Source organism: Sphingomonas sp. GW821-FHT03E12 (assembly GCF_059420685.1).
In genome coordinates this window covers 670,282-727,952 of record NZ_JBWKUF010000003.1, presented here as the reverse complement: position 1 = coordinate 727,952, position 57,671 = coordinate 670,282, and the positions used below count along the sequence as shown (strand labels likewise).

Sequence of the window (57,671 nt, the reverse complement as noted above, 5' to 3'; positions counted from 1 at the left end):
GTCCATCGCACGGCCCATCGCGTGCAGGCTCAGATTCTGGCTCCCGGCGATGCGCCGGATGTTGAAGACGCCCGGCCGGGCGATGGGCGGAACGAGCGACCGGCCGCCAAGTGCCGCTTCGGCCGCGCGGAGCGGTTCGGTGAAATCGCGATGCCCTGAGAAGCTGTGCCCCAGGAAGGTCAGGCCCGTGATGTTCGTCGCCAGATAGGCCGCAGCATCGGCGACGCCCCGGCGGGCGAACAACGGCACGAATTCCAGATACTGCGCAAAGGACCGGCTGAAATAACCGTGAACGCGCGGGTTGGCATCCCATTGCGCGCGCGCCGTCGCTTCGTCGGGCGGGGCGACTTCGGCTCGGCTCCCGCCCGATCGGGGCGGAGGGTCGCTGCGCTGTTCCCGGCGTGAGCGGTGTTCCAGTTCCTGAGGGGCACGCGGCGCCGATGGCTGCTGTTGCGGTACTGGAGCCGGGATCGGCGGCGGTACCGGGTCCGGGTTTGGCACCGGTCGCGGCGAGGGACCGGGCGCCGACAGCGCCAGCATTGCGCGCATCAGGCCGAGCACGCGATCGCGATAGGCGCCCCGGCCATAGGCGCCGTCGCCGCTGATCCGCCGTCCCATCCGGTAGATCGAGCCGGACTGGCCGAGCGCCTGTCCTGCCGCGACGGCGTTGAGCACCTCAGCGCGGCGGCTCATATGGTGATAGCGGGTTGTGCCTGCGTGGAAGCGGACGCCGAGCCCCAGCACTTCGGGAACGGCGAAATACCGGTTCCAGTCGTCATTGGTGCTGACCGTGCAGATGTCCTGGTCGCTGAGGCTCGCCCAGCGCGCCGCGAGTGCCTGGATCGCCGGATCGGGACCGCGATAGCCGCGGATGAAGGCGGCATGGCGCAGATAGCTCGCGCGTCCGGTCGTCTGGATGATGCCGCGGCCGCGGAACTTGTAGAAATCGGTCTCGCGGATGAACGCGGTCTCGGGATCGTCTTCGCGCGTCGAGAATTCGGCTTGCGGGTAATAGTGGCTGTTCCACGCCCCGCCGAACTCGCTGCCATGATTGGCCAGCCGGGCGGCACCGCCCAAATTGCCGTGCGCACGGATGAAGACAGGGTCGTCGAACAGCGAGCCGGCCGTGCGGCCCCCGCTCATGTGATTGTAGCTTGCCTTGGTCCGTCCGGGCCGCAGCTCGATACGATCGAAGAAATAGGCGAGGCCGGGATGGCGGCCGCGCGCATCGGTGCGCCCGCCGCCGCCGCGACCGCTCGATTCGATGTGCCCCGCAAAGTCGCCGTCGGTCTCGTTGAGTACGATCGCCATCAGCGCTGCGAAATCAAGCAATGCGACGCGTGGCTGGTCATAGGTGGTTGCCAGCCGGTTCCAGAAGCCGGTGAAACGGGCACGGGCGGCAGCGCCGGTCGGCATGCGCAGCGGGCCGCCGCGGCCGCGTGTAAACGGCCCCTGGCCCGACAGCGTGCGGTTGAACCAGTCGGCGAACCCGCCGACGCCGGCGAAATGGGCCTCAAGTTCGGCCGCGTTGCCGAAGTCGCGTGCGGCGAGCGCATCGACTTCGGCCTGGGCCAGGCCCGGTGGCACTGGCGGGTCGGTTTCCGGCCAATTCTCCCATTCCATTGCCTCGGCTTCGCCTCCGCGTGATGGCGGCGTGCCGCCACCGGAGAGCTCCGCACCGGGGTCGGCGAGGAGCCGCCAGCCATAGCGGCGGGGAATGGCGTTGTGCTCGTCGCGCACCGCCTCGACTCGCCAGCGTCTTGCCAAGGTCGGATCGCTTGACGTCAGGGAGGCGAGGGCCTGAGCGACCTGACGGCTGTGCGCCGCCGTTCCCTCACCGGCGCGGTAGAGGACGCGCAAGGCTCCGGTCTGCGCCGCGGCGCCGCGCAGCTTCGCTTCCGCCCAGCGGATGAGTGCCGTCGGCGGTCCGTAGAGCGCGTCGAAGCACTGGACTTCGTCAGGGTCGAGCTGCTGCAACAGCCGCATCAGCGCTGCGCCGCCGCCCGAATGGCAGGTGAGGATCAGCCGCCCCGGCTGGACGTTGCTCGCGCCCGTCGCCGCGGCGAAGCGTGCGAGCGCGAGTGTGATCAGCTGCCCGAGCGCGCCGGGAGCGGTCAGCGCCGGGAAGTCATACCCCATGCCAGTGCGCCCGCCGTAGAAATTGCCGCGGGGCAGGATTGCGAGGAGCGGGGCAGTGCGCCCGGCATTGGCTGGGTTCACCGGATCGGCGAAGTCGAGCCCCGAATTGGGCAGCTTGTCACGATCGATCCGCATTGCCGCGCCGCGTCCGGAGAAACCGTGGAGATGGACCACGACGTCGAGCCGCTCGGGCACCGCCGCCATCGCGTTCCAGCGCAGCACCAGATCGGGCGCGGTGCCGCGATGCGACGCCAGCAGCGGCACGCGGGCGTCGACGATTTCGCCGGCCGCGATGCCGTTTGCTGGATTGGGTGGCGCCGCCGCGGCTGGCTGCGCGCGCAGCGGCGGCGAAGGCGAAGCTGCGGTACTGGTGGCCTCCAGCAAGGCAAGCGCGCGCCAGGTTGCCGGGCCGACAATGCCATCGGCGCGCGGAACGATGCCCGCCGGCGCGAGCGATTGCAGCGCCAGCACGGCGGTGCGCAAACGCGGGCCGTAGGCCCCGTCCTCGCGCAGCGGCATGTCACCGAGCCCCATCAGTCCGCGGCTGGTGCGCGCGGCATGGAGCGCGTTCAGGCGCCGCTGCAGATCTGCGACTGCGGGGCCGCGGGCGCCCGGGCCGAGCGCCGGTTCGCCGGTCTCCTCTGCCAGCTGTTCCGTATCGCCGGCCTCCCCGGTGACCAGCCGCAACAGCATCGTGTCATCAAGCATGAGGTCGGCGGCGTTGGCGATGCGGCGGGCGAAACGGTCGTCCTCGCTCCGGCGCACCGGCCAAAGCTCGACGATATGCACGAAGCGCCCGGGCGATGTGCGCGGATCACTTTCGGGTCGCAGTCCCAGTTCGAGGATGCGGACTCCGGATGCAAATCCCGGCGACGCGACAAAACCGAGCTGGGTCCAGCCATGCCCGGGCACGGTGCGCAGAAGCAGGTCGCCGCGCAGCGGGCTGATCCCGCCGATCGGTTCGCCCGGCCGGAGCAGGACCCGCACGCGGCGTCCGAACAGCGATCGCGCAGCATCCCCCTGCGCCAGGTCGTTGAACAAGGCGGTGAGCGAGGCGGGAACGTTTTCCGCCTCGCCGACCTCGGCACCGAATGCTTCGCCGACGCCGCCGAGCATGTCCGTCGACGAGTGCCATTCGCCGTCCGCCTGTGCGACCGCCGCCATCAACTGTTCGCCGGCGTAGCGGGCGTCGATTTCAGCGAAGTCCGTCGATGCGTAGGACGCTTCGATCGCTTCGATCGCCGCAGCTTCGGCGAGCGCGGCCTCATCCTTGACCGAGTCCGCAGCGCAGTCGGGGCAGCATGCTGAATCGATATCATAGTCGAGCTCGCCGCTTTCGGCGGCGAACTCGGTCGCCGTGCCGACCGGGTCAGGCGGCAGGTCGAGCGCGGTCGTGACCGCCGGCATGTCCGGCGGCGTCATCGCCACCGGCCCGGGTCTTGCTGCAGGGGCAGGAGCGGGGGCCGCTGAGGTGGCGGGGGGTGGTGCATATGGAGCGGGAGCGGGGGAGGAGAGCGGGACGCTCAGCGCGAAGGGGCTGGATCGGCCGCCAATCGGTACCGCCAGCCCGAGCCCGCCGCCGCCGCCGATCGGGATCTGGAACTGGAACGGCAAGGGTGAGCCGCCGCGGTGCGCATGACGCATGCGGCGCGCCTCATCATCGCCCTCGTTACTCCAATCGGCGTCTTCCGCATCCCGCTCGGCGTCTGATGAATCGTCTTCCTCGCCTTCCATCACCGGAAGAATCCCTTCGCCGGCTTCGGACAGCGCCATCTCGGCTTCAGCCTCGATCGCCTCACCCTCGTCGTCGGCGGCGCAGACGAAATCCTCGTCGCCGGTCTCGTCGTCGAAATCCTCGTTCATGATGATCTCCTGTGGAGGAGTGGCTGAGGCCTGGGGGACGGTGTCGATCGCGCGTGCCGCCGCTACCGCCGCGATGGCGTCGCAATAGCCTGCGCCGAGCCGCGTACGGTCGGCCTCGGGCACCGCTTCGAGCGCGCCGAACAGGGCGGCACGTGTCTCTTCGATCCGCAAGCGCCGGGGTGCCGCGGCGAACATCAGCGCGACCGTCCCGGCGACATAGGGCGCGGCCATGCTGGTGCCCGACATCCGGCTGGAGAGCGGTGCGTCACGGCCGTCGCGTGGCATCGAGCGGGCGCTGAGCACCTGTACGCCGGGCGCTGCGCAGCCGGGACGGGCGGTGCGGCCGTCGCGGGTCGGGCCCGCGCTCGAAAAGCGGCCGGGCGGGCGCTCGCCGCGATGCGCGTCATAGGCGGCGACTGCGATCGTGCGGTAGCCGTTGCAGATCGTGCCGAGCGTCGTTGCGGTATCGACCGCCTGTTCGACGAACCGCAGCCGGCCGGCGCCCGCGGGATCGCGTTCGATCCACAGATGGAGCCTGCCGTCGCCGATTGCCCGCCCATGGGCGATGAGCTGCCAGCGTCCTGCCGGTGCGTCGCCATGGAGGAACAGCGAGCCCTGGGAGTCGCCGTTATTGGGGTCGTTCTCGCGATTATGGACGCGGCCGACTACGCGTCCCTGCCAGACGATGTCGGCACGGCCATCGGCCTTTACCGGCCCGGCGCGGATCCCGTCCGGACCGGTCAGGGTCAGGTCGATCGCGTCGCCTTTCTTGTACCACAGGTCGATCTCGGCGGGCCGGGTTCCTGCGGCGAGGTCGAGGTCGAAGGCGTGCACCTCGCCGGGATCGAGGGTGATCGAAGCATGCGCCGCCTTGGCGAAATAATTGCCGCAGCTCATCGTCATCGCGCGGCCGGGCTGCTCGTCGAGCATCGCATCGAGCGCCATTTCGGTGAGGGTTGCGCCGTCATGCTGGCCCGCCTGACGGCCCAGGCTCGCGTTGATGACGACGGGACGGTCCCCGGCGGTGCGGACGATGAAGTCGCAGCCTTCGATCAGATCGGTCGAATCTCCCAGAGGCTGCGGCCCCTGCGGCGTGCGCGTCGTCAGATCGACGAAGACCAGATCGGCCTCGGGCGCGAGGCCTGCGACTCCGCCCGGATAGCCGGTGCCCGAGGAGATGCCGAAGGTATGCGAGCCATGGCTTCCCGAGCCGCGGTCCGAGGTCCACCAGCGATAGCCGAGCGCCGCACGCGGATCTGGGGCAGCAAGGGCACGATCGATCTCCTCGCGGGTGAAGATGCGGCCGAAGCCGTAGCGGTTGGGGTGTGCCGGATCGTAGCGCGCACCCTGGTCCCACAGGGCGAGCAGACGCGTTCGTCCGTCAGGGCGGCGAAATGCCGGGTGTGCGAAGTCGAGTCCCCAGTCGAGATGCGCGACGACGACGCCCGCACCCGTCGGCAACCCCTCGCTTCGCCGCGCGTCGCCCGGCCGGAAGGTCACATCGCCACCGGCCTCGTCGCTCCATTGCGCGTCGTCATCGATGTCGGGGGTGGGAGTATAGTCTTGCGGCCGTTTCACGCTCTCGACCTGCCCGCGCACGGCCTCGATATCGCCGCGGCGGAGCCGGCAGGTGGCGATCAGCCCGAAGCGGGCGATGACGCGGACCGGTGCCGGAACCGCCCCGTCTTCGCGCAGGCGGATGATGACCGAGACCTGATCGTCCGGGCCGCCTTCTTCCGCGAGTTCGAGCAGGGCGCTTTCCACGCTGTCCTCCTGTCGGCGGCGCGCGCGCCGGGGCTGCGCGCGCCGCGCCGGGTCGATGTTGTGCGGTGGGCGTCAGGCCTTTGTCGGGCCCTTGGCGCTGCCGGCGAGCAGTTCGAGCGCACGGTCGAGCTTGCTGCTCATTTCCGTCAGCTTCGCGTCGACCTCGGCCTGCACACCCGCGAGGTTGGCCTTGAGCTTTTCCTCGACTTCCGCGAGGTTGGATCTGAGCTCGGCTTCGGTCACCTGCTCGTCGTCCTCGACCGTACTCGCGACGGCCTTGCCGACGTTCAGTTCGACAAGGGTGTTTTCGGGCACGAGGTCGGTGTCGCTTTTCGGTGGCGACTGGCGCAGCACATGACCAATCGCATCGCCGGTCGCCTGGTTGTAGGTCACCTGCCATCGCAGTCTGGCTGCTTCCAGCTTCTTGATTGCTTCCTCCTCCGAATCGCCAAGGACGCCGGGCACTTTCGCCAGCGCAGGCCCGACCTCGCCTGACGGCGGGGACGGGACCTTGCCCGAGGCTCGGTGAGTCTCGACCGCGACGATGGCAGGCGCCAGCGCCAGCGGTCCTTCGATCACGAGCGCCGCGGCGGTCATCGCGATACTGTCTTCAGGCGAAAGACCGCCTTCCCGGCAGACCACGCTCGCGGCGAGCGGCATGAGAAAATCCATCTGAGCCTCCTCTTGCTCGCATCGTCAGGGCGTGGTTCCGAAGGCGTTGCTGGCGTACAGCAGCGCTCCGATCGCCACGAGATTGTTGTTGTTGCCGAGGATGCCGCCACCGCTCGTGCCGCTGGCGGTCGAACCGCCACCCATCAGGTCGGAGCCGACGAGGTGAAGCAACGGCGCAACCTGGCCGATCTTCGTCCCAGGCTTGGCGATCAGCGGGATCAGCGCGGACAGCGTCTGCGTGGTCTTGAGATCGCTGCGCAGCTTGTCGACTTGCTTGCGCGTCGCCGCCTGGAAGCGGTCCTGGTCTGCGATCGCAGTCCGTACGCGGCCGTCGAGCGTCTTGATCCCGGTGGCGTTGGCGCGGACCTCGACCCGGACGCGGGCAAGTGCCGCTTCGAGCTGGGCCTGGGTTACCGCGCCGCTCGCACCGCCACCGCCCGGCCGCGGCCGAAAGGTATTGCCGCCACGGGCCGTCGGCACCGGGCGGGCCGGAGCGCGCCGGCCGCGCCGCCGCGATTCGAGGCTTTCACCTTCGCTCTCGCTGTCGCTCCAGTCGAAGACGCTGTCGGGCCAGCTTTCGCTGTCGACATTCTCGAACTCGATCGTGTCATAGTCGTAGCTCATCGTCATGCTCCCATCGTGGAGGTAGTTGGCATCGTTGGTGCGGCGGGCCATGGCGCGCGGCGCGCCGAGCGCCGCAACGCGGTGCGCACGCGCTCGACCGCCGGCATCACATAGCGGGCGAACTCGGCGGCCTCGGGCGCGCGTGCGCCGGGCCGGCCCGCGCCGTGGCAGGTGTCGCACAACAGATCGTCGCCGAAACAGGCGGGGCAGGCGCCCAGCGCAGCCGCGAGATCCTCAAGGCGCTGGCTGCACGCCGCGCGCTCCTCGAACAGACGTCTCGCGGTTGCGGAGAGCTCGGCGACGGCCTCGGCCTGTTCCTCGCGGACTTCGGCCATCAGCTCCTCGCGAAGCGCCGCATTGGCATCCTCGCCCTGGTCGTCGATCAGCTTCATGATCATGTCGATCTGGGGCGCGCCGTCGCCGCCGCCGGTGAGCGCGGCGAGCATCGCCTTGCGCGGATCGCCCGATCCGCCGCGCACCGCATCGAGCAGTGCCATCGTCGGTGCGGCGGCGGGGCCGTCCTCCGCGATTTCGACGGGCGCATCGAGAAGATCCGTGTCACCAGACATGGCGCGCCTCCGTTTCGAGCGCGAATTCGATCGCTTCGGCATCGGCGAGATCGAGCGCGTCATAGAATTCGCTGTCGGCGTCGAGATACTCGCCCTCGCCCTCGCCCTCGCCCTCGTAACCGTCGGCGTCGCCGGGCCAGGCTTCATATTCGATCGTCTCGATCAGCCGCTCGGCCTGCGCCTCGTTCATCATGTCCCACAATCGCGCGGCGCGATCCCCGGCACTGGCCGGATCGCCGTAGAAGCTGCCTTCGCCATCGGACATGAAGGCAAGGGCCTCGCCTTCATCCTCGCCTTGCCGGGGCGGGGTGGCGCCGGCGGCCTGCTGCGCAAGATGGCCCAGCAGCTGGGCGAACGCGCCGGTGGGGACGGGCGTCTGTTGCGGACCCATGGGGATGCTCGGGCGGCCCATGGGACCGAGCCGCAGCGCCGCGAGGGCCTGCTGGGTTTCGGGACGCCGCAACGCGCTCATCAGCTGGCCGGGGCCGCTTCCGCCGCCGAACAGCTGTCCCAGCGCTCCCGCCGCCTGCGGCGACCGCAGCAACCCGGTGATCTGCGACATCGCGCCGCCGCCCGCTCCGCCGCCAAGCGCGCCCATGGCGGCCTGGCCGACTTGCCCCGCGATCTGACCGAAATTGGGCCGGCCACGGCCGCCGGCGAGGCTGCCGAGCCCGCTGACCGCCGACCCGATCGCGCCGCCGGCGCGGCCCAGCGGGGAGAATTGCCCCGCGAGCTGGGTCACGCCGGTCAGCGCCTGACCGGCCTGGCGCACCGGGCCGGAGCCGAAACGGCTCATTCCGGCGCCTACGCCGCCCATCGCTGCGCCGCCGATGATCCCAGGCAACCCTGCCATCGATCCCGACATCGCGCCTTGGATGACGCCGCCGCCGATATGCGCGACCGCCGGGGCAGCGCGCTGGGCGAAGCGGCCGACGTCACGCGCGGCGGAGGAGAATGCCCGGCCGATCCCGTCGAACACGCCTTCAAGATCCGCGTCCATCGCCTCGGCAAAGCCTTCGCCGAACGCGGTATCCACCTGCTCGCGCAGGGCATATCCCGGCAGCCCCGCCAGCGATGGATCGACGACCTCGCGCAGGTAGCGCAGATCATATGCCTGGTCGCCGTGCATCGTCATCGCTCTGCTCCAAGGAAAGATTGCTCAGATACGGGGGCTGTCCGCCGGAGGTGCGTCGTCGCGAAGCGCGCGCTCGAGCAGCGCCGACAGTTCGGCCATCGACTGGAATGCGCCGATGACGGGGCCACCCAGCTGCGTGAGGGTTCCGCGCATCGGTCCGCGTTGGCCGCTGCGCGGTTCGAACCAGATGCGCAGGACGAAGGTTCGTGCGCGCTGCGAAGTCGGGCCGCTGTCGTCGCCGTGCAAGTCATCGCCTGGTTCCATGCGCTGTTCCGGCCCGGATTTTCCCGAGTCGGACACGTCGTCGCATGGGGCATTCACCGCACCATCACCGGTGCATCACGTCGCCATCTCCGCTTGCGATGCCTCGATCGCGAGGTCGATCGACCCAATGGTCTCGACCAGTGTCGCCCGGGTCGCGACCAGTGCCGTGAAGGCGGCACTGCCCGTCTCGATCGCGGGCAGGGGAGCCGGTGAGCCCGCCAGCCGGCGGGCCACAGCGCGCGTTTCCGGCATCGGATCGACCGACAGTTCGCGCTCGAGGATTTCGGCGCACAGGCGATACTGGCGGAGCGCCAGCGCGCGATTGCCCGTCGCCGCATAGGCCTCCATCAACAGCCGGTGGCCATCCTCGCGCAGCGGTTCGATTCCGCAGAGCAGGCGTGCGGGTGCGACCACCGCTTCCCAATTGCCATCTTCGGCTTCGAGCGTCGCCAATGCGTGCAGCGCGTCGAGCCGCAGGCACGCCAGCCGCTCGCGTTCGAGCAGCGCCCATTCGGCAAACATGTCGCTGAGGAACTCACCGCGATAGAGCCGCAGTCCGGTCCGCAGCAGCTTGGCACGCGCCGGCCGCGGGATCGCGCTGCGCGGCTCGAGCGCGCGGGTGACGCGCAACGCAAATGCCTCCGCATCGATCCAGAGATGCGGCGTCAGCCGCAGGCTGTCGTCTTCGGCCTCGACCGGGGCCCCCTCGCGCCGCAGCGCCCGCTTGAAGCGCCACAGGGCGGTTGCCAGGCAATGCCGTGCGCCCTCGTCGTCCTTGTCCGGCCATAATGCAGCTGCGATCTGTCCGCGATGGGCGCGATAGCCGGGCTGGCAGAGAAGCAGTCCGATCAGCGGCCAGACCGATGCGGGAAGCTCGCATTTGCCTGAACCGCTGAACAGGAGGGACGCATGTCCCAGCACGGAAATCGACCAGTTTGGCAACGCGCGCACTCCTCTGGATGTGGCCTGGTGTGGCGCGTTCGGCGGACCGTCTCAAAAGAGGTCGTCTGTCGGACCGATGCTATCCAAACCAGTTCCGGTTCTGCATCATTTCGATACAGGTGCGACCAAAAGAAGCTTGCTGTGCAGAGACTTATCATGGCGCTGTTCGGGCCTGCAAGGCCGAACATGGTCCATGGTGGTTAGTCTGGTCTCAACCAAAACGGACATTTCGGGCGCTGCTTCAGCTCAAGGCGCGGCGGGGTTGCTGTCCGCGCTATCCAGAGCGCCGGGGCGTCAGGCGATCGCTTCGTTTGAACGCTGGCCGGCAAATTCGGACGCGATCACGGCCACCAAGATGGCGACGACAAGGGCGCTCGCCGCGGTGCCGAGCCCTTCCCAGCCCCAGATGCTGACGATCGCGCCGCCGACCGGCGGACCGATCAAGGCTCCGCCTGCGCCGAACTGGGTAACGAGGCCATTGGCTGTGGCGATCCGGGGGTCTTCCGGGCTGGTGGCGCCAGCCAGCAACGGCAGTCGTGCAAAGACGAGGGGTGGCACGAGGCCGCTTACCGCGACTGCAAGGACCGAAACGGTTCCGATCCGCAGCAGGTCGGCGCTCGCATCGCCATAGAGCAAGAGGACGAGGGGCACGGTCGGGATCAGTGCCAGGGTCGAGAAGGATAGGGTGCGGCGCATGCCCAGATCGCCTTCGCGCATGAGCCACATGGCAGCCGCGGCGCCCGGCAATACGGCGAGGGACGCGATCCCGGCGACGATGGCAGCCTGTCCCATGGTTGCACCGCATCGCTCGATCAGAAAGCTGGGCAGCAGCATCGTCACGGCACTGATGAACACCGTGTAGAGGCCAAAGCCGAAGGTCGAAATCCATGCTGCGGCAGCGGGGAACCGGATCCGTGCCGGGGGGATGCCGGCCAGCGGCAGACGCATTGCGACCGGCACCGCGGCTGCGATCATCACCGCCCAGAGCAGCATCACGCCGCTCATCCCCAACATACCGGCGGCAAGCCCTGTAATCGCGCCGCCCACCGCAATGCCCACGGGCACGAATGTGCTCCACAGGGCCAGCGCGCGAGGCCGCAGCGTGTTGTCGGCAGTTGCGGCGATCGCGGTCGGTGCGGCGATGACGACAAGGACATAGCCGATGCCTTCGACGGCGCGCGCCAGAAACAGCAGGAACGGCGTGGCCGCAAACGCCTGCATCAGGCTTGCGGCGGACAGGATCAGGAGACCGGAAAGCAGAAAGCTGCGCATCCCGAAGCGGGCGAGCGCGAGTCCGGAAACCAGCCCGAACACGGCGCCGCCGACCTCCATCAGTGAAATCAGCCAGCCGAGTTGAGGCAGCGACAGCCCGAACCCGGTTCGCAGGATCGGCGCAATGACGGACATCTTGGCGAACTGTGCCGCCGCAAGAATACCGAGCAGCCAGAGTGCGAGAATGGGAAACCAGGAACGATGCATGCGCCGCCGCTAGTCGAGCGCGGGTGGTCCGGCCACGTAAAAGATATACGCGCCTAGGCGATGGTCGTGACGATGCGCCCTGTGCGGCCGTCGGCAAGCGGGATGGTTTCCCATAACAAGGTGCCGGGCAACACCGTCACGACGTCGCTGCCATTATGGCCCGTCTCGAACTGCAGCCGCTGAAACGGGCGTTCAAACCAGCCGTGGTTCTGGAGACTGTCCTGCGCGACCACGATCTCCGGGCTCGCAAAGCGCCAGAGGGATTCGCCGATGAACGCTTCCGCACCGCCGCTCCACGAACAGGTCCGGCCCGGTGAGGCTGAGAGCAGACGATGGGTCGCATCGCAGACCAGGTGGACCGGCAGCGTCGATGTCTCGATCAACCGCTTCAGCGTGGCATCGGCATCGTTGCTGGCGTTGGCGGCAATGATCTCGAGAATGCGCTCGCGTTGATGCGACTCGGGCTCATGGACGCCGCTCTCCCAGCGTGAAACCGCAGCCTGGGAGACGGAGAGAAGCTCGGCAACATGCCCCTGCTTGATCCCGTTCAATCGGCGGAAGCGGCGGAGCGCCCTTCCCAGAGGCAGATCAAGCGGCATACCGGCGTCATAGCCGGACCTCCCGGCCCGTCCAATGCTTCGCTATCCCTATTCTCCGCCGCTCGCCCGCTAACGATCCGGGCATGGCATTGGTCTCGCCTTGCCGCATCCAGCGGCGCAATCGAACAACGACTGTCACATTCATCGCCTAACCGGGCCGCGACTCGCGGTGGATCGCCCCTCGAAAGGGCAACTCGCAGCGGCGTCGCTCCAGCGGGTTTGCGCTCTCCAGGGACAGTTGATGCACGCGATCGATCGGGAACGGACGCGGTGGTTTCTCCGCAACATCCTGCCGCATGAGCAGGCGCTGCGGAACTGGCTTGCGCGCCGCCAGCCGATGGGTCTCGAGGTCGACGACATCATCCAGGAGACCTATGCGATCTTCGCCGATCTGGAGACGGTCGAGGAGATCCGCTTTCCGCGCGCCTATCTGTTCCAGGTGGCGCGATCGGTGATCACCAAGCATGTGCGGCGGGCGCGGGTCGTATCCATCCGCACGATGGATGACCTTGCCGACCTGGATCCCTGCGACGACTATCCCTCGCCCGAACGGATCGCGATCGACCGCGACCAGCTTCGCCGGCTTGCCGAGGCGATCGCGTCGATGCCCGACCGTACGCAGGAGGCGTTCGTGCTGCGGCGGGTCGATGGCCTTTCGCAGCGCGAGATTTCAGCGCGGATGGCGATCTCCGAAAATACCGTCGAAAAGCATATCTCCCGAGGACTTCGTTTTCTCGCCGATTGGTTTGGTCATGGCGGAAATGCTCTGGCAGAAGCCTCTAGGGTAAGAGATTCGGAGAACATGTCCCTAGATGAGCGAGCGAGAATCCAGTCGGTACATTGACGCGACCGCGGCCGACTGGATTGCGCGGCTCGATCGCGAGCCGCTTTCGCAAGAGGAATCGCAGGCGCTAGAGGCGTGGCTGAGCGGAGATGTCCGGCGGCGCGGAGCGTTGCTGCGTGCGGGCGCCTTGTCACTCCAGAGCGAGTCAGCCCAGGCGCTCGGTCCGGACTTCGATGCTGCGCAGTTCGCGCTTGTGGAACCGCCGAAGCCATCGCCGCAGGTGCCGGTGACGCGGCGCAGGATGCTCGCCTGGACGGGAGCAGGGGGATTGGCCGCCGCGTCGCTCGCCCTGCTCGTCGTCGGTGTGCGGCCGGCCGAGGCGATCACCACCGGGCTCGGCGAAGTGCGGCTGGTCACGCTTGACGATGGGTCGACGATCATCCTGAACACCCAGAGCAGCATGCGGGTGCGCTACAGCGACAATATCCGGCGCGTCGAACTCCTCTATGGCGAGGCCTATTTCACTGTCGTGCAGGACGGGAAGCGACCGTTTGTCGTCGATCTGGCCGGGCATCCGCTTCGGGCGGCGCGAGGAACGTTCCGCGTGCGCAAGCTCGAGAACAAGCCCATCGACATCCTGGTCGATCAGGGCGCGGTTTCGCTGGGAGAGGCGGGGACATCGGGTGCGGTTCTTATGCCGGCGCAGACCCGCCTGACCTTGCCGGACGTTGGTCCGGTGCCCGCGCCGGAGCCAATCTCCACGGACCTCGTTTCACGCGCATTGGCCTGGCGGGAGGGGCGGATCGCATTCGAAGGCGAGCCGCTGAGCGAAGCCGCCGCCGAGTTTGCGCGGTACAGCAAGACCCGGATCGAGATCCGAGATCCCGCGCTGGCGCAGGAACCGATCACCGGATTGTTCGCCGCGAGCGATCCGGTCGGGTTCAGCCGTGCGGTGGCAAGCGCGCTCGACGCGCGGGTCGAGCAGCAGGGCGCTACGGTCATTCTCGCCCGCCGCTAGGGCATCCCTAATTTTTTCGCGAAGCGGATGGCGGCAAATGCCGTGCCGCGGCTCTCAAGCCCCGAACCGCGCGGCGATTGCCGCGAGCAACAGGGGCAAGACATGTTCATCCGAAATTCGATCCTGTCAGGGACGGCGATCGCCGCCGTCGTCGCCGCGACGCCAGCCGCCGCGCAGGAGCGCAGCTTCGACCTTCCGGCGCAGCCCGCGGTCAAGGCGATCCCGGCGTTCGCGCGTCAGGCCCAGCTCCAGATCGTCGCCTCGGCGCGCGATCTTGCAGGGGTACGTACGCCCGCGATCAAGGGGCGGATGGACGCGCGCGCCGCGCTGCGCCGCCTGATCGCCGGTACGCCGCTGGAGATCGCGAGCGACGACGGGCAGGTTGTGACGCTGCGCTCCGCCCGCGCTCCCGCTTCGCCGCAATCGGGACGGACGATCGGGCAAAGCGTGCTTGCCGGGCGCGTGCTCAACACCGCGACCGGCGAATATGTGCGCAACGCCGAGATCCGGGTCGAGGGCACGACGATCGTCGCCTATTCGGACGAGGGTGGCAATTTCCGCCTGACCGGGCTTCCTGCCGGGCAGGTAACCATTGTCGTGCGCTATACCGGTCTCCAGGAAACGCGGGCGACCGCCAATGTCGGGCCGGGGCAGGTCGCGACGCTGCAGGTGGCGCTCGAGGCGCAGTCCTTTGCCGCCGACGGCGGCGGCGAGGTGGAGTCGGTGACGATTACCGCCGCGCGCGACGGCCAAGCCGCCGCGATCATGGAGCGCCGCGCCGCGATGAACGCGAAGACGGTGGTCGCTGCCGACAATTATGGCGGCCTCACCATGGGCGATGTCGGCGAGTTCATGAAGAACATGCCGGGCCTGTCGCTCGACTATACCGAGGTGGACGCGACCGCGGTGCGCATCGGCGGTCTCGATCCCAAATACTCGACCTTCACCACCGACGGCGCGCGTATGGCGACGGCGACGTCGAACAACAATAACGGCCGCCAGAATTCGTTCGAGCAGATGTCGATCACCGGCATCGAATCGATCGAGCTCAACAACACGCTCACCGCGAGCATGGACGCGGACGCTCCGGGCGGCAGCATCAACCTGCGCAGCAAATATGCGTTCCAGCGCAAGGGGCGTCAGCTGCGCTTCCAGCTCGGCGGGGTAGGCACGTCGGACTCCGGCCTGTCGCCGGCCTATTTCCCCGACGACAAGAAGCATGCGCGCATCTATCCGTCGGGGCAGATCGGCTTTGCCGACGTGTTCCTCGACGGCCGTCTCGGCGTCGCGTTCAACGCCAGCTACAACGCCAACTATGTCCAGCAGGACCGGATCCAGACCGACTGGTCCTACCTGCCCGACGGGCGGGTGATGCCCTATCAGGTAATGTGGCGCCCGGGCCCCAAATTCACCAGCCGCACCGCCGCCAACCTCGCGCTCGACTACAAGATCACCGACGATCTCGCCTTCTCGCTGCGCAGTTCCTATTCCTACTACGACGTCGAATATTTCAATCAATATACCTTCCTGATCTTCGGCACGACCACCCGGTCCTACGCTACGCCGGACTCGACGCCGACGCACATCGTGGTCAATCCCAGCGGCACCAACACGCGGCTGCACACGCAATATTCGCATCGCTATGCCGGTACGCCGGCTTATCTGGTCGCGCCGAAGCTGGAATATCGCGGCGATACCTTCGAGGCGACGTTGCGCGGCAGCTACTCGCGATCGGAGTTCAACTTCCGCGACAACAGCAAGGGCTTCTTCCAGCGCACCGACAGCTATCTGACGCGCATCGGTTTCACGCTCGATCGCGCGTCGGAGGATTCGAATGCCTGGACGCTGGCACAGACCGCGGGGCGGCCATGGGGTGACCCGCGCAGCTTCAATCGCGACGACGATATCGGCAACAACATCCGCACGTCCGAGTCCGATGCGGTGAACGAGATGTTCGGCGTCAATCTCGACCTCAAGGAGAAGTTCGAGATCGGCGGGGTGCCGATGACTCTGATGACGGGCGCCGCGGTACGCACCAATGACTGGCGCACCAATGAGGGTTCCTTCGACCAGTTCCAATATGTCGGCCCGACCGGCGACCTGACGCAGAAGGCACCCGAGGCGGTGATCCCCTGGACCCAATATTACAAGTTCCAGATCCACGGCTTCGACGCGGGCAACATGAACGCGCAGGGATGGCGTGCGGACAACAATTATGCGGTCTACGACATCTACAAGGAGCATCCCGAATATTTCGTGCCCGACACGCTGGGCAATCTGAAGCGCGAGCTCGACAACAACAAGCGCGTCAAGGAAGACATCTACGCTGGCTATCTCGAGCTCCAGGCGCGTGCGGGCCGTGCCTCGTTCGATCTCGGCGTCCGGTATGAGCGGACCAAGACCGGTGCCCGTATCGCCAATATTCGTCCGCTCTCCGAAGTGGCGGCGGCGGGTTATCCGGTCAGTGCGACTGCCGCCACAACGGTCCCCGGGCTGCTCTACCAGTATAATGGCGGCACCTATTCGACGCGGCGCGGCGATTATGACGACTGGTTCCTCAGCGGCGGCGTGAAGTACGACTTCACCGACAAGCTGGTGGCACAGGTCTCGTTCAGCCAGTCGATCCTGCGACCCGACTACGGCAATCTCGGCGGTGTCGTGTCGGTCAACGACGACACGATGATCGTCAACGTGCCCAACCCGATGCTCAAGCCCGAGCATTCGACCAAATATTTCGCACGGCTTCAGTATTTCCTCGAGCCATCGGGCATCGTCGCGATTTCCGCGTACAAGCTCGACATCAAGGACATGCAGATCACCGGAATCACGGTGAACCCGGAGGATGTCGGATACGACCCGAACGAATATGCCGGCTACACCTTCCGCAGCGCGCAGAACGCGCCGGGGACCAGCAGCAATAATGGCCTGATCCTCGAATATGATCAGCAGCTGACCTTCCTGCCCGGTGCGTTGAAGGGGCTGGGTCTGCGCGGATCGTTCACGCTGGTCGATCCCGACGGCGTGCGCCAGAACCTGCCCGAGCGCGCCGCCAACTGGGGTCTGCGCTACAGCCGTGGCCCGTTCGACTTCCAGCTGACCGGCAACTGGCAGTCGAGCTACCGCATCAGCGCGCTCGGCAACACGCCGACCACCGCGAACAACGGCATCCTCTACCGCGCCGAGCGCGAGCTGTGGAACATCAGCGCGAGCTACAAGGTCACGAAGAATTTCGAGGTGATGCTGGCCGGCCGCAACATCTTCAATGCGCCCGACATCATCTACTCGAACGAGCGCAGCCGGGTGCAGCAGTACAGCATCTACGGATCGATGTGGAACATCGGGATCAAGGGCACCTTCTGAAGTCCCCTCCTGCGGCTGCGCCTGGCGCAGCCGCCTTTCTTTCATCTGTTGATTGCGGAGCAGATCATGGTCCTGAACATCGATCGCCGGCAGCTGGTTCTTGGCGGCGGGCTGGGGCTGGGCGCGTTGCTGTTGCCTGCGGGGCGCGGCCTTGCCGCGGAACTGGGCGGCGCGCGCGGTTTCACTCACAATGTAGCAAGCGGCGAGCCAGGGCAGGATACGATGCTGCTCTGGACGCGCTACGTCCCCGCGGATGGCGAGAGCATCGTGCGCCTCGACGCCGAAGTGGCGCTCGACCAGGAATTCACGCGTAAAGTCTCGGGCGGCAGCGTCCGTACCGGTGCGTATCGCGACTGGACCGCGAAGATCACGGTCGACGGCCTGAAACCCGGCACGGTCTATTGGTATCGCTTCGTCGGACCGGATGGCAGCAAGTCGCCCGTCGGACGGACCAAGACGCTGCCTGAGGGCAATGCGTCGCGCTTCGGACTCGGCGTCTTCTCCTGCTCGAACCTGCCCAATGGCTGGTTCAATGCCTATGGCCATGCTGCCGCGCGCGACGATCTCGACCTGTGGCTGCACGTCGGCGACTATGTCTATGAATATGGCAACGCATCCTATGCCGGGAAGGCGCTCCCCGGGCGGGTGCTTCAGCCCGATCACGAGATGATCGCGCTGGCCGATTACCGGCTGCGTTTCGCCTGCTACCGCGCCGATCCCGACCTTCAGCGGCTGCACCAGATGGCGCCGATGGTCGCGCTGTGGGACGATCATGAATCGGCCAATGACAGCTATGAATATGGCGCGCAGAACCACCAGCCCGCCAAGGAGGGTGAGTGGAATCCGCGCCGTGCCGCCGCGATGCAGGCCTATCGCGAATGGCTTCCGATCAGCGACGAGCCGTGGAAGGCCTATCCGATCGGCACGCTCGCGACGCTTTACCGTACCGAATCCCGTCTGCTCGCGCGCACCAGGCCGGCCGATCTCGACGCTGCGTTCAAGGCGGCGGACCCCGATGCCGCGCTGAGTGCGTTCCGCGACGGGGTGTGGCAGGATCCTTCGGCGACGATGCTGGGATCTACGCAGGAAAGCTGGCTGGCGCACGAATTCAGGGCCAATGTGCGAACCAGCGCATGGCAGCTGGTGGGCATGGCCACGATTATCGGACGGACGCTGATGCCTGAGGCGGCGGTCGACTGGCTCAAGCCGGACGCGACGCCAGGCGCGGTCGCCAAGTTCCGTAACCATATCCGCGCCGCGAAGCAGGGCGTGCCGATGTGGATGGATCGGTGGGACGGTTATCCCGCGGCGCGCGCGCGGCTGCTGCGCGCGGCACAGCGTGCGGATGCGGACCTGGTGATGCTGTCGGGCGACAGCCACAATGCCTGGGCCTATTCGCTGGTCGAGGACGGGAAACCCGCGGGTGTCGATCTGGCCGGGCAGGCGGTCACTTCGGGCGGGATGGAGGGCAGCATGGGCGCCGACCCGCGCATTGTCGCGCAGGGCTTTGTCGCTGCCAATCCCGAACTCAAATGGGCGGATACCAGCCGTCGCGGCTATCTGATGGTCGAGGTGACGCCGCAGCGTGTGACCGGTGAGTGGCAGTTCCTGCGGACGATCACGGAACGCTCGACCCAGCTTTCGGGAACGCACCGCATGCATGTCGAGCGCGGCCGGAAGGCGTTGGCGTGATGAAGGCCACCCTGTTCCTTCTCGCGGCTGCGATCGCGCCGGCGGCGGTCGCCCGCCCTGTGGATCAGCCGCTGCCCGCTACACATCGCAGCGGGCCCTGGGCGTCGGGGCATGTGCAAGGGATCGCGGTCGACCGGAAGGGCGGCTACATCTATTATTCCTTCACCAACCTGCTCGCCAAATACGACCTTAGCGGCAAGTTGATCGGGACATTGGTGGGGTGGACCGGACATCTGGGCGATCTCGATTTCAACCCTGCCGATGGCCGCGTTTACGGCTCGCTCGAATACAAGAAGGACAAGGCCTTCTACATCGCGGTGATCGATGTCGCGCGGATCGACCGTGTCGGGATCGAGGCGGGGGACGGCGACATTCTGCGCGCTGTCTATTTGTCCGAGGTCGCAAAGGACTATGCCGCCGACGTCAATGGCGACGGCCGGTTCGACGGGGATGATGGCCAGTTCCGCGACAACGCTGCAGCCTCGCCCGATCATCGCTATGGCTGCTCGGGAATCGATGGTGTTTCGTTCGGTCCTGCGTTCGGGCGTAGCGACGGGCCGCTGCTGCTGACGGTCGCCTACGGTATCTATGGCAACACTGCGCGCACCGATAACGATCATCAGGTGCTGCTTCAGTACGACATCGCGGACTGGGCGCGTTATGCCAAGCCGCTGGTCGAGCGTTTGCCGCATCGCAGCGGTCCAGCCGCCGTGCACGGCAAATATTTCGTCCGCACCGGTAACACGACCTATGGCGTGCAGAATCTTGCCTATGACGCGGCTTCACGACGCTGGTTCATGGGGGTCTATCCCGGCAAGAAGCCGACGTTCCCCAATTATCTGCTGTTTGCGGTCGATGCCGATACGCAACCGGTACGCGGTGACCTGCTGGGCGTGCCGGCTCCGGACGGCAAGGGGTGGGAGCAAGGCAAGGTGCTCGCGCTTGCCGATGCAGGCCTCGGGGATCCTTCCACCGGAATTCGGGGTTGGCACCAAAAAGCCGATGTCGGCTTGCAGCCGGTGGGGGACGGGTTGTTCTATCTTGCCACCAACTCCGGCAACAAGGGCGCCCAGAGCGCAGATATGGCGCTGATGCGCTGGGGTGTGGAGGGCTTCACGCCGCTTTCAGGTGCGCGCCGCTGAAGCGCGCTTGGCGTGCGGGCGATAGATGGAGAGCCCACAAGGTCCGGGCTATGAAGGGAGAAGATCACCTGCTTCCACCTTCATTCTGACCTGCTAGCTTTGCGGACTTGCGCGGCAGGCCGAAAGCGGCAGGAACGGGTTGCATGGAAACGACCGAGAATGGCTGGCGGTTCGAGCGGGTCGATCCGGCCGGCGGGCATGAGCCGGTGGTTCGTCCGCTGGCCCGCGAAGCGGTCGTCGCGATGGAATTCAACGGCGTTGGCTATGCCACACTCATGGCTACGCCGGCCGATCTGGACGACCTTGCGCGGGGATTTGCGCTGAGCGAGCGTCTGATCGATCGCGCCGGCGATATCGTCGATCTGGAGGTTCATCCGGTCGAACTCGGGTTCATTGTTCGCATTACGCTTGCCGCGCATCTGTCCGATCGGATTTTCGAGCGGGTGCGGCACCGCACAACCGATTCATCCTGCGGCCTGTGCGGAATCGAGAACATCGAGCAGGCGATGCATCCGCTGCCGCAAATCCCGCGGCGCTGGGCCGGAGCGGCCAGTGCGGTCTTTGCCGCGGCCGCGAAGCTCGAGTCACACCAGCCGCTCAACCGGGCAACGGGGGGCGTCCACGCTGCGGCGCGGTGCGCGTTCGACGGGACGATCCTGTCGGTGCGCGAGGATGTCGGCCGGCACAACGCCTTCGACAAGCTGATCGGGGCGATGTTGGCCGAGGGCGCGGAATGGGATGCCGGCTTTGCGCTGCTGTCGTCACGATGCTCGTACGAGCTGGTGGAAAAGGCCGCGATCTCCGGATGCCCGATGCTGGCGACGATCTCCGCGCCGAGCGATCTTGCGGTCCGGCGGGCACAGGAAGCAGGCTTGGCGCTGAACGTCCTCGTCCGGCCCGATGCGCTGCTGGCGGTGTGCGCATGATCCTCGGCGCGGTCCTTGCCGGAGGCCAATCCTCGCGCTTCGGAAGCGACAAGGCGATGGCGCTGCTCGAAGGGCGCGCGCTGATCGATCATGTCATCCTGACGCTTTCGCGGGAAGTCGACAGCGTGATCGTCTGTGGCCGGACCCATCCGGGCCTGACTGGGGTGCCCGACCGGCCGCGCCCGGGACTCGGACCGCTTGGCGGTATCAATGCGGCGCTCCGCCATGCCGCAGACAATGGATATGCGAAGGTGCTGACTGCGCCGTGCGATACGCCCAGGATCGGTCCGGACCTGCTCGCTGCCCTGCTTGCCGCGCCGGCACCGGTCTTTCTGTCCTCGCTGCCCGTGCTGGGGTGCTGGCCGAGCGTCCTTGCGGACCAGCTCGACGCCTATCTCGATCAAGCCAGTGATCGTTCGATCCGGCGCTGGTCACGCGCCATCGGCGCTACAGCGATCGATCACGCTGCGCCGGTGAACATCAATGCGCGGGAAGATTGGGATCTGCTCGACGGCTCCCGCTGAGCGCTGCCTATTCGCCGCAAAGTCCCGTCAGCACGCGGCGCGACGGCGCGAAGAACACCGTGCCGGTCTTCGCCGTCGAAAAGTCGAGCAGCCGGTCGTAGCTGCCTGGCGGGTCGCCCACGAACATCCGTTCCAGCATCTTCTCGATCACCCACAGGCGTCTGGAATAGCCGATGAAATAAGTACCGAACTCGCCGCGTCCGGGGCTGCCGAAGGGCATGTTGTCGCGCAGGATGTCGAGTTCCTCGCCATTCTCGTCCTCGATCGTGGCGAGCGACTTGTGCGACTTGCGCGGGGCGTCGTCATCGTCGATCTCGACATTGTCGATCTTGGTGCGGCCGACGATCGCTTCCTGCTCGTCCGCCGGCACCGCATTCCATGCCGCAAGGTCGTGCAGATACTTCTGCACAACCACATAGCTGCCACCCGCAAAGTCGGGATCCTCGTCCCCGACCAAAGTGGCGGACGGGATATCGTTGCCGGCGGGATTTGCGGTGCCATCGACGAAGCCGAGCAGATCGCGTGCATCGAAATAGCGAAATCCCGATACCTCATCGACGACACGCACGGCATCGCCCAGCGCCGAAAGCAGTAACCGTTCGAACTCGAAGCAGAGATCGGCGCGCTCGGCACGGATGTGGAACAGGATGTCGCCGGGCGTTGCGGGCGCGGCGTGCACCGGGCCCTGTACCGGCTTGAACGGGTGAAGTTCGGCCGGAAGCGGCGAAGCGCCCAGCCGTTTCCACAGGTCGTGGCCGATGCCGACGACGCAGGACAGCCGCCCGGACAGGTCGCGGAACCCTACCGTCTTGATCAGGTCGTCAATCGCCGCGAGCTGCCCGCGCACCGTCGCCAGCGCGGCTTCCCCCTGTTCGACCTCGACAACCAGAAACACCGCCGCGCTCGATAGTGGCGCTTCGACACTCTGCGCATCGATCGGAACGCGCTCCCACGTCTGTCCGGTCATGATCTGCGGTTACTCCCCCATTGCCAGCGTTGTTACAGCTTTGGACGCAGTCACGCAGTGACGACCCTGACCGGGATCGACTTTGCGGCGGGCGTTCCGCTGATTTCGTCGTAATAGTCGAGCGGGAGGAGGGGGTTCAGCTCGGGATAATAGCCCGCCACCGCGCCGCGCGACATCGGATAGTCGATCACCGTCAGCCCTTCGACGCGGCGTGTGATCCCGTCCTTCGCGATCGTTTCCAATGTGATGCGCGCGCGCGCTTCAAGCCCGCGCGCCTCCCGATCCTCGGCGCACATGAACAATATCATGCGATCATTGTACACGCCGCGATAGCGGTCATTGTAGCTGTAGATGGTGGTGTTGAACTGGTCGTGCGAGCGCACCGTCGCCAGCCGCAGCATCGCCGGATCATCGACCACGTCATTCACTTCGAGGCCCGGCAGCGGCAGGAAATTGGCCTTGCCGTTCGGGGTCGGCCACACGCGACGGCGCGGCGGAATGTCGAGGTGGAACCCCCTGGGGTTCTCGATGTGCGCCGAAAAACCGGTGTAGATCGCGGGATAGACCTCAGCGATCTTGTCGCGGATCGAGCCATAGTCCGCGATGTAGCTTGCCCAGGGCACCTTGCTGTCCGGCAGCGTCGCCATCGCCATGCGGCAGACGATCTCCACCTCGGGCAGCAAGTCGGGGCTGGCCGGTGCGAGCACGCCGCGTGACGCGGTGACGTTGGACATCGAATCCTCGATGGTCACGAACTGCTCGCCCGCGGCCGTTTCGATCCGTTCGGATCGCGCGATCACAGGCAGCAGCAGCGCTTCCTTGCCATGGATCAGATGTCCACGATTGAGCTTGGTCGTGATCGCGACGGTCAGGTCGAGCTTGCGCATCGCCGCATAGGAACGATCGGTGTCGGGGATCGCGCGAACGAAGTTGCCGCCGAGCGCGATGAACACCTTTGCCGTGCCGCGATGCATTGCCTCGACGGCTTCGACGGTATGGTGGCCATGTTCGCGCGGCGGTTCGAAGCCGAAGACGTCGCGGACGCGGTCGAGATAGTCCTGCGACGGCTTTTCGTCGATGCCGACGGTGCGGTCGCCCTGGACGTTGGAATGGCCGCGGATCGGCGAGATGCCCGCACCCGGCTTGCCGAAATTGCCGCGCAGCAACAGCAGGTTAGCGATCTGGCGGACAAGCTTCGATCCCTCACGATGCTGGGTGATGCCCATGCCGTAGCAGATGATCGTCGCTTTCGAGCGAATGTAGATCTCCGCGCAGCGCCGGATCTGTGCTTCCTCGATGCCGGAAACGCGGACGATGTCTGCCCAGTCGAGCGAGACGACCTCGTCGCGGATCGCCTCCATCCCGACCGTGTGCTCACGCAGGAAGTCATGATCGAGGACGGTTTCGCCCGCCGCCTCACGCTCGAACATGACCTTCATCATGCCCTTGATCAGCGCGAGGTCGCCGCCGATCCGGATGTGCACGAACTCGCTTGCGATCGGCGTCGAGCCGAAGGTCGCCATCTGGACGATGTCCTGCGGCTCGGTGAAGCGGATCAGCGCGCGTTCGGGCATCGGGTTGACCGCGACGATCGGCACCCCGCGTTTGCGCGCCTCGACCAGATTGGTCATCATCCGCGGCGAGTTGGTGCCGGTATTCTGCCCGATCACGAAGATCGCCTCGGCATGCTCGAAATCATCGAGCACCACGGTGCCCTTGCCCACGCCGATCGCCGGGGGCAGGCCACGGCTGGTCGGCTCGTGGCACATGTTCGAGCAGTCGGGGAAATTGTTGGTCCCGAATTCCCGCACGAAGATCGAATAGAGGAACGCCGCCTCGTTGGGCGTCCGGCCCGAGGTGTAGAATTCGGCGTGGTCGGGGCTGTCGAGCGCGCGCAGATGCCGGCCGATCGTCGCGAAGGCATCGTCCCAACTGATCGGGACATAGCGGTCGCTCGCCGCGTCGTAGCGCATCGGTTCGGTCAGCCGGCCCTGCATCTCAAGCCAATAGTCGGATTGCGCGTTGAGCTCGGTCACGCTGTGCTGCGCGAAGAAGTCGCGGGTCACGCGGAACTTGGTCGCCTCATGGGCCAGCGCCTTGGCGCCGTTCTCGCAAAACTCCAGCTTCTTCGTGCAGTCGGCGTCCGGGAAGGCGCAGCTGGGACATTTGAAGCCGCCCGGCTGGTTCATCGCCAGCAGCGCGCGCGATCCCTTGGTCACCACGCTTTGTTCGAGCAATACCTTGGCGGTCGCCGCGGCCGCCCCCCATCCGCCCGCAGGGCTTTTATAGGGTGCGTATCTCGCTTTACCGTCTGCCACGATCCGACTCCATCAAGGCGGTCTCATCGTCGCATCAATCGCGGTTCGCAGCAATCTGGACCGGTCGGGGAGCCGCTAATCCTGACAGGTGGAGTGGCGGGCCGGGCAGGCAGCAACAGGCCGCGCCCGTCCCTGGTGTCATCCCCCTGTCAATGCGGCGTGAAATTCGATCCCGGCCGCGATCAGGGCGCGTCGTACCTCGGCATCGGCTGCCTCTGCCTCGACCAGGCTGCGTTCGGCGTCGATCTGGTCAAGGCGGCTGGCGGTGCCGTGATCGAATTGGGCAGTGACAAGCTGCAGACGTGCGCGCGCGTAGCTGACGGCAGCTGCTGCAGGTGCCTGACGGTCCCGCGCGGAGAGCAACGCTGCCAATGCCGTTGCAAGTCCGCGATGAGCCTCGACTCCGGCCTTCAAATACAGTGCCTCGGCCTCGGCGGTTTCGGCCGCCGCGCGATCCGCGCGTGCGCGTGACCGGCCTCCGTCGAAGACCGCCCCTTCGAGCCGGACGCCGGGAACGAGGGCGAAGCCGGGGTTCGAGAGAAAGCGCGACAGCGAGCTGTTGCCGCCTTGCCCGCCGAGACTGAGCACGATCCGCGGTCGCGCGTTGCGGATTTCACCCAGACGTCGCGCGTCGGCGGCCGCGAGGCGCTCGGCGGCGGCCCTGACCTCGGGCCGGGCGTCGAGCTGGTCGAGCGCCACCGTCGCGGGGGTATAGGGCAGGAGGGCGTGGAGCCCGCTTGGCGCATCGAATCCACCCGCCGGTGCCAGCCCGGCAAGTGCGAGCAGGCGCAAACGGGTAGCCTCGCGGTCGTTCATGGCGGCCAGGCGTTCGTCGGCAAGCCGGGCGAGCGCGGTCTCGCGTACCAGCACCGCATCGCGCGCGGCATAGCCGGCGGCGATCCGCCGGTGCGCAAGCGCGAGGCCTTCGCGTTCCATCGCCTGCTGCCGGGCAATGCGGACCAGCCGGTCGTCGGCGGCAACGAGCGCAAGCCAGTTGCGCGCGAGTTCCGCCGCCAGCACCGCTCGGGCCGCATCCACATCGTGGCTGGCCGCTCTGGCGTCGGCGCGCGCCGCATTGACCGCGGCATTCACCGCACCCGAGAGGTCGGGCGTCCAGCTCAGGCTCAGCCCTGCATCGACACCGCGAGCCTGGCGATCCGGGCCGGCGAGCGAGCCCTGCCATCCGGCCGTGGCGTCGATCGTCGGCAATCTTCCCCCGCGCGCAACCCGTATGGCGGCGTCGCTCGCTGCGGCCCGGGCGAGGGCGGCCTTGATGTCGAGCGACCCCAGATCGGCACGATCGAGAAAGGCGGTGAAGGCGGGATCGCCAAGATCGTACGACCAGTTGCGGGGCGTTTCAGCCTTGAGATCGGCGACGCGGACGATCCGCCCGGCTCCCGTGGCGTCGGGGAAGCTGGCGCAGGCGGGCAGGGTGAGGAGCATCCCCAGTATCGCGAGGTTCGCGTGGCGGCTCATTTGAGCACCTGAACCTGGACCCGCTGCCCGATGCGCAGCGCCTGGCTGCCGCGAACGCTCACGACCATCTCGATCACGCGCGTGTCCTGGCGTTCGTTGGGATCGTCGCTGGCGAGCTTGCGCGCGCCGAACACCTCGCCCAGCCGCGAAACCTGGCCGGCAAAGGCCTGTTTGCCGTCATAATCCATCAGGATCCGCGCCTTCTGACCGGGACGGACGCTGCTCACGAACTGCTCGTCCAGCTCGGCGCGAACGATGCGATCGGTTTCGGGGGCCAGCAGGAACAGCTCGGTCACGTTGAAGGTTGAGGCACCGTCGCCCGGCTTAGCGGAACGCCGGACGATCCGTCCGTCGAGCGGCGCGCGGATGCGCCGCGCTTCGATCTCGAACAATTCGCGCCGCAGCTTCTCTCGCGCCACCCCGATCGCGGCGGCGGCCGTTGCGAGCTCACCGCGCTGAACGCGTGCCTCGTCGCGTGCCTTGTCGGCATCCTGCACGGGAACCGCACTGGTCGCTGCAAGACCGGCAAGCCGCCTTGCCTCCCGATCCGCCGCCAGCGACCGTGCCTGTGTGATGGTCTGGCGCGCCTTCGCCTCGGCAAGGTCGGCGCGCGCCTGTGCGACGCTCAGCTCAGCCAGGCGCGTGTCGAGCTGCGCGAGCAACTGTCCCTTCTTCACGCGATCGCCTTCCTCGACGAACACCGCCTGGATCAGGCCTTCGCGCTGGGCGGCAAGGCGGATCACGCCGCCTTCGACGTCGATCTTGCCCTTGGCGATCGCAACGAAGTCGCGCGGCGCCGCGGTCGCTGTGGGGAAGTCTGCAGGGTCTCCGCAACCGCTGAGCACGGCTGCGGAAAGAAGCAGGAGGCCGAAGCCGGGCAAGGTAGAACGGATAGGCATGATCAATGAGACTCGCGTTGAACAGCGGATTGGGGATCGGGGCGCTCGTCGCCGATGATCCGGCCATCCTCCATTCGGATGATCCGGTCCGCGAAGCCGAGCAGGCGGGGGTCGTGGGTGACGCACAGGACCGCGGCGCCCTGATTGTGGGCGATGTCGCGCAGCAGTGCGATCACGGCATGGCCATTGTGGGAATCGAGCGCGCTGGTCGGTTCGTCGGCGAACAGGATGCGCGGTTGCTTGGCGAGCGCGCGTGCGATTGCGACACGCTGTTTCTCGCCGCCCGACAGCTCGAACGGCCGAAGCTTCATGCGCGGGCCAAGCCCTACAGCCTCCAGTGCGGCGCGCGCGCGTTCCACCGCTGCGGCCGGCTTCACCTTCATGCACTGGAGCACATAGGCGACCTGCTCTTCGGCGGTGAGCGCGTTGAAGAGGTTGAAACCCTGAAAGACGAACCCGGTATTCGCCAGCCGGAACGCATCGCGCGCGCTGGCCTTCATCTGCGAGAGGGGCTGGTCCAGCGTATGGACCTCGCCCTGGTCGGGCGGGGTCAGTCCCGAGAGGATCGCGAGCAATGTGCTCTTGCCGCAGCCCGACGGGCCTACGACCAGCGTCAGTTCGCCGGGCATGATCGAAACGCTGACGCCGAACAGGATCTGGGTGCGGACCTGACCTACCGTGTAGGATTTGCTGATGGCGTGCGCGTCGATTGCGGCCGCCGCATTCTGTGCAGTCATGGCATTCACCTGAGCAAGGCGGCCGGATCGGCCTTGGAGAGCTGGCTGAGGGCGGCGAAGCCCGAGAGGATCGCGACGCAGAGCACGAGCGCGCCGCATGCGATGTTGATCGGCACCGAGACCGCGACCGGGATGTGAGCCAGCTGGGCGAGCCACAGGATGAGGGCCGAAACGGCGCCCGCGATGACGAGGCCGACGATCCCGACCCACAGCGCCTGCTGCAGCACGACGCCACGCAGGTGGCTGCCGGGTGCGCCGAGCGCGCGCAGCGTCGCGAATTCGCGGATCGACGCGGCGACTGCGGCCATCAGCGTCTGGCTGGTGATGACGATCGCCACGATGACCGCGACAAGCGAGGAGAGGCCGAAGGCGGTACCCATGCCGGACTCGAACAGCCAGTAGTTGGTCGAGCGGTCGCCGAACTCCTTCGCGGTCCACGCCTGATACCGGGCGTTCGCTCCCTTCGGCGAGAGCGCGTCCTTGACCACGGCCGGATCGGCACCGGCGCGCAGCTTGACCAGATAATAAGCGACGTCGTCCGAGAACTGGAGGCTGGGGTCGAGATGGCGCGCGGTGCTGAGCGAGGAGATGACGTTGATGCTGCCGATGCCGCGCAACCCCTCGGTAAAGCCGGCGACATGGACCTTCTTGCCGTTGATCTCGGCGTTGGACCCGATCGACACGCCCAGCTTTTCGCGGTCGGCGATGTCGACCAGTACGGCGCCCGGGATCGTCAGCTTGTCGCGCAGCTCCGGCGAAACCGCGTGCGCAAAGGTGAGCGATCCGGGGCGGGGGTCGATGCCGGCAAGGACGACGCTGACGTCACCGGCGCCGGGGCGTGATCGCCAGACGCCGCCGGCCCAGGAAAAGGGCTCGGTCCGGTCGACATCGGGATGCATCCGCACGAAGGATTCGGTGCGGTTGGAAATATAGCGTCCCTGATCGACGCTGGGCGTGCCGGGAAAACCGACCCAGAGTTCAGCGTCGGATTTCTCGATATAGACGGCGACCGTGGCGAAGATGCCGACGGCGAGCGCCGCCTGGATCACCAGCAGGATGCCGGAAAAGGCGATCGCGAAGATTGCCGGAGCAAAGCGGCGCCATTCGTGCACGATGGATTTGCGGGCCAGAGAGATCATGGCCGGGCTGATGACGGGCGATCATGGAGCGATGCCCCGCACAATGTGGAGGCGATGTCGAGACCGGCTCAGCAGGGCAGGCGGACCTCGAAACAGGCACCGCCGCCGTCGCGCGGGGTTGCGCAAGCGCGTCCGCCATGCGCCTCGGCGATGGCCTTCACCACGGCAAGGCCCAGCCCGGTACCGCCGGAATCCCGCGATCTGGAATCGTCTGCGCGCCAGAAGCGCTGGAACAGGCGTTCGGCATCGCCCGCAGCGATGCCGGGGCCGCGGTCGAGCACACGCAGAAACACCCCGTTCCGGTCGGAGCCCGTCTCGACCCTGACAACGGCGCCCGATGCGGCATAGCGCCGCGCATTGTCGAGCAAAGCGAGCAGGATCTGGCGCAGGCGCGCGCCGTCGGCGGCCAGGCGCACCGGCTTCAGATCGCGTTCGGCGACGATGCCGGCATTGGCCAGCTCGGGGGAGAAGGCGTCGATCGTCTGGCCCGCCTCTGCGGCGAGGTCGATCATCGTCGGGCGCATCACCAGCCGCCCGGACATGGCGAGACTGAGCGTCCGCAGATCCTCGATGATCTGGGCGAGCGCATTGGTCTGAAAGATCAGGCCCTCGATCCCCTTCGCGTCGGGTTCGAACACGCCGTCCGCCATCCCCTGCAGGCGACCGCGCAATACGGTCAGCGGTGTGCGGAGCTCATGCGCGATCGCTGCGATGCTCTCGCGCATCTCGCGCTCGGAGCGCTCCATCTCGCGCGCCATCATGTTGAAGTCGGCGATCATCTGATGCGTCTCGCCCGCGCCGTGCCCGGTCGCGGTTACCCGGACGGTCCGGTCTCCCGCAGCTACCCGCCGGGCAGCCGCGGCGACCCTGTGCACCGGATCGCTGATCCGCGCCGCGAGCCAGCGCCCGACGACGATGCCGACGAGCAGGGCGAAGCCTGCGAGCACGATCAACGCGACCAGCTCGCGCAGCTCGAAGCCGGCTTCCCACCCCTGATAGGCCTTCAGGAGTGATTCCAGATCCGACTGCGCTGGCAACCGGTTCAGCTCGACCATGTCATAGGCGAGCACCGCGCTGGGAGACAGCGAGTTGCGGAACTGGTTGTACGACCAGAAATAGAAGGCGAGCATGCCGCCGAGCATCACGACGACGGTGACGACGGTGACGACGGTCATTGCAGCTGTGAGCTGGGTGGCCAGCCGGGCGCGGCGCTTGCGATGCCGCGCCCGCCCGATCATGCCACCCAATCCGGCAAGGCTGGTCGGGCTGGGCCGGCCGGTCCGGTGCGCAGGCACCTCTGCGTCAATCGTCATCGGGTCTATGGCCTTCCATTCATGGGTCGAAGTCCCTCTGTATCGGCTGGCACGCTGCTCCGCCGAGCCCCCATCGAACCTCAACCGACTCTGGACACTCTCGTCGTGATTGCCGGCGCGCGCTGCATCCGCGGCAGCCGTATTGCGAGGAGTTGCGCGTGCAGATGCAGAAGCGATGGTGGCTCGGCTTTGTCGCGCTGATCGGATTCTACAAGGTGCCTGACATGGTGCTTGCCTGGCACGGCCGCGAAAGCGCGTGGCAATTCCTTTCGCTCGGCTGGTTTCTCTGGCTGCTCTACTTCGTCCCGGAACTGCGCCGCGATCCATGACACTCTGCGAAACGTTCCGGTGCGTGAACGGCCGCTGCGTGTTCTGAGCACGCGGCTCACGGCGGCAACAGGCGGTAGCCGATGCCCCGAACACCACCCAGCAGGTCGCCGGGACCTGCCGTCAGCAGCTTGCGGCGAAGGTTGCTCACATGGCTGTCCACGGTGCGCTCAAGTGCATCGCTTTCGGGCATGCAGGCATCGAGCAACTCGCCGCGCGAGAAGGCCTTGGTCGGCGCGCGCATCATATGGGCAAGCAGCTTGAATTCGGTGGTGGTCAGGTTGAGCAGCTGGCGTCCGTTTTCGGTGACGACATAGGCGGCGTGCGCCGCTGGATCGAGTTCGAGCGGCCCGTGACGAACCAGTGCGTCCTGGCTCATCCGGCCGCGCCGCAGGATCGCCTTCGCCCGCTCGACCACTTCGAGCGGGTTGAAGGGCTTCACCACATAGTCGTCTGCACCCAGCCGGAGCGCCGACAATTTGTCGAGATCCTCGGCAAGCGCGGTCGCCATGATCACCGGCGTGCCGCCACGGCGGCGGATTTCGGCAAGCACGGCGAAACCGTCGGTCTTCGGCAGCTTGACGTCGAGGACCATCAGGTCAGGCGCGAGCATCAGATGATGCTGCAAGGCGATCTCGCCGTTGGACGCCGTCACCGTGCGGAAGCCGTCCCGCGTGAAATAGGCGTCGAGGATGGAGGCGATTTCGGGCTCGTCCTCGACGATCAGCACCAATGCACGTTCCACGTTCGACTCCTTGCGGCCGTTCAACGGCCTGGCGGTCGAGATTAAGCGGATGAATTGTGGAGATTTGATGGAGCCGGAGCGAAATCCGGCATGCTGACCGGCCCGGACGATCAGGTGGCATCGCCCGGGCCGGAGCCGCCCTGTCTCAGAAGCGCATCACGCCGCCGAGCAGGAAACGGTTGCGCTTGACGTCGTCGCTGAACTTCACCCGGTCGAACTCGCCGCGGATCGCGAACATGGGGGTGAGCGCGACTTCGGCACCACCGCCGAACATGAAGCCGTCTTCCTTGATCTTGGTCGTGACCGGCTTCGCGCCGACCGCTCGCGATGTCGCGGTCAGATCGAAATTCTGGCGAGCCCAGCCGGCCTTGCCGAACAGGAGCGCCCTGTTGCCGAGCGCATAGCCGACCCGTGCCGCGGCATCGAAGGTGCGGCCAGGATTGGTCTTGACGCTGGTCGTGCCGACCTTCCGGTCGAACGTCCGGCCGCCACCGCCAAGGCCGAGCTCGACGCCGAGCACGATGTTGCTGTCGGTCTGGACGTCGTAGCCGACATAGCCGCGCCAGTCGAAGCCCTTGTTGCTGACGTCGAGCCTGGCGGTTTCGCCTGCGACCGGCTTGTCGATGCTCACGCGGCTGATGCCTGCCGAAACACCGACCTTGGGTCCGTCGAACGCCTTGTCCGAATTGTCCTGGGCCTGTGCGGTTCCGGCAGCGACGAGCGCGAGGCTGCTCAGGAGGAATTTGGTCTTCATGGGATACTCCAAGATACTGCGGCCCTGATCGACCGGTGGGCCGCATCTCGCGCCGAAGTGTGGAGGTGCGGTGGAGGTCGTGCCGACGGCGGGTCGAGTCCGGGCGGCAACCATCCGCTGCCGGCTCCACGCAACCTTCATCCTTCGCCGACTGAGCCTGCATCGAGTTGGTCCAGCGCCGGGGCCGGACGTTTCGGCCGGGAGGAAACATGGCGTATCTGATGACCGAGGGGCGGACGTGTCCCGCGCCGCCCGCCCGGAATCCCGCACTGCGCGTTGCGCTGTTCTCAGGGAATTACGACTGTGTCCGCGACGGCGCGAACCAGGCGCTCAACCGGCTTGTCGGTCACCTCCTTCACGAGGAGGGAGCGGCTGTGCGCATCTATTCGCCGGTCGCGGCTGAGCCGGCGTTCAAGTCGGTCGGCGATGTGGTGCCCGTTCGATCGCTCGCCATTCCGGGGCGCAGCGAATATCGGGTGGCGCTTGGCCTTCCGGCGAGGATCAGGGGGGATATCCGGGCTTTTGCGCCCGATATCGTGCACCTGTCGGCACCCGACTGGCTTGGCTGGCGGGCACAGCGCTTTGCGCGCGAGCTTGGGATCCCTGTCGTGAGCAGCCTGCACACGCGGTTCGAGACCTATCTGGACTATTACGGCTTACGGCGGCTCAGAAGGCCGGTGGAGCGGTGTCTGACGCGCTTTTATCAGGGGTGCGATCATGTGCTCGTCCCGACCGACGCGATCGCACGCACGTTCCGGGAAGCTGGAATGAACGGAAGGGTGTCGGTCTGGGGGCGGGGCGTCGATCGGGGCCAGTTCAATCCGGGACGCCGCAGCGCGGCGTTACGGCGTCAACTGGGCTATGCCGATAACGAGGTGGTTCCGCTCTTCTTCGGCCGCCTGGTGCGCGAAAAGGGCATCGGCCTGTTCGTCGAGGTCATGCGCGCCTTGCGCGACCTGGGATACCGTACGCGGCCGATGATCGTGGGCGAGGGGCCGGCAAGGCACTGGTTTGCCGAACAGCTTCCGGATGCGATCTTCCTTGGGCATCTGTCCGGCGAACATCTCGGCATGGCGATCGCAAGCGCGGACATTCTGCTCAATCCCTCGGTGACCGAGGCGTTCGGCAACGTGAATCTGGAGGCGATGGCATCGGGCGTTGCCGTTGTTTCCGCGCGGGTCGAAAGCGCCGCGGCGCTGATCGAGCACGGGGTGTCCGGGCTGCTGGTGGAGGAAGGCGATGTGGCGGGCTATGTCGATGCGCTGAGGCAGCTCATCGCGTCCCGCCCGGCTCGAGCCGCCCTCGGAGCGGCTGCTGCGCAGCGCACACTTTCCTATGACTGGCGCGGGCAGCTTTCGCCGGTGGCGTCGGTCTATCGCACCTGCCTCCGGCAGGCACGCCTGCCGGAGAAGCGGTAGCGCGAAAGAATTCAGGGGAAGCGCCGACGGATCGCGTAGACTTGGCGCGAGGACAGGATGGAAGGTTGATGGTTGCATCGCCCCGTCCTGGCCGCGCGTGCAATCCAAGCGAGGGATCGAGATGACTAGAATACGGGTTCTTCTGGCAGCATTGGCCCTGACGGTGCCGGCCGCCGCGCTGGCAGCTCAGCAGATCGCCGTTCATCGCGATCCGGGTTGCGGCTGCTGCGAAGTCTGGGCGCAACAGGTTCGCGCGCAATTCAAGCGACAGGTCCGGATGATCGACGACGCCCAGCGGGCCGCGCTTCAGAAGCAGATGGGCATTCCCGCCGATCTTTCTTCATGCCACACCGCGATCATCGACGGCATGGCGTTCGAGGGGCATGTCCCCATCGCCGACATGAAGCGCGTGCTTGCCCAGCGTCCGAAGGGCGTGAAGGGGCTGGCGGTCGGCGGCATGCCGATCGGTTCGCCCGGCATGGAGGTTCCCGGCCAGCGCCCGCAGGCCTTTACCGTCTATGCCTTTGGTCCCGGCGTCAGGAAGGCTTTCGCCCGCCACAACGGGTAGCGGGATAAATTCCCCTGATTTCGCATGATCATGGCACAGGACGCACTTGGCCTGTATAGACAGGCTATGACAGCAAACGCGGCCAAAGGCGGAGAAACAAACGGGAGCCCGGCGAAGAAGGCAGCGGAGGAACCGGGCGAGGCCCCGCGCTACGCGGCGATCAAGCTGTCCATCCATGATGCGATCAAGAACGGCACGCTGCGCCCCGGCGACCGCGTGCCGTCGGAGGCCGAGCTTGTGTCCCGCTTCGGCGTTTCGCGGATGACCGCGAACCGTGCGTTGCGGGAATTGCAAAGCGCGGGTGTGCTGGTCCGGCGCGCGGGGAGCGGATCGTTCGTCGCGGAGGCGAAGCCGATCGGGCACATGATCGAGATCCGCAACATCGCGGACGAGGTCCGCGCGCGCGGCCATGCCTATCGCGCGCGGGTCGTTCGGAACGAGGCGGTGAAGGCGATGGGCGACACCGCCGCGCTGATGGGCGTCGCTGCGGGTACGCGCCTGTTCCATTCGGTCATCGTGCACCACGAGGCCGAATTCCCGATCCAGCTGGAGGAACGCATCGTCCTGGCTTCGGTGGCGCCCGACTATGGCGAGATGGACTTCACCTGCATGACGCCGAACGAGTATCTGACCCGGACCGCGCCGCTCGAACGCGTCGAGCATCGCGTCCGTGCCGAGATGCCCGACGATCCGACCCGCAACCTGCTGGGGTTGAACGATGGCGAGCCGATCCTGGTGATGACCCGGCAGACCTGGAGCCGCGGAAAGCTGGTTTCCCATGCCTGGCTGACGCATCCGGCCAGCCGGTTCGAGCTTTCCGCGAGCTTCTCGGTCTCGAGCGACTGATCCTCAGGCCGCCGGCGTTTTCCGGCGGCGGCGGAGCCAGCGGAAATCGGCGCGGCTGAAGCTCTTGAACAAGAGGTAGAAGCCAGTTCCCGACAGCCACAGCGTGCCAAGCGCGACGATGATGATCAGCGGGTGGTTGAAGCTGGAGCGGTTCACATAATCCATGTTGTGAAGCATCCAGAAGAAGTCCCAGGTCCGCCAGGTATCGCCGCGCATCACGAGAAACCGCCCCGTCTCGGCTGAGACATAGGCGCTGGTGTTCTGCGCATCGGCGAAGTTCACCCGCCACATCGGGCCGCTATGGTCGCGCGCCTCGAGATTGTGCTTGGCCAGCCGCACCACGTCGCGGACGGGTGCATCGTGCATCATCGTCGCGACTGCGAGCGCCGTCTTGTCGTCGACCGTCACACGCTGCCCGTCGGTGGCGTCAGCGAGTGCAATGCCCTTGTCCGTCTGAAGCTCATAGACCGGACGTCCCATGAGGTCGCGGAGCGCAAGGCCCGAGATGGGGCCATAGGCCGCAAGCTTGGCCGGATCGACAAAGGCGGTCTCGGCCGGGAGCGGGTGAACGTGCGCGGCGTGTGCGCCGTGACCGCCGACCGCATCCTTGTCGAGCAGCGCCATCACCGCGCCGCTCAAAGCCCAGAGCAGGAACTGGAGGCCGAGGATCAGGCCCACCCATTTATGGATGCGGCGGAACAACAAAGGGGAGAGGCGGATGCGTTTCATGCCGCTTGTGCCTTCTTCTTTTTCTTGCGGCGCGGGAACGCCCAGATGAGCAGCCAGGCGCCGGTCAGGGCCATGGCGAACGCGCTCCAGGTGGCGACGCGCAGCAGCGGATTGTTGACGTCGGTCCGCTCGTCATAGTCCATGATGTGGAGCATCCAGGCGATGTCGAAACCGCGCCACAGATTGTGCCGCCGCGAGATCAGCTCGCCGGTCGCAGGCGACAGATAGAGCGTCGGGCGGTTCCACCCTTCGAACTCGACCTGCCAATAGGGCGGCTTGCGCGACTGCATCTCCTGCGGTGCTTCGGTTAGCAGCTTGACCGACACGATCTTGCCCGACCCGGTATAGATCTGTTGGGCGAGCCGGTGGATTTCCAGCTCGGTCGGCGGGGCAAGCCGCTGGCCGGTGCGTGCGTCGAACAGCGCCCGGCCCTCCGGCGTCTCGGCACGCCAGACCGGCTTGTCGAAATGACGCTGGAGCCGAAGCTCAGCGCTGCCCGGCTGGGCCGCCACGATCCGCGCCGGGGAAACGATCCCGGCGAGGTCGTAGGGCTGAACCGCCGGCGCCCGGACGAGATGGTCGCCATGGATCGTATCGATATGGATGACGACCATGTAGACGCCGGTGAGCGTCCACAGGACCACCTGAACCCCGACCAGCAGCGCCAGCCATTTGTGCGTGCGCCGCGCGACGAGCGGCCAACGGATCTTTCCCGCCATTGCCTTCCGCGCCTCAGAAGCCGGTGCGGAAGCCGACATAGAAGCGTCGGCCGAGCAGGTCATAGGTCATGGTGTCGGTGTTCGCATCGGTGAAGCTCTTGATGTACGGCGCCTTGCGATCGAACAGGTTGTCCACGCCGATCTGGAAGCGGGTACGCTCGTTGATCTCGTAGGCGAGCTGCGCGTTGTGGTAAAACACGTTCGGCGTGCGATAGCCGATATCGGTCGCCGCCGCGTTGAAATCGGTCGCCTTGCCGATCCACTGCGTCGACCATGTGGCGCTGAAGCCGTCCTTTCGCCCGGTGATCACGCCATAGCCGCGCCACTTGGCATAGCCGCCATTGCCGCCGCCGATATGGCCGTCGAACTGGATCGGGGCGCCGCCCGGGAAGGGCATCACAACATATTTGTTGAGATAGGTGACGTTGAGATCGACGGTCAGCGCGATCCCGCCGACATTGCGGTCATAGACCAGGCCGAGATCGAGCCCGTTCATCTGTTCGCGCCCGGTGTTGATCGGCTGCGCCGACAAATAGGTGACCTCACCTGTCAGCGTGCTGCGCGTGAAATCGCTGCAGAACGGGTGCGCCCGGTTGGGCGTGGCGTAGCAGACTGCGAGCTTGGTCGAGCCGGGGATGGCGCGGATCGCGTCCTTGATGTCGATGTCGAACCAGTCGGCAGTGAGCGACAGGCCGGGCACCAGCCCCTTGGGCCGGATCACCGTGCCGATCGTCCAGGTCCGCGAGCTTTCGGGCTTCAGATTCTGGTTGCCGCCGACGGTGGTGAGAATGGTGGTGCCGAGCTGGACATAGTTGGCCGGCACGCCCGATGCTTGGCAATTGGCGATCAGCGTCGCATTGCCGCTGGCCGAATAGCGGCTGCACGGATCGGTGGTGGTCAGGTTACCTTCCGACACGCCGCCGAACAGTTCCGGCACGTTGGGGATGCGGAAGCCGGTGCCATAGGTGCCGCGCAGGCGGATGTCGTCATTGATGACCCAGTCCGCGCCCAGCTTGTAGTTCCAGTCACCGCCGAACAGGTCATAGTCCGAATAGCGGACCGCGCCGTCGAGCGTCAGCGCCTTGAAGAAGGGCGTATTGGCGAGCAGCGGGACCGAGAGCTCGAGATAGCCTTCCTTGGCGACGCTGGAGCCCGAGATCGGGTCCTGCTGGTTGGTGTTGGCGACGCCGAGCACGGTCAGCGGATCGGGATCGCGCCAGCCCTTCTCCTTGCGATAGACCACGCCCGCCGCGAACGCGACCGGGCCCGCGGGCAGGCGGAAGAGGTTGCCGTTGATGTCGGCGGTGACCGTCGCGATCTCGTTGCCGCCGCGATCGCGCGAGGTGAACAGGATATAGTCGAGCGCCGCCGGGGTCAGGTCGCCGAAGCCGAGATAGTCGGCACAGGGGATCGCGGCGCCCGCCGCGAGGCTGCACTTGCTGGTGTCGAGCGTGTTCGCGACCCGCTCCAGATTGGCGACGTTGGTCGATCCGTCGACCGCGGTATTGCGGCCGAAGCTGCCGGCCACTTCCCACGCCCAGTCATTGGCGAACTTGCCGCGCAGCCCGAAGGTGCCCTGCCAGGTGTCGGTCTCCTGGAAGAATTGCCGGGGGCCGGGTTCGGCAAGGCGGCGCTGGATGAGGACGATATTCTGTCCGGTCGGGTTGGTCGGGTTGCTCGCCGAAATGGCGAGGTTCCGCAGCGTGCCCGGCGTCGCGATCTGGTTGGACTTGCGGTGCGTGTAGAGGAACTCGCCGAATGCCGTGATGCTGTCGGTCACCGCATAGTCTGCGAAGAAGGCGGTGCTGATCCGCTCGACCGGGCTGACCGCGTTCAGATAGGGGGTCGAATTGAAGTTGTGCTTCGCCGCGCTGTACGGCTCGTAGAAATTGCCGTTGCCGCCCGGCACCTGGTTGAAGTTGATCTGCTGGCCATTGGGCAGCACGGCGCGGCCGCCGATGGTCGAGGCACTGTTGACGCAGGCCAGCTTGCCCGGCGTCGTTTCGGAGAGCGAACAGGGCGCGCGGGTCGCCATGTTGACCGCTTCGGTCTTCTGATAGGTCACCGCCGCCATGAAGCCGCCGCGGTCGTTGCGCAGGCCCCAGATCAGGTCGGCGGTGAAATCGGATCCGTCGCCGCGCTCGGTCAGGCCCTGGCGGACGCTGATGCCGAGCCCTTCATAATCGGTGCGGGTGACGAGGTTGACGACGCCTGCCATGGCGTCGGCGCCGTAGATCGCCGAAGCACCGTCCTTGAGGACATCGGTCCGCGCGAGCGCGACGACGGGGATCATGTTGAGGTCGGGCGACGAGTTGGCGCCGGTGCCGCCCGCGACGAGGCGGCGGCCGTTGAGCAGCACCAGCGTGCGCTTGATGCCGAGGCCGCGCAGATTGACCTGCGCGGTGCCATAGCCGTTATTCGCCCAATAGGCCGAGGTCTGGTTGCCCGCGAAGCCCGCATTGGCAGGGAGCCGCTGGAGCACCGTCTCGATATTGACGATGCCGGTATTCTCGATCTGCTCGGCAGTCACGACGGTGGCCGGTCCGACTCCGGCGAGATCCTGCCGGCGGATTCGCGATCCGGTGACGACGACCTCGCCCGACGCGGCGTCTTGTGCGCTCTCGCCTGCGGTTTCGGTCTGTGCCAGTGCCGGTGCGGAATAGACCGCGACCATTGCAGCGCCGACAAGCAGCGCCCCCTTCTTGCTCATGTGAATTCTCCCTGTCCCTTGTTATGGGCCGAAGGAGCATGAGTTGTATATACAGGTCAATACAGATTCTGTCAGTTATTTCAATTATTTAGATTGAATTTGTATGTGCGTAGCATGCGCTATCAATACGCGGCTCGTTTCCATACCCCTCATGCGTCGCGAAATTTTTTTGCGTGGCGGGTGATTTCGTTGAAACTGTCGATGCGAGGGGGGCGATTGCACTCGACTGCAACCGATCCCCCGGAGCGCCGGGCCTTAATTCGGCGCTCCGGGGGGATGCGCTGGGCCGCGAGTCAGGCGGCGTCGACCAGCACGACCTCACTGTCCTCGAGTGCGGTGACGCGGAGCACGTCGACATCGCTGATCGCGGCGCCGTCACGCGCATTGACCCGGACATCGCCGATCTGCACTGCGCCCGTCGCCGGGACGAGATAGGCCTTGCGATCGGCGCCGAGCGGATATTCCGCCGTCTCCCCCGCGCGCAGCGTCGCGCCGACAACGCGCGCGTCGGTGCGGATCGGCAACGCGTCATCGTCGTTGTCATAGCCCGAAGCGAGGGTGACGAACTTGCCCGAGCGTTCGCCCTTGGGGAACGGCTTCGCGCCCCATTGCGGCGCCTCGCCATCGCGGGTCGGGATGATCCAGATCTGGAAGATCTTCGTCGTCACATCCTCAAGGTTGTACTCGGAATGACGGATGCCGGTGCCGGCGCTCATCACCTGCACGTCGCCCGCTTCGGTACGGCCCTTGTTGCCCAGGCTGTCCTGATGCGTGATCGCGCCCTCACGGACATAGGTGATGATCTCCATGTCGCGGTGCGGGTGCGGGGGGAAACCGGTCTGCGGCGCGATGGTATCGTCGTTCCACACACGCAGATTGCCCCAGCTGGTCCGCGCCGGATCATGATAGCCGGCGAAGGAGAAATGATGCTTGGCGTCCAGCCAGCCGTGATTGGCGGCGCCGAGACTGTCGAAGGGACGTAGTTCGATCATGGTCTGTCTCCAGAGGCGTACCGGACTCGGCCGCCGACAGGAGGGATTTAGCGATTGCGTGACCTCCATATGAGTGGGATAAAACTGCTCGGAATGTTCGAAGAATTGGAAAAGTGAGCAACCCCGGTACCCCGACCTTCGACCAGCTGCGCATCTTCCTCGCTATCGTCGATACGGGGAGCTTCGCGGCTGCGGGACGCAAGCTCGGCCGCGCGGTTTCGGTGATCAGCTACGGCATCACCAATCTGGAAGCACAATTGGGCCTGACGCTGTTCGAGCGTGAGGGGACGCGCAAGCCGCAGCTCACCGTGGCGGGGCGGGCGCTGCTGTCGGAGGCGCGGGCGATCTCGCACGGCATCGACGGTCTGCGCGCCAAGGTGAAGGGGCTGCTCGACGGGCTCGAGGCCGAGGTCGATCTTGCGGTCGATGTGATGCTGCCCGCCGACCGGCTGGGCCGTGTATTGCGCGCTTTCGCGGCTGAGTTCCCGACGGTGCAACTGCGCCTCCATGTCGAGGCATTGGGCGCGATCACGGCGATGGTTCTCGACCGGAAGGCGATGATCGGCATCTCCGGCCCGCTGGCGATCGGGGTCGAGGGTGTGGAGTGCGTCGCGGCCGGATCGATCCCGATGGTGCCGGTCGCGGCGCCCGACCATCCGCTCGGCAGGATGGAGCGGATTCCGCCCGGCGCGGGCCGCGATCACACTCAGCTCGTTCTGACCGACCGCTCGCGTTTCACCGAGGGGCGCGACTATTCGGTGATGAGCCCCAAAACCTGGCGCCTCGCCGATCTCGGCGCCAAGCACGCGCTGCTCCGCGAGGGCGTCGGCTGGGGCAATATGCCGCTGCCGATGATCGAAGCGGATCTCGTCGCGGGGACGCTGATCCGGCTCGCCATGCCCGATCACCCGGGCGGCACTTATCGCTTCGCGGGCGTGTGGCGCCGCGATGCGCCGCCGGGACCGGCCGCGTCCTGGTTGCTCGAACAGTTTGTCGAGCTTGGCAGCCACGATGCCGAGATCGCCGGGATGATCGACCTCTAGAATTTCGCCATCGCTTCGGCGCCGATCATCCGGATGGTGCGTGCCGACCCCGTTTCGCGGATGAACGCGCCGGGCCGGAAGACCGAGAGGGAGGCATTGAAGGACAGGGTCTGGCTCGCCTGCCAGCCGGCGGAAATCTCGATCTGGTCGCCGATATGGCGTGCCCCGCTGCCGCTCGCAGCCCGGATCAGCCCGCCGGGAATATCGTAGATGCCGTCCCCGCGGCTCTGCCGCCAGAAGGCCGCGGTCGCCAGTTCGACACCGATTCCCGAACCGAGGTCGAGATCGACGCTGGGATGAAGGTTGACGATGTTGCGCGGGCCGATCGGAGACAGCTCGCCGAAATACTTGCCCTTGGGAAAGAGCGCGTTGAAGGTGCCGAGCCGGGTATCGGCGGGGTTGCGGTCGCCGCTCGCAACATTGGCGCGCAGACGCAGGCGCGGCTTGAACATTGCCTGCGGAAAGCGCCACGCGGTCTCGGTTGCGATCGACCAGGCGCGGATCGGCATGCCGTCGAACTGCCCGCGCTGAAGCATCGCCTCCCAGTTCCAGCCGAGATTGCCGCGCTGGCCGAAGACGCGGAGACCGAATGTGTCGCGGTTCTCGTGTCCGGTGCGGCCGGCAAAGCGCGCCTCCTCATTCGCGTAGCCAAGCCAATAGGCGTCGACGCCGATGCTGCGCACCGGTGTGAGCGTCGCATAGATGCCGTCGAGCGTGCGCGTCCTCGACGTCCGGTCGTCGAAATCGCCGCCGCCGATCGCGACCGGCCGCAGGTGGAAGGCATCGACGCGCAGCGAGCCGTGCTCGCCGATCACGCGGACCCCGTCAAAGGCCTGGGGGATATTGGGGCCATAGCGGATGCCGACGAGCCGCTCCGAACCGAGCGCCATCAGTTCGCGCCCGCCGCGCAGCGTCAGGCTGGTCTCGTCGCCAAGGCCGAGGCGGATGTCGGCGAAGCCCTGAAGCAGGTCGATCCCGGTCTCGTCGGCGGGCCCCTTGCCCGGGCCGACGCCGCGCGCATAGCCGGCGATGCCCTGGACGAAGGCGCGCACCGGCCCGGCGTGAAGATCCGCATGCGGCATGACGCGGAGCCAGAGATAGCCGTCGTCGGGCGCGGGCGGATCGCCCCAGAGGTTATTGTCGAACCCTTCATAGCGCGCCCGCGCCTCACCACCGAGGGTCAGGTAGATATCGCCGCCAGCATCGAGCGGGATGTATTTGGCCTGCCGCCAGCCCGGTTGCTCCGCGCCGCGCAGCACCGACCAGTCCTCGTCATAGCGAAGATTGGTCTGCGCGACCTCCTGCGCGTGCGCGGCGAAGGGGAAGAGCGCGGCGAGGAGCAGCGAGAGGCGCATCAGCGGCGCGTGACGAAGTGACGCACCACCGGCGGCGTATCGCCCGCATGGAAGGCGGCGAGCGCTTCCTGCTGGACGCGATCGGCGTTGGTGACGCGGTCGTGCTGACGCAGATGCTCGAGCCAGCTTTCGACGGTGAAGGTCTCCACCACCGTTCCGGGCTGGGCAGTATCCTCATAGACGCCCCAATGGATCGCGCCGTCGCGGCGGCGGATGCGGCGCATCTCCTGGATCGCTGCGAAGAAGGCGGGGACGTTCGCGGGATCGACCCGATATTCGATCGTGACGAGGACGGGGCCGCTGTCATGCTCGACATTGCCGTCGATCAACGGTGCGGGCCAGTGCGTCGAGGGCGCGAGGTCGAGCGTGCTCGCACGATCGAGCGGGAAGCGCCAGGCGAGGATCAGGCTGGCCACGATCAGCAGGCCGGCGGCGGCGAGCAGGGTCGAGGGCACGCCGATCCGCGAGGCGACAGAGCCCCACAGGGTCGATCCGGCCGCCATCGATCCCTGAAAGACGAGCAGATAGATGGCGAGCGCGCGCGCCTTGACCCAGCCGGGCGAGGTCGCCTGCGCGCCGCCGTTGAGCGAGGCCATCATCGCGATCCAGGCGAAACCCGCAACGAACAGCGTGGCCGAGGCCGTCGCGAACTGGCCGGCCTGCGACAGTGCCGCCATCGACAGCGCGAGCAGGATCGACGCGGCGAGCGTGATCGCATTGGCGCCCATCCGGCCGCGCAGCTTCGGCATCACCATCGCCCCGGTGATCGCGCCCACCCCCATGAAGGTAAGCAGGCCGCCATAGCCGAGCGGGCCAAGCTCCAGGTCGCGCCGCGCGATGACCGGGAGCAACGCCCAGAGGCCGCTCGCGAAGAGGAAGAAGCCGACCGAGCGGATCAGCACCACCTTGAGCTCGGGCGCGCGCAGGGCGTAGCGCAGCCCGGCGCGCATCGCGCCGACCATATGCTCGGCGGGGAGGTGGCGCTCGGGCGACGCGCGCCGCCAGCGGGCAAGCACAATCAGCACGCCGAGCACCGACACCGCATTCACTGCGAACACCGCACCCGGCCCGGAAGCCGCGATGATCAGCCCGCCGACTGCGGGGCCGATCGCGCGTGCGATGTTGACGCCCAGCGAGTTGAGGGCGACCGCCTGCTGCAGCGCGGGTTGCGGCACCAGTTCGGGCACGACCGCCTGGAAGGCCGGGGCGGAGAGTGCCGCGCCGATCGCGATGGCGGCGGTGAAGCCGAGCAGGATGACGGCATTGGTCAGCCCGGCAAGGGTCAGGGCGGCGAGCATCGCGGCCGCGACCAGCCCGAAGAGCTGCGCACCGATCAGCAGATGCCGCCGGTCGACGATATCGGCAAGCGCACCCGCCGGGAGCGCAAGCACGAACATCGGGAAGGTGGTCGCCGCCTGCACCAGCGCGACCATCAGCGGGTCGGGCGAGAGCGAGGTCATCAGCCAGCCCGCGCCGACATCGTGCATCCAGGTGCCGATGTTGGAAACGACGGTGGCGATCCACAGCGCGCGGAACACCGGGCTGGCGAGCGGGCCGGCGGAGGGAGTCGATCGGGTCATGGCTTGCGCTCCTGCAGGATGGCCGCGAGCATCAATCCGCCGATCAGGCCGACATGCTCGAGGAAGGTGTTGCGCTCATGGAAGCGCGTCATCGGATCGGCGACCTGCCAGAAGGGGTGCGCGATCAGCGTCGCGATGGCGGTGAAAACGCCGAGCGCACCGGCCCCGAGCCATGCGTGACGACCGAGGATCACCAGCAGCGAACCGCCGATCTGGACAAGGATTGTCGCGATGACGGTGACGATCGCAGGCTCGAGCCCGAAATGCCGTGCCTCGGTAAGCGCGCCGGGCAGGTCGAGCAGCTTGGCGATGCCACTCGTCCAGTATGGGAGGGTGAGCAGGGTCGCAGCGGACGCCGCGAAGCGAGAGTCGCCGAGCAGGCGGGCGATGGGGGCGGGGGCCATCGTTCAGACCGCCCAGCAGCCGCAGCCCATGACGCCCCAGAAGCTCTGGACGTCGGCTGCGGGAACATTGGTGCCCAGTGCTGCGGCATGGTCATGGCCATGGACCCCGCAGGCGGTGCTGCAGCCACAGGCGGCGGCGAGCTTCTGCGCATTGCCCTCGCTGCGGCGATGATAGCCGCCAAAGGTCGCGACCGGCGACCAGTCGGGCATTGGCCGGGGCAGCGCGGGCGCGATCGGGCCGTAATCGCCCTCGCCATGGACGACCTTGCCGCCGAGCAAGGTCAGCACTGAGCGGAGATGGACGATCTCGCTTTCGGCGACGCTGAAATAGTCGTCCGAGAGCAGCGCGAGGTCGGCGAGCTGGCCGGGCTTGATCTGCCCCTTCTTGCCAACCTCGTTCGAGAACCAGGTGTTCTTCTCGGTCCACAGGCGCAGTGCGGTCTCGCGATCGAGGCGGTTGCGAACCGGATAGAGGGTGGTGCCGCCCAAGGTCTTGCCGGTGACGAGCCAGGACAGCGAGACCCAGGGATTGTAGCTCGCGACGCGCGTCGCGTCGGTGCCCGCGCCGACGGGGAGACCGGCGTCCATCATCCGCTTGATCGGCGGGGTCGCCTCGGCGGCCTTGGCGCCATAGCGCTCGATGAAATATTCGCCCTGGAACATCATGCGGTGCTGCACTGCGATGCCGCCGCCAAGCGCGGCGATGCGGTCGATATTGCGCTCGCTGATCGTCTCGGCATGGTCGAAGAACCAGTTGAGGCCCTGCAGCGGAATGTCCTTGTTGACCTTCTCGAACACGTCGAGCGCGCGGGTGATCGTCTGGTCATAGGTCGCATGCATTCGCCACGGCCATTTGCGCTCGGCGAGCAGGCGTACGACGGGTTCAAGGTCGCTTTCCATGTTCGCCGGCATGTCGGGGCGCTCGACGCGGAAGTCCTCGAAGTCCGCCGCCGAATAGACGAGCATCTCGCCCGCGCCATTGTGGCGATAGGTGTCGTCGCCGTCGCCGGGCTTCACCTGGGTCGACCAGGTCGCGAAGTCGCGCAGCTCTTCCTTCGGCTTCTGCGTGAAGAGGTTATAGGCGATGCGCAGCGTCATCTCGCCGTCTTTGTGCAGTTTCTCGATGATCTGGTAATCGTCGGGATAGTTCTGGAAGCCGCCACCTGCATCGATCACGCTGGTGACGCCGAGCGAGTTCAGCTCGCGCATGAACTGCTTCGTCGAATTGACCTGATATTCCTCGGGAAGCTTCGGCCCCTTAGCGAGGGTCGAATAGAGGATCGTCGCATTGGGCTGCGCCAGCAGCAGCCCGGTCGGGTTGCCCGCGGCGTCGCGGACGATCTCGCCGCCCGGCGGGTTGGGCGTGTCCTTGGTATAGCCTACGGCGCGCAGCGCGGCGGCGTTGAGCAGGGCACGATCGTAGAGGTGGAGGATGAACACCGGCGTGTCGGGCGAGGCGGTGTTGATCTCCTCGATCGTCGGCAGGCGCTTTTCGGCGAACTGATGCTCGGTGAAGCCGCCGACGACGCGCACCCATTGCGGCGCCGGAGTGTTCTGGGCCTGTTTCTTGAGCATCGCCATCGCGTCGGCCAGGCTCGGCACGCCGTCCCAGCGCAGCTCCATATTATAGTTGAGCCCGCCGCGGATGACATGGATGTGGCTGTCGATCAGCCCGGGGATCAGGCGGCGGCCCTTCGCGTCGATCACATCGGCATCGGGGCCGGCGGCGGCGCGCACTGCGGCTTCGCTGCCGACGGCGAGGAACCGGCCACCGCGGATCGCCACCGCCTGCGCCACCGGATTGGCTCGGTCGAGCGTGGTCACCTTCGCATTGATGATGATCAGGTCCTTGGGCTTCATGGCAAAACTCTCCGTGGCGGTCAGCAGGGCGGTGGTGGCGGCGCCGGCGAGCGCCTGGCGCCGGGTCAGCGGGATCATGCGTCGCGCTCCTTGTTGGCGGGCAGCGTGCCGAGAACATGCTGCGAGCAATCCTCACGGACGAAGCGGGTAAGCTCGGTACGGTCGGCAAGGCGCTTGGCGATCGGTACGATCTGCTCGCCGAGCAGGATCCCCGCGAGCCCGACCAGCGCGATGATCGGCGGGGCGGGAGAACGAACCCCGAGCAGGCTGTAGATCACGCCGACCAGCAGTCCGGCGCCCAGCGAGATGAGATAGACCTTCATGACGTCCCTCCTGTGCGGGCCGGGAAAGAAGAAGGCGGCCGGGCGCGGACGGCCCGGCCGCGGGGGGATCAGTGGCTGCCCTCGGAGGCGCCGAACATCGTCTTGGCGTAGGTGATGCCCAGGCCGTAGCCGCCGCCATAGTTGCGGGCGATGCCGGTGGTCAGATCATAGGTCTCGCCACGCGCCCAGTCGCGCTGCAACTCGAGCAGATACTGGAGCGAGGTCATCGGGCGGGCGCCGGCCTGTACCATCCGCTCGACCGCGCGCTCGTGCGCCTCGGTCGAGATGTCGCCGCTGGCGTCGGTGATGACATAGACTTCATAGCCCTGTTCGAGCGCCGAGAGGGCAGGGCCGACGATGCAGACCGAGGTCCACAGGCCGGCGAGGACCAGCCGGTCCTTGCCGACGCGGTTGACCTCATCGATCACCGCGGTGTCTTCCCAGGTGTTCATGCTGGTGCGGTCGAGCAGCTTCTGTCCGGGGAACGGGTCGGTGATCTCACTGAACATCGGGCCCGAGAAGCTCTTCTCGGCGACCGTGGTCAGGATCGTCGGAACGTTGAAGCCCGCGGCGGCATTCGCGATCAGCGCGGCATTGTTGCGCAGCAGCTCGGGGGCGATCGACTTGGTGGCAAAGGCCATCTGCGACTGGAAATCGATCAGGATCAGCGCGTGATTGTTGGGATCGAGCAGGGTCTTGGCGGGGGTCGGGGTGGCCTTGATCGACATGGATGACACTCCTTTTGAGAAACCGTTCGCCCGATGCGTTCGGGGTGCAGCCGGTCTAGGGCGGAGTGTTTGTACGAAACAGGCGGATAAAATTATCCGGTACGTTCTATGAAATTGAAAAGAAGGATTGCGCCATCGGAAAGCGGAGTCAGCAGGTGCTTGTGATGCTCGAGGCTATGCCGAGGCCTTTCGAACCGGCCGCAGCAGAATGTCAGCGTGCAGCCAGCGCCCTGATTCCGGCGGCAACGAACGCCGGCAGGCGATCGGCGATCCCCGCGAAATCCTTGGAGGAGACAGCGCCCCCGGAAATGCGGTCGATGCGGCCGGTCTGACCGAGCGAAAAGGTGAAGGCGCCCGTGAAGAAATGATAGCCCCAGTACAAGGTTTCCCGAGGGACGTCGGGCATCAGCCGCTGCATGTCGTCGATCAGCACACGGGACACGTCGTCGAAGACCTCCGACATCAGCGCGTGCATCGTGCCGCGCGAGCTGTTCACGAATGCGACGATGGCGGCATAGTTGCGGTGTCCGTCGCTCAGCGAGCCGAATTCGAAACCGGGACGGGTAAAGGCCTCGATCAGGCCTTCAAGCGTAGCTTGCGTTCCCGCCGTGGACCGGTACGCGTCCAGCGCCCGGATACGCAGCGCGTTGACCTCCGGACCTCGCCTGCGGAAGACTGCCGCGAAGAGCTTCTCCTTGTCGCCGAAATAGTAGCGCATCAGCGCGGCATCGACGCCTGCAGACTCGGCGACACTCACAAAGGTTGTGCCGTCATATCCCTTGGAGGCGAACTCCGCCTCGGCGTGGTCGAGAATGATCGTCATCGACTCTTCGCGGCGCTCGGCGTTCGAGCGCCGCGATGAGGATGACTTTCCCGACTTCCGTTGCATCGTCACGTCCGAACCCCGGTTGAAAGCGCTGTGTCCCCTCTCAAGGGACATCGAAACTTGAGCCGATGCTCAACCTTCCTGTTCTCGATATGCACTTTTTCCCAGGAAAGAAAATAGATTCGCCTCATCCCCAGGAGTCTCGCTTCAATAGCGGGGCTGGCAGCAGCAATACATTTCTTCCTAACAAAAGAAAGATATTGACTTGGGCCTGCGATTGGCCGAGGTCAGAGGCGAGAGAGGACGGGCAGACGACGATGGTCGCGCCCAAGACTGGAGAGGGCGGTCCAATGATCAGACCGATTTTGTTTGCGTCAGCATGTTCGGCAGCGCTGGTGGCTGCTCCTGCATATGCTCAAACCGTGGCGAGCGCTTCGGCAGATGCCCAACCGCAGGACGCCGAGGCGGAGCCGGGGGCATCTCAGGCAGGAAGCCCCGAAATCGTCGTGACTGGGTCGCGGGCGATCCGTGACGGATCCCAGGCTCCTACGCCGGTCACGGTCATGGCGGCCGAGGATCTGGTCAAGGCGCAGCCCGGTCTGATCGGCGAGGCGCTCAATCAGCTGCCGTCGTTCCGCGGGTCCACGCGGCCGGCAGGCGCATTCACCGGGGCGGTGGGGCCGCAATCGGGAAGCTATCTCAATCTTCGCAATCTCGGGGTGCAGCGCACGCTGGTGCTCATCGACGGCCGTCGCGCGGCGCCGTCTTCCCGCGATGGCTCGACCGACATCAACCTGTTCCCGCAGGAACTGGTAAAGCGCGTCGATATCGTGACCGGCGGTGCCTCCGCCGCCTATGGATCCGACGCCGTGGCCGGTGTCGTGAACTTCGTTCTCGATACGCGCTTCACCGGGATCAAGGCGACCGCGCAAGCCGGGATCTCCGACGAGGGTGACGCCCCGACCTACAAGGCCAGCATCACCGCCGGCCACTCCTTCGCCGATGGGCGGGGGCGGGTCGTGGCGAGCGCCACCTATTTCGAGATGGGCGGCATCCAGAGCGTCGGCGATCGCGACTGGGGGCGGCGGGGTACCGGATTTCTCAGCAACCCGGCGGTCCCCGGCCAGTTGATCTTCCGGGACAATCTGCGATCTTCGACAGCGTCTCCGGGCGGTTTGATCCTGAGCGGTCCGCTGGCATTCCAGCAATTCGCCCCGGGCGGGACGCTTGTTCCCTATTCGCGCGGCTCGGCCCAGTCGGGGCTGATTCAGGTCGGCGGCGACGGTGCCCAGGTGTTCAGCAACCTGTCCGCCGATGTCACGACGCGGAGCTATTTCGGGCATGCCGAGTTCGACGTCACGCCGTCGCTCACGCTCTACGCTCAGGGCAGCCTGGCGCTCGCGCGCAACCATTATAATCAGGCCCAGCAGTTCAATCCGGGCGGCTTCAACGGCTTCACCATCTTCAGCGGCAACGCCTTCCTGAACCCGGCGGTTCAGCAGGTCCTGAGCAACACGAACACGGCTGCGTTTGCGATGGGCCGGGTCAATTTCGACTTCGGTGAACCGGCGAACGCGACCGCGCGGGCGCGCACGCTCGATCTCACCGCCGGCTTCCGCTTCGCCGGAGCGAACGGCCTGCAGATCGAGGGCTATTGGGAGCGCGGCAAGAACCGCACGAACATCCGGACCCACAACAACGTCGCGCTCGAGCGGCTCTACGCTGCGGTGGACGCCGTGCGCGATCCCGCCACCAGCCAGATCGTCTGCCGGGTGACGCTGACCAATCCGGGCCTGTACCCCGGCTGCGTTCCGATCAACCTGTTCGGGGCCGGCGCGCCATCCCAAGCGGCGATCGCCTATGTCGAGGGCTCATCGAGCTATACGGCCAGCTTCACGCAGGATGTCGGCGACCTCTCGCTGCGCGCGCAGCCCTTCTCGACCTGGGCGGGACCGGTCTCGATCGCCGCCGGCGGCCAGTATCGCCGGGTCAAGCTGGACCAGATCGCCGATGACATCGCACAGAGCATCAACGACGCCACCGGCATACGCGGCTTTCCGCCCGCCTATCAGAATCAGCCGGGCGGCTGGCTGCTCACCAATGTCTTCCCGGTAAAGGGTTCGTACAATCTCTGGGAGGTGTTCGCGGAGGTGGCAGTACCGCTCGCCCGTGATCTGCCGTTCCTGCATGCGCTCGATGTCAACGGCGCCGTACGATACACCGACTACAGCACCAGCGGCGGCGTGACGACGTGGAAGGCCGGCCTGGTGTGGGAGCCGGTCAAGGGCGTGCGGCTACGCGGCACCGCCTCACGCGACATCCGCGCGCCCAACGTGCCCGAGCTGTTCGCCGGGATCGTGCAGAACACCGGATCGGTGATCGAGAACGGAGTCACCGTGCCGATCGTTCAGGCGGCGCGCGGCAACCCGTCGCTGCAGCCCGAAAAGGCCGACACCTATACGGCGGGCATCGTCCTCACCCCGGCCTTCGCGCCGGGCCTGACCCTGTCGGTCGACTATTACTCGATCGACATCGCCGGCATCATCTCGTCGCTCACGCCGCAGCTGACGTTGAACCAGTGCCTCGCGGGCGCCACCGCGCTCTGTGCGAACATCACGCGCAACGCGGCGGGGCAGATCACGCGGATCGAATCGCCGACGCTCAATCTCAACCGGCTGGCGACATCGGGCATCGATATCGAGCTCGGCTACCGGCCGCGCGGAGAAGTCCTTGGCGGGTCCGTCGATCTGCGCTTCATTGCAAGCTACCTTGAGAAGCAGCGGCAGGACATCAGCAACGGTCCGTCGATCGACCGGGCAGGGGAAGTTGGCCTCAGCGCCAATCCGCGCTGGAGCGCGACCGCCAGCGTGAACTGGAAGAGCGGACCGGTCGAGCTCTTCGCGCAGGAGCGGTTCATCGGCGCGGGAACCTATGACGTGACGCGCGTGGAACCGCGGACGATCGAGGACAATAATGTGAAGTCGGTCTTCTACACCGACCTCACCGCCGCGGTGCGGCTCAACGACGGCTTCCGCTTCTTCCTGACCGTCAACAACCTGTTCGATCGCGATCCGCCGCTGGCGCCGGGTGGCACGCTGTTCACTTTCATCCCCACCAATCCGCTGCTCTACGACGTCATCGGGCGCCAGTTCACCGCGGGCGTGAACCTCAAATTCTAGGAGATAGCCGGCATGCATGATCCATCGCTCATTTCCCGCCGCGCCGCGCTCCTCGCCGCCGCCTGTGCGCTCGCCAGCACCAGCGCGGCCGGCCGCGCTCTGGCTGCGGGCCAGCGCCGCCGGGCGCCCGTTCCCCTGCCAACCGCGGCGCAGATCCGGCGGGACTATCAGGAGATGGTCGATTTCGGCCCCCGGCTGCCGGGTAATGCGAACCATCTCGCCTTCGTCGACTGGATGGCCGGCCAGTTCGAGGATGCGGGCCTCGTGCTCGGCCCATGTGAATCGTACAGCTACCGGCGCTGGGACCCAAAGCGCGTTGGCCTTGAAATCGTTGAGGGCGGTACGCGCCGGCCGATCGACAAGGTCACTTTCTTCGTCCGTTCGGCGCCCACCGGACCTGAGGGCGTCACCGGACCTCTGGTCTATGGCGGCAAGCTGCAGCCGAACGGTCCCGGAGCGCTTCCGGACTTTCCGAAGGGCAGCATTCTCGTCTTCGACGGAGCGCTTCCCCGGATGACGATGGGGAAACTCACCCATCCGCATTTCGTCCATGTCGGTAATGAACCCAAGGCGGACGTACTCGACACGCCCTATCACCGGCTGTGGACGACGACGGCCTATCCGCTGGACGAACTGGTAGCGCGTGGCGTCGCCGGCGTCGCGATCATCATGGACGTCTCCTCGGCGATGATCGAGGGCAACTACTCTCCTCATGCCTCGCATTACCGGCCGAAGGTGCCGGCGCTCTTCGTCGGGCAGGACGCAGGCGAGGCGCTGCGCGAGGCGGCCAAGGCAGGTAAGACTGCGCACCTGACGCTCGACGCCGAATGGGCGACGGGCGACGTACCGCAGCTCACCGCGATCCTGCCCGGCGAGAGCGACGAGGTGATGATCGTCGATACGCACACCGACGGCCAGAATTTCGTCGAGGAGAATGGCTGCATCACCCTGCTGCATCTCGCTCGCCATTTCGCGAGCCTGCCCAAGGGCGAACGGTTGCGCAGAAGCATCGTCTTCGCAGGCTGGCCAGGCCATATGACCGGGGAGATGCCGGAAGCGCCCGGCTGGGCGCTGGCCCATCCCGAACTCATGAAGCGCGCGGCGGCGGCGTTCACGATCGAGCATCTGGGATCGAGCGAGTGGCTCGACATTCCCGGCAAGGGCTACGGGCCGACCGGGCACAATGAATATATGAACTGTCCGACCTCGGCCGGTCCGCTGACCGATATCGTCATCGAGGGCATCAAGAAGCACGATCTGCTGCGGCACGGCGTCGAGCCGGGACCCGGGGTCACGACCGGGGTGGTGTTCCACGAAAGCGGCGTTCCGCACATGGGATTGATCGGCGGTCCCAGCTACCTGCTGAGCATCGCCCCCAACGGCCATATGGACAAGCTGGATGCGGACCTTGCCGCCCGCCAGACCGCGATGCTTGCCGACATCATCCGCAAGGCGGACAAGGTTCCGATGGCGGCGCTCAAGGGCGGTGATCCCAGCCTTGGCGCGAAGCCGGTGACGGGCACGGATACCAGCAAGCGCAGTGCCTGCCGCCCGCCACGGCGCGCTGGATCGAACCGACCGTAATTACTGCTGGAGATATTGTGAGCACCCCGAGAATCCTGACGACGCCGGCAGAAGACGCCTATTCCTATCCGCTCCTGCTCCGGCACCTGCTCGCCAATGTGGCGCAGCAGACGACGGCAAAGATCGTGAGCGGCCGGCGGCGCCTGACCTATGACGATCTGATCGATCGTGTGACCCGCCTGGCGACGCTGCTTGCCGAACGCGGGGTGCGGGCCGGCGACACGGTCGCGGTGATGGACTGGGACAGCCACCGCTATCTTGAATGCTATTTCGCGATCCCGATGATGGGCGCGGTGCTGCAGACCGTGAATGTGCGGCTGTCACCGGCGCAGATCGAATATACGCTGCGTGAATCCGGCGCGGTGTTCGTGCTCCACCACAGTGATTTCGCGCCGCTGCTGGACGCGATCCGGCCGGAGCTTCCCGCGATCCACGGTGTGATTCCGATGGAGGATGGCGCGACGGCAGGCAGCTATGAGGCGTTGATCGCGGCGACTGGACCGTCCTTCAAATTCGTGGATTTCGACGAGAACGCGATCGCCACCACCTTCCATACCACCGGCACGACCGGCAATCCCAAGCAGGTCTTCTTCAGCCACCGGCAGCTGGTCCTCCACACGCTGACACTGGCGGCGACCCTGGCGAACCAGCCGGCGGGGCAGGGGCTTCGTCGCGGCGACGTCTACATGCCGATGACGCCGATGTTCCATGTCCACGCCTGGGGTCTGCCCTTCGTCGCGACGATGCTCGGGCTCAAACAGGTTTATCCCGGGCGCTATGATCCGCAGCTTTTGCTGGCGCTCAAGCAACGCGAGGGCGTGAATTTCTCGCATTGTGTGCCGACGATCCTGAGAATGTTGCTCGATGCACGGGACGGTGAGCAATCGCTAGATCCGTGGACGCTGATCATCGGCGGCTCCGCCCTCCCGCAGCCGCTGGCCGAGGACGCGGCCCGCGCCGGCATCTCGACGCTCGCCGGTTTCGGCATGTCGGAGACCGGGCCGGTCGTCGCACTGGCCCGCTCGCCCGACGGCGACACGGCGGAGCTTTGCCGCGCCGGCTTTCCCATCCCGCTGGTTCATGCCCAGGTGGACACCGAGCGGGGTGGCGAGCTGCTGCTCCGTGCGCCCTGGCTCACCCAGGGCTATGGCGCCCAGGCTGCGTCCGACGAACTGTGGGCGGGAGGCTGGCTGCATACCGGGGACGTTGCCGCCACGGACGGTGACGGGGCCATCCGGATCGTCGACCGGCTCAAGGACGTGATCAAGACCGGCGGAGAATGGGTTTCCTCGATTGCGATTGAGGAACTGCTGATGGCGCTGCCATCGGTGGCGGAGGCTGCGGTTATCGGGGTTCCGGACGGCAAATGGGGCGAGCGGCCGGTCGCCTTCGTCGTCGCCGCGAGCGGCCACACGCCGAATGCCGAGCTCATCCGGGAAGGTCTGATGTGCCATGTCGATGCCGGACAGCTGAGCCGGTACGCCATCCCCGAACGGGTACTCGTCCTCGAAAACCTGCCCCGGACCAGCGTCGGCAAGATCGACAAGAAGGCGCTTCGCGCCCGCCTGATCATCGATACGGCGATGGAGGCTGAAGCCTGAGGCTCCCTCAATCCGTTCGCGGCAATGCGTCGAGCTGTGCCCGGTAATTTCCGATCAGGGCCGGGTCGGCGTCATTGCCGTGTTTGGCGATGAACGCGGTCAGCGCCTCCCGGTATTCCGCGATGAACGCCTTGTTGCCCGGGCTGGCGGCGAATTGCGCCGCCGCCTTTTCGACGGGCTTGCGATCTTCGTTGAGCAGGTATTTTCGTCCATAGGGGGAGAGCTCGCGCATGATGACGAAGTTGCGCGGAAACCCCGGAATATATCTCACCGTGAACGTCTCGCCCTTGGGCGGGATGAGGATGGCGTTGGTGATCGGATAGATGCTGGCGGACATGGTGTCGAACTGCGTCACAATGTCGACCCCGTCCGCCGTCTTCATCACCGCGTCATAGGCCCAGACATTCTGGTCGTTCAGCGTTGAGCTGGTTTCCTCGGCCTGAGTGATGATCGCCGTCCCGTCGACGCCATACGCCTCAAGAAACAACGCGTTGAAGATGTGCGCGGTGAAGATGTTGATCTGGCCATAGATGAAGAAGGGCAGGATCAGCACGTACCAGCGGGCGCTCCCGGTCCACTTCGCCAGCAGATACGCCAGCAACACGCCGGTCAGGATGATGACCGGCCAGGACAGGAAGGGATGGTGGGTGAGAAAATATGAGATCGTCGACAGGATGACCATGGAAGACCTGACCGATAGAGGGGGCGTTGGCGCGCGCTATTTGCCGCCGGACTTGCCGAACGCGTCGAGCGCTTCCTGATCGGCCTTCGAGACGAATTCGCACGCCAGCAGGGTCTTCCCGGGCAGGGATGCGCTCTCCCGCGCGACGATCGAGACCGTCCCCATGTCGGATTGCGGTTGCTGCTCCGGCGGCAGCGCCCGCGCATAACCCTTGCTGGACGTGCCGAACACGGTCGAGCCCTCCTTCGTCAGCTGATAATGTTCAGCGAGTGCATCGGCACGCAAGCCTTCGATCAGGACGCCGATCGCGGTGCCGGCGAAGACGACTTGCCTGCTCTTGAACCCGTCCTGCCCAAGCTCCTCAGACAGCGTGTAGATAGCGGCGGTCAGCATCGATGTGTCGGGCTTGGCGAGCTTCTCGGCAGCCTCGTAGAGTGCCGTGGCAGAGTCCATCGTATAGGGCGGCTTGCAGATGGCAGCGTCGTAGAATTCGTTCGCCGATGCAGGCGCGGCAAGGAGAAGGCCCAACAGGGCCGAGGCTGGATAATAGCTGCGAGACATCGGCATCCTTCCTTGTGGGCTGCCTGAACGACAGGGGCGGTACATCGATCCCTGATCTCCTCAAAATCCTTACCGTGTTCCAGCCGCTTCCGCTTGCCAGGCGTGAAGTCCCTCCAGCGCCGCGACGTGCATGGCGCGGCCGATTTCAATCACGCGCTCCCGCCATACCGGATCTGCCGGATCATAGGCCGCCCGCAATTTCCCCCGCAGCCGGGCGCGGAGCGCGCTATCCTTTGGCTCGGTGCCCAGCCGGAGCCATCGGTCGATCATCACCGCCTCGAACGCCTCTAGGTTGGAGACGGTGCCGATCTCGACCGGCGCTCCAGCGATGTCGATATGTGGCGCCATCCGGCGCAGGCCGGGCAGCAGCAGTCCGGACCAGTCCGGCGTTTCGCCGGAGTCGAAGGCTTGGCCTTCGGATTGCAGTTCCTGATCGCTCCACCAGCGCGCCATCCGCTCTCGCGTCGCGCTGGCGGGGGCATCGAGTGCGACGACCAGCGGCCGGCCATAGTCGCCGAAGCCCGTATGCCATTCGAGATATGCCATGCGCCTGCAGGCGGCGAGCTCGGTTTCGACGATCCGCTCGAACAGTTGGCGCGACGGGGAGGGGCGAGCGCCGCCAAAGCCGACGCCGCCGGGATGGCTGTGCTGGCCGCCGGTAAAGGCGGTCAGCGCGCGCGCTGCGCCCAGTTCCCGGGTGAGCGACTGGAAGAGCGTTCCAACCCGCTCCAGCAGGCCGTCGTCCCAGCGATCGGGGCAAACGCTGGTATGGATCCGCGCATAGTCGGGATTGGGCCGCGGCGGCGCGTCGAAATCGCCAAAGTTGCGGGAGAGATCGACATTGTCGGCATCGACGCGATGGCCGTGCGAGAGCCCCCAGGGATTGAGCGCGTGGATCATCAGAACATTGCGATCATCGCCCAGAGCGTCGGGATCGAGCGCGGCGGCAAAGGCACGCTGCGCGGCGGAGCCGGCATGGCCTTCGGCGCCGTGGACGCCGGAGATCGAGAGCAGGGTGTTCGGCGCATTGGCCGGGCCGATCACCCCCCAGTCAATCGTCAGCGCTTCGCCCTGAGCGCCGCTGCCCGGAATCGCGGCGGATTCGAGTCGGCCGCCCAATGCCGCGACGGCCGCACGAAAGGCGCTGCGGGCTTCCTCGTAGCTCTCGGCGAACATTCAGCGCTCGGGCCGGTCGGCGGCGAACAGGGGCAGGGTGAAGAGGAAGCTCAGCAGATAGAGGCCCGCCGCGAGAAAGCCGATCATGTGCGCGCCATGACTGGCCAGCGTCGCGCCGATCGCGGGGCCGATTGCCGAGCCCAGTGCCAGCAGCGCGGCGCCCATGCTGCTCCAGCGGCCGCTGCGGTCGAGCCGGGCGAGCGCGCCGAGGATGAAGGGCAGGCCGAAGAACCAGGCGGTCTTCACGATCACCGCACCCGCGACATAGGCGGACATCACCGGCATCGCGAGCAGCAGCGCCGAGGCGATCAGGCCGGCAAAGGCAAGGGCGTTGGGCCCGCGCTGGCCGAACCGGTGACCGGCGGTCATCGACAATATGGCGCCGGCGATCGCGCCGAGCACCGAAATGCCGAGCAGCACGCCCACCTGGCTGCGATCGAGGCCGACCGCCAGCCCCATCCGCTCCTGGAACGACCACAAGGTGGTATGGCCGGCATAGAGGCACAGCAATGCCAGCGCGCCGCAGATGGCGGGGCGGTTGATCGTCCAGCCGTGGGCCGTCCCTGCGACCCGCGGGGCCTCTGCCACCGGTGGCGCGGGCGGGATCGCGCGCGTG

General features: G+C 66.4%; 48 protein-coding genes (2 of these 48 only partly in view). 15 read left to right on the top strand and 33 right to left on the bottom strand.

Going from position 1 to position 57,671, the window contains the following annotated elements; all coding sequences use genetic code 11:
* From AC07TU_RS13155 to AC07TU_RS13115, 9 genes are all read right to left on the bottom strand, one after another.
* Window positions 1-5,766, bottom strand: partial view of a S8 family serine peptidase gene (locus tag AC07TU_RS13155; RefSeq protein ID WP_495188344.1) — the 5' portion only. 345 nt of this gene lie to the left of the window's left edge; 5,766 of the gene's 6,111 nt are visible here — the first part of the coding sequence; it begins with the start codon at window positions 5,764-5,766; its stop codon lies off the left edge, out of view.
* 72 nt (window positions 5,767-5,838) lie between these two features.
* On the bottom strand, window positions 5,839-6,438 hold the full coding sequence (locus tag AC07TU_RS13150; RefSeq protein ID WP_495188343.1) for a PASTA domain-containing protein: 600 nt from the start codon (window positions 6,436-6,438) through the stop codon (window positions 5,839-5,841).
* A 24-nt stretch (window positions 6,439-6,462) separates the two neighbouring features.
* Complete coding sequence (locus AC07TU_RS13145; protein WP_495188342.1) at window positions 6,463-7,062, bottom strand: hypothetical protein; 600 nt, start codon at window positions 7,060-7,062, stop codon at window positions 6,463-6,465.
* A 2-nt stretch (window positions 7,063-7,064) separates the two neighbouring features.
* Entirely contained in the window at window positions 7,065-7,631 is a 567-nt protein-coding gene (locus tag AC07TU_RS13140; RefSeq protein WP_495188341.1) for a hypothetical protein, read from the bottom strand.
* The gene (locus AC07TU_RS13135; protein ID WP_495188340.1) at window positions 7,621-8,766 is read right to left on the bottom strand and encodes a hypothetical protein; all 1,146 of its coding nucleotides are present in this window, start codon (window positions 8,764-8,766) and stop codon (window positions 7,621-7,623) included. Before AC07TU_RS13135 ends, AC07TU_RS13140 begins: the two co-directional genes overlap by 11 nt.
* 24 nt (window positions 8,767-8,790) lie before the next feature.
* Window positions 8,791-9,030, bottom strand: coding sequence for a hypothetical protein (locus tag AC07TU_RS13130; protein WP_495188339.1), 240 nt, complete (start codon window positions 9,028-9,030; stop codon window positions 8,791-8,793).
* 75 nt (window positions 9,031-9,105) lie between these two features.
* Window positions 9,106-9,972, bottom strand: a complete 867-nt coding sequence (locus AC07TU_RS13125; protein ID WP_495188338.1) for an AfsR/SARP family transcriptional regulator — start codon at window positions 9,970-9,972, stop codon at window positions 9,106-9,108.
* 294 nt (window positions 9,973-10,266) lie between these two features.
* Window positions 10,267-11,451 carry an MFS transporter gene (locus AC07TU_RS13120; protein WP_495188337.1) on the bottom strand — a complete coding sequence of 395 codons (1,185 nt, stop codon included), beginning with the start codon at window positions 11,449-11,451 and terminating at the stop codon, window positions 10,267-10,269.
* A 53-nt stretch (window positions 11,452-11,504) separates the two neighbouring features.
* A complete protein-coding gene (locus AC07TU_RS13115; RefSeq protein ID WP_495188336.1) occupies window positions 11,505-12,050 on the bottom strand; it encodes a helix-turn-helix domain-containing protein in 546 nt (181 codons plus the stop codon).
* A 100-nt stretch (window positions 12,051-12,150) separates the two neighbouring features.
* On the opposite strand from AC07TU_RS13115, the gene AC07TU_RS13110 reads away from it, so the two are divergent.
* The 7 genes from AC07TU_RS13110 (at window position 12,151) to AC07TU_RS13080 (ending at window position 21,496) form a co-directional block, all read left to right on the top strand.
* Window positions 12,151-12,894, top strand: a complete 744-nt coding sequence (locus AC07TU_RS13110) for an RNA polymerase sigma factor (RefSeq protein WP_495188335.1) — start codon at window positions 12,151-12,153, stop codon at window positions 12,892-12,894.
* Window positions 12,863-13,852 carry a FecR family protein gene (locus AC07TU_RS13105; RefSeq protein WP_495188334.1) on the top strand — a complete coding sequence of 330 codons (990 nt, stop codon included), beginning with the start codon at window positions 12,863-12,865 and terminating at the stop codon, window positions 13,850-13,852. Before AC07TU_RS13110 ends, AC07TU_RS13105 begins: the two co-directional genes overlap by 32 nt.
* 102 nt (window positions 13,853-13,954) lie before the next feature.
* Window positions 13,955-17,212, top strand: a complete 3,258-nt coding sequence (locus AC07TU_RS13100) for a TonB-dependent receptor domain-containing protein (protein WP_495188333.1) — start codon at window positions 13,955-13,957, stop codon at window positions 17,210-17,212.
* A 66-nt stretch (window positions 17,213-17,278) separates the two neighbouring features.
* On the top strand, window positions 17,279-18,904 hold the full coding sequence (locus tag AC07TU_RS13095) for an alkaline phosphatase D family protein (RefSeq protein ID WP_495188332.1): 1,626 nt from the start codon (window positions 17,279-17,281) through the stop codon (window positions 18,902-18,904).
* Window positions 18,904-20,046: a hypothetical protein gene (locus AC07TU_RS13090; RefSeq protein WP_495188331.1), complete on the top strand. Its 1,143-nt coding sequence runs from the start codon at window positions 18,904-18,906 to the stop codon at window positions 20,044-20,046. Before AC07TU_RS13095 ends, AC07TU_RS13090 begins: the two co-directional genes overlap by 1 nt.
* Before the next feature lie 143 nt (window positions 20,047-20,189).
* Window positions 20,190-20,972 (top strand): formate dehydrogenase accessory sulfurtransferase FdhD, encoded by a 783-nt coding sequence (fdhD, locus tag AC07TU_RS13085; RefSeq protein ID WP_495188330.1) that lies wholly within the window; start codon window positions 20,190-20,192, stop codon window positions 20,970-20,972.
* Window positions 20,969-21,496 (top strand): molybdenum cofactor guanylyltransferase, encoded by a 528-nt coding sequence (locus AC07TU_RS13080; protein ID WP_495188329.1) that lies wholly within the window; start codon window positions 20,969-20,971, stop codon window positions 21,494-21,496. The genes fdhD and AC07TU_RS13080 overlap by 4 nt, the downstream gene beginning before the upstream one ends.
* Before the next feature lie 7 nt (window positions 21,497-21,503).
* Here AC07TU_RS13080 and AC07TU_RS13075 read toward each other — a convergent pair whose 3' ends face one another.
* The 7 genes from AC07TU_RS13075 to AC07TU_RS13045 form a co-directional block, all read right to left on the bottom strand.
* Window positions 21,504-22,463: a Dyp-type peroxidase gene (locus AC07TU_RS13075; RefSeq protein ID WP_495188328.1), complete on the bottom strand. Its 960-nt coding sequence runs from the start codon at window positions 22,461-22,463 to the stop codon at window positions 21,504-21,506.
* 50 nt (window positions 22,464-22,513) lie between these two features.
* Entirely contained in the window at window positions 22,514-24,781 is a 2,268-nt protein-coding gene (locus tag AC07TU_RS13070) for an FdhF/YdeP family oxidoreductase (protein WP_495188327.1), read from the bottom strand.
* Window positions 24,782-24,919: 138 nt separating this feature from the next.
* A complete protein-coding gene (locus AC07TU_RS13065) occupies window positions 24,920-26,257 on the bottom strand; it encodes a TolC family protein (protein WP_495188326.1) in 1,338 nt (445 codons plus the stop codon).
* The gene (locus AC07TU_RS13060; protein WP_495188325.1) at window positions 26,254-27,156 is read right to left on the bottom strand and encodes an efflux RND transporter periplasmic adaptor subunit; all 903 of its coding nucleotides are present in this window, start codon (window positions 27,154-27,156) and stop codon (window positions 26,254-26,256) included. Before AC07TU_RS13060 ends, AC07TU_RS13065 begins: the two co-directional genes overlap by 4 nt.
* A 2-nt stretch (window positions 27,157-27,158) precedes the next feature.
* Complete coding sequence (locus AC07TU_RS13055; RefSeq protein ID WP_495188324.1) at window positions 27,159-27,893, bottom strand: ABC transporter ATP-binding protein; 735 nt, start codon at window positions 27,891-27,893, stop codon at window positions 27,159-27,161.
* 5 nt (window positions 27,894-27,898) lie between these two features.
* Window positions 27,899-29,032, bottom strand: coding sequence for an ABC transporter permease (locus AC07TU_RS13050; protein ID WP_495188323.1), 1,134 nt, complete (start codon window positions 29,030-29,032; stop codon window positions 27,899-27,901).
* A gap of 68 nt (window positions 29,033-29,100) precedes the next feature.
* Window positions 29,101-30,345 (bottom strand): sensor histidine kinase, encoded by a 1,245-nt coding sequence (locus AC07TU_RS13045; protein WP_495188322.1) that lies wholly within the window; start codon window positions 30,343-30,345, stop codon window positions 29,101-29,103.
* A 158-nt stretch (window positions 30,346-30,503) separates the two neighbouring features.
* Here AC07TU_RS13045 and AC07TU_RS13040 point away from each other — a divergent pair, with 158 nt between their 5' ends.
* On the top strand, window positions 30,504-30,674 hold the full coding sequence (locus AC07TU_RS13040) for a hypothetical protein (RefSeq protein ID WP_495188321.1): 171 nt from the start codon (window positions 30,504-30,506) through the stop codon (window positions 30,672-30,674).
* A 56-nt stretch (window positions 30,675-30,730) separates the two neighbouring features.
* Here AC07TU_RS13040 and AC07TU_RS13035 read toward each other — a convergent pair whose 3' ends face one another.
* Both AC07TU_RS13035 and AC07TU_RS13030 read right to left on the bottom strand, forming a co-directional pair.
* The gene (locus AC07TU_RS13035; protein ID WP_495188320.1) at window positions 30,731-31,417 is read right to left on the bottom strand and encodes a response regulator; all 687 of its coding nucleotides are present in this window, start codon (window positions 31,415-31,417) and stop codon (window positions 30,731-30,733) included.
* A gap of 145 nt (window positions 31,418-31,562) precedes the next feature.
* The gene (locus tag AC07TU_RS13030; RefSeq protein WP_495188319.1) at window positions 31,563-32,171 is read right to left on the bottom strand and encodes an outer membrane beta-barrel protein; all 609 of its coding nucleotides are present in this window, start codon (window positions 32,169-32,171) and stop codon (window positions 31,563-31,565) included.
* 209 nt (window positions 32,172-32,380) lie between these two features.
* On the opposite strand from AC07TU_RS13030, the gene AC07TU_RS13025 reads away from it, so the two are divergent.
* The 3 genes from AC07TU_RS13025 to hutC all read left to right on the top strand — a co-directional run bounded on the left by AC07TU_RS13025 (window position 32,381) and on the right by hutC (window position 35,003).
* Window positions 32,381-33,589 (top strand): glycosyltransferase family 4 protein, encoded by a 1,209-nt coding sequence (locus tag AC07TU_RS13025; RefSeq protein ID WP_495188318.1) that lies wholly within the window; start codon window positions 32,381-32,383, stop codon window positions 33,587-33,589.
* Between the two features lie 121 nt (window positions 33,590-33,710).
* Entirely contained in the window at window positions 33,711-34,157 is a 447-nt protein-coding gene (locus tag AC07TU_RS13020; protein WP_495188317.1) for a DUF411 domain-containing protein, read from the top strand.
* Window positions 34,158-34,223: 66 nt separating this feature from the next.
* Complete coding sequence (gene hutC / locus AC07TU_RS13015; RefSeq protein WP_495188316.1) at window positions 34,224-35,003, top strand: histidine utilization transcriptional repressor HutC; 780 nt, start codon at window positions 34,224-34,226, stop codon at window positions 35,001-35,003.
* Between the two features lie 3 nt (window positions 35,004-35,006).
* On the opposite strand, the gene AC07TU_RS13010 is transcribed toward hutC, so the two are convergent.
* The 4 genes from AC07TU_RS13010 to AC07TU_RS12995 all read right to left on the bottom strand — a co-directional run bounded on the left by AC07TU_RS13010 (window position 35,007) and on the right by AC07TU_RS12995 (window position 40,153).
* A complete protein-coding gene (locus tag AC07TU_RS13010; RefSeq protein ID WP_495188315.1) occupies window positions 35,007-35,732 on the bottom strand; it encodes a PepSY domain-containing protein in 726 nt (241 codons plus the stop codon).
* Window positions 35,729-36,451 (bottom strand): hypothetical protein, encoded by a 723-nt coding sequence (locus tag AC07TU_RS13005; protein ID WP_495188314.1) that lies wholly within the window; start codon window positions 36,449-36,451, stop codon window positions 35,729-35,731. Before AC07TU_RS13005 ends, AC07TU_RS13010 begins: the two co-directional genes overlap by 4 nt.
* Before the next feature lie 13 nt (window positions 36,452-36,464).
* Complete coding sequence (locus tag AC07TU_RS13000) at window positions 36,465-39,161, bottom strand: TonB-dependent receptor domain-containing protein (RefSeq protein ID WP_495188313.1); 2,697 nt, start codon at window positions 39,159-39,161, stop codon at window positions 36,465-36,467.
* A gap of 293 nt (window positions 39,162-39,454) precedes the next feature.
* Window positions 39,455-40,153 carry a pirin family protein gene (locus tag AC07TU_RS12995; protein ID WP_495188312.1) on the bottom strand — a complete coding sequence of 233 codons (699 nt, stop codon included), beginning with the start codon at window positions 40,151-40,153 and terminating at the stop codon, window positions 39,455-39,457.
* Window positions 40,154-40,266: 113 nt separating this feature from the next.
* Here AC07TU_RS12995 and AC07TU_RS12990 point away from each other — a divergent pair, with 113 nt between their 5' ends.
* A complete protein-coding gene (locus AC07TU_RS12990; RefSeq protein WP_495188311.1) occupies window positions 40,267-41,196 on the top strand; it encodes a LysR family transcriptional regulator in 930 nt (309 codons plus the stop codon).
* Here AC07TU_RS12990 and AC07TU_RS12985 read toward each other — a convergent pair.
* From AC07TU_RS12985 to AC07TU_RS12955, 7 genes are all read right to left on the bottom strand, one after another.
* Window positions 41,193-42,551, bottom strand: a complete 1,359-nt coding sequence (locus AC07TU_RS12985) for an alginate export family protein (protein WP_495188310.1) — start codon at window positions 42,549-42,551, stop codon at window positions 41,193-41,195. The two genes, AC07TU_RS12990 and AC07TU_RS12985, sit on opposite strands and share 4 nt — an antisense overlap.
* Window positions 42,551-44,131: an MFS transporter gene (locus AC07TU_RS12980; RefSeq protein WP_495188309.1), complete on the bottom strand. Its 1,581-nt coding sequence runs from the start codon at window positions 44,129-44,131 to the stop codon at window positions 42,551-42,553. Before AC07TU_RS12980 ends, AC07TU_RS12985 begins: the two co-directional genes overlap by 1 nt.
* Complete coding sequence (locus tag AC07TU_RS12975; protein ID WP_495188308.1) at window positions 44,128-44,535, bottom strand: DoxX family protein; 408 nt, start codon at window positions 44,533-44,535, stop codon at window positions 44,128-44,130. The genes AC07TU_RS12980 and AC07TU_RS12975 overlap by 4 nt, the downstream gene beginning before the upstream one ends.
* A 3-nt stretch (window positions 44,536-44,538) precedes the next feature.
* Entirely contained in the window at window positions 44,539-46,473 is a 1,935-nt protein-coding gene (locus AC07TU_RS12970; protein WP_495188307.1) for an amidohydrolase, read from the bottom strand.
* Window positions 46,470-46,718 carry a XapX domain-containing protein gene (locus tag AC07TU_RS12965; RefSeq protein WP_495188306.1) on the bottom strand — a complete coding sequence of 83 codons (249 nt, stop codon included), beginning with the start codon at window positions 46,716-46,718 and terminating at the stop codon, window positions 46,470-46,472. The genes AC07TU_RS12970 and AC07TU_RS12965 overlap by 4 nt, the downstream gene beginning before the upstream one ends.
* Before the next feature lie 68 nt (window positions 46,719-46,786).
* Entirely contained in the window at window positions 46,787-47,446 is a 660-nt protein-coding gene (locus AC07TU_RS12960; RefSeq protein ID WP_495188305.1) for a hydrolase, read from the bottom strand.
* 211 nt (window positions 47,447-47,657) lie between these two features.
* Window positions 47,658-48,269: a TetR/AcrR family transcriptional regulator gene (locus AC07TU_RS12955; protein WP_495188304.1), complete on the bottom strand. Its 612-nt coding sequence runs from the start codon at window positions 48,267-48,269 to the stop codon at window positions 47,658-47,660.
* 425 nt (window positions 48,270-48,694) lie between these two features.
* Here AC07TU_RS12955 and AC07TU_RS12950 point away from each other — a divergent pair, with 425 nt between their 5' ends.
* From AC07TU_RS12950 to AC07TU_RS12940, 3 genes are read left to right on the top strand one after another with little or no spacing between them, the layout of a single operon-like run.
* Window positions 48,695-51,451, top strand: a complete 2,757-nt coding sequence (locus tag AC07TU_RS12950; RefSeq protein WP_495188303.1) for a TonB-dependent receptor plug domain-containing protein — start codon at window positions 48,695-48,697, stop codon at window positions 51,449-51,451.
* A gap of 12 nt (window positions 51,452-51,463) precedes the next feature.
* Window positions 51,464-53,035, top strand: coding sequence for a M28 family metallopeptidase (locus tag AC07TU_RS12945; protein WP_495188302.1), 1,572 nt, complete (start codon window positions 51,464-51,466; stop codon window positions 53,033-53,035).
* 17 nt (window positions 53,036-53,052) lie between these two features.
* A complete protein-coding gene (locus AC07TU_RS12940) occupies window positions 53,053-54,636 on the top strand; it encodes a long-chain-fatty-acid--CoA ligase (protein ID WP_495188301.1) in 1,584 nt (527 codons plus the stop codon).
* A 7-nt stretch (window positions 54,637-54,643) separates the two neighbouring features.
* Here AC07TU_RS12940 and AC07TU_RS12935 read toward each other — a convergent pair whose 3' ends face one another.
* The 4 genes from AC07TU_RS12935 to AC07TU_RS12920 all read right to left on the bottom strand — a co-directional run.
* Window positions 54,644-55,318, bottom strand: a complete 675-nt coding sequence (locus AC07TU_RS12935) for a hypothetical protein (RefSeq protein WP_495188300.1) — start codon at window positions 55,316-55,318, stop codon at window positions 54,644-54,646.
* Window positions 55,319-55,354: 36 nt separating this feature from the next.
* Window positions 55,355-55,879, bottom strand: coding sequence for a hypothetical protein (locus tag AC07TU_RS12930; protein WP_495188299.1), 525 nt, complete (start codon window positions 55,877-55,879; stop codon window positions 55,355-55,357).
* Between the two features lie 69 nt (window positions 55,880-55,948).
* Window positions 55,949-57,055, bottom strand: coding sequence for a DUF2817 domain-containing protein (locus AC07TU_RS12925; RefSeq protein WP_495188298.1), 1,107 nt, complete (start codon window positions 57,053-57,055; stop codon window positions 55,949-55,951).
* Window positions 57,056-57,671 carry the 3' portion of an MFS transporter gene (locus AC07TU_RS12920; RefSeq protein ID WP_495188297.1) on the bottom strand. 533 nt of this gene lie beyond the right edge of the window, so 616 of the gene's 1,149 nt are visible here — the last part of the coding sequence; its start codon lies off the right edge, out of view; it ends in the stop codon at window positions 57,056-57,058.

Coding starts and splice junctions, on each gene's coding strand:
- AC07TU_RS13010 (WP_495188315.1), bottom strand. CDS start 35,732: ATGAAACGCATCCGCCTCTCCCCTTTGTTGTTCCGCCGCATCCATAAA.
- AC07TU_RS13065 (WP_495188326.1), bottom strand. CDS start 26,257: ATGAGCCGCCACGCGAACCTCGCGATACTGGGGATGCTCCTCACCCTG.
- AC07TU_RS13090 (WP_495188331.1), top strand. CDS start 18,904: ATGAAGGCCACCCTGTTCCTTCTCGCGGCTGCGATCGCGCCGGCGGCG.
- AC07TU_RS12930 (WP_495188299.1), bottom strand. CDS start 55,879: ATGTCTCGCAGCTATTATCCAGCCTCGGCCCTGTTGGGCCTTCTCCTT.
- AC07TU_RS12965 (WP_495188306.1), bottom strand. CDS start 46,718: ATGAAGGTCTATCTCATCTCGCTGGGCGCCGGACTGCTGGTCGGCGTG.
- AC07TU_RS12955 (WP_495188304.1), bottom strand. CDS start 48,269: ATGACGATCATTCTCGACCACGCCGAGGCGGAGTTCGCCTCCAAGGGA.
- AC07TU_RS13150 (WP_495188343.1), bottom strand. CDS start 6,438: ATGGATTTTCTCATGCCGCTCGCCGCGAGCGTGGTCTGCCGGGAAGGC.
- AC07TU_RS13030 (WP_495188319.1), bottom strand. CDS start 32,171: ATGAAGACCAAATTCCTCCTGAGCAGCCTCGCGCTCGTCGCTGCCGGA.
- AC07TU_RS13075 (WP_495188328.1), bottom strand. CDS start 22,463: ATGACCGGACAGACGTGGGAGCGCGTTCCGATCGATGCGCAGAGTGTC.
- AC07TU_RS12925 (WP_495188298.1), bottom strand. CDS start 57,055: ATGTTCGCCGAGAGCTACGAGGAAGCCCGCAGCGCCTTTCGTGCGGCC.
- AC07TU_RS13100 (WP_495188333.1), top strand. CDS start 13,955: ATGTTCATCCGAAATTCGATCCTGTCAGGGACGGCGATCGCCGCCGTC.
- AC07TU_RS13130 (WP_495188339.1), bottom strand. CDS start 9,030: ATGGAACCAGGCGATGACTTGCACGGCGACGACAGCGGCCCGACTTCG.
- hutC (WP_495188316.1), top strand. CDS start 34,224: ATGACAGCAAACGCGGCCAAAGGCGGAGAAACAAACGGGAGCCCGGCG.
- AC07TU_RS13020 (WP_495188317.1), top strand. CDS start 33,711: ATGACTAGAATACGGGTTCTTCTGGCAGCATTGGCCCTGACGGTGCCG.
- AC07TU_RS13025 (WP_495188318.1), top strand. CDS start 32,381: ATGGCGTATCTGATGACCGAGGGGCGGACGTGTCCCGCGCCGCCCGCC.
- AC07TU_RS13005 (WP_495188314.1), bottom strand. CDS start 36,451: ATGGCGGGAAAGATCCGTTGGCCGCTCGTCGCGCGGCGCACGCACAAA.
- AC07TU_RS13055 (WP_495188324.1), bottom strand. CDS start 27,893: ATGACTGCACAGAATGCGGCGGCCGCAATCGACGCGCACGCCATCAGC.
- AC07TU_RS13095 (WP_495188332.1), top strand. CDS start 17,279: ATGGTCCTGAACATCGATCGCCGGCAGCTGGTTCTTGGCGGCGGGCTG.
- AC07TU_RS13115 (WP_495188336.1), bottom strand. CDS start 12,050: ATGCCGCTTGATCTGCCTCTGGGAAGGGCGCTCCGCCGCTTCCGCCGA.
- AC07TU_RS13000 (WP_495188313.1), bottom strand. CDS start 39,161: ATGAGCAAGAAGGGGGCGCTGCTTGTCGGCGCTGCAATGGTCGCGGTC.
- AC07TU_RS13080 (WP_495188329.1), top strand. CDS start 20,969: ATGATCCTCGGCGCGGTCCTTGCCGGAGGCCAATCCTCGCGCTTCGGA.
- AC07TU_RS12975 (WP_495188308.1), bottom strand. CDS start 44,535: ATGGCCCCCGCCCCCATCGCCCGCCTGCTCGGCGACTCTCGCTTCGCG.
- fdhD (WP_495188330.1), top strand. CDS start 20,190: ATGGAAACGACCGAGAATGGCTGGCGGTTCGAGCGGGTCGATCCGGCC.
- AC07TU_RS12980 (WP_495188309.1), bottom strand. CDS start 44,131: ATGACCCGATCGACTCCCTCCGCCGGCCCGCTCGCCAGCCCGGTGTTC.
- AC07TU_RS13045 (WP_495188322.1), bottom strand. CDS start 30,345: ATGACGATTGACGCAGAGGTGCCTGCGCACCGGACCGGCCGGCCCAGC.
- AC07TU_RS13120 (WP_495188337.1), bottom strand. CDS start 11,451: ATGCATCGTTCCTGGTTTCCCATTCTCGCACTCTGGCTGCTCGGTATT.
- AC07TU_RS12995 (WP_495188312.1), bottom strand. CDS start 40,153: ATGATCGAACTACGTCCCTTCGACAGTCTCGGCGCCGCCAATCACGGC.
- AC07TU_RS13135 (WP_495188340.1), bottom strand. CDS start 8,766: ATGACGATGCACGGCGACCAGGCATATGATCTGCGCTACCTGCGCGAG.
- AC07TU_RS12945 (WP_495188302.1), top strand. CDS start 51,464: ATGCATGATCCATCGCTCATTTCCCGCCGCGCCGCGCTCCTCGCCGCC.
- AC07TU_RS13060 (WP_495188325.1), bottom strand. CDS start 27,156: ATGCCTATCCGTTCTACCTTGCCCGGCTTCGGCCTCCTGCTTCTTTCC.
- AC07TU_RS12960 (WP_495188305.1), bottom strand. CDS start 47,446: ATGTCGATCAAGGCCACCCCGACCCCCGCCAAGACCCTGCTCGATCCC.
- AC07TU_RS13105 (WP_495188334.1), top strand. CDS start 12,863: ATGAGCGAGCGAGAATCCAGTCGGTACATTGACGCGACCGCGGCCGAC.
- AC07TU_RS13145 (WP_495188342.1), bottom strand. CDS start 7,062: ATGAGCTACGACTATGACACGATCGAGTTCGAGAATGTCGACAGCGAA.
- AC07TU_RS12935 (WP_495188300.1), bottom strand. CDS start 55,318: ATGGTCATCCTGTCGACGATCTCATATTTTCTCACCCACCATCCCTTC.
- AC07TU_RS12985 (WP_495188310.1), bottom strand. CDS start 42,551: ATGCGCCTCTCGCTGCTCCTCGCCGCGCTCTTCCCCTTCGCCGCGCAC.
- AC07TU_RS13140 (WP_495188341.1), bottom strand. CDS start 7,631: ATGTCTGGTGACACGGATCTTCTCGATGCGCCCGTCGAAATCGCGGAG.
- AC07TU_RS13050 (WP_495188323.1), bottom strand. CDS start 29,032: ATGATCTCTCTGGCCCGCAAATCCATCGTGCACGAATGGCGCCGCTTT.
- AC07TU_RS12970 (WP_495188307.1), bottom strand. CDS start 46,473: ATGATCCCGCTGACCCGGCGCCAGGCGCTCGCCGGCGCCGCCACCACC.